This is a genomic window from Paraburkholderia sp. SECH2 (genome assembly GCF_030464795.1).
Taxonomy (GTDB): Bacteria; Pseudomonadota; Gammaproteobacteria; order Burkholderiales; family Burkholderiaceae; genus Paraburkholderia; species Paraburkholderia aspalathi.
This window is the reverse complement of record NZ_JALPRH010000013.1, coordinates 57,672-115,342: the sequence shown is the minus strand read 5'-3', so window position 1 is coordinate 115,342 and position 57,671 is coordinate 57,672. Positions and strand designations below refer to the sequence as shown.

The 57,671-nt window shown below is 60.2% G+C and carries 51 protein-coding genes and 1 pseudogene (2 of these 52 cut by a window edge); 18 read left to right on the top strand and 34 right to left on the bottom strand.

The features are described from left to right. The 4 genes in view from M0D66_RS21645 to purU are tightly spaced (at most 20 nt apart) and all read right to left on the bottom strand, a layout consistent with a single transcriptional unit that may run on beyond the window. On the bottom strand, nt 1-168 hold the start of the coding sequence (locus M0D66_RS21645; protein ID WP_266211542.1) for a sarcosine oxidase subunit alpha family protein. Its footprint begins 2,832 nt before the window's first position; the window shows 168 of its 3,000 coding nt (coding positions 1-168); it begins with the start codon at nt 166-168; its stop codon lies beyond the left edge, outside the window. Further along, nucleotides 155-475 carry a sarcosine oxidase subunit delta gene (locus M0D66_RS21640; RefSeq protein WP_266211541.1) on the bottom strand — a complete coding sequence of 107 codons (321 nt, stop codon included), beginning with the start codon at nt 473-475 and terminating at the stop codon, nt 155-157. The genes M0D66_RS21645 and M0D66_RS21640 overlap by 14 nt, the downstream gene beginning before the upstream one ends. 12 nt (nt 476-487) lie before the next feature. Next, nucleotides 488-1,738: a sarcosine oxidase subunit beta family protein gene (locus M0D66_RS21635; protein WP_266211540.1), complete on the bottom strand. Its 1,251-nt coding sequence runs from the start codon at nt 1,736-1,738 to the stop codon at nt 488-490. 20 nt (nt 1,739-1,758) lie between these two features. Beyond that, nucleotides 1,759-2,634: a formyltetrahydrofolate deformylase gene (gene purU / locus M0D66_RS21630; RefSeq protein WP_266211539.1), complete on the bottom strand. Its 876-nt coding sequence runs from the start codon at nt 2,632-2,634 to the stop codon at nt 1,759-1,761. A gap of 436 nt (nt 2,635-3,070) precedes the next feature. On the opposite strand from purU, the gene M0D66_RS21625 reads away from it, so the two are divergent. Further along, on the top strand, nt 3,071-3,715 hold the full coding sequence (locus M0D66_RS21625; protein ID WP_266211538.1) for a TetR/AcrR family transcriptional regulator: 645 nt from the start codon (nt 3,071-3,073) through the stop codon (nt 3,713-3,715). 275 nt (nt 3,716-3,990) lie between these two features. Here the strand turns inward: M0D66_RS21625 and M0D66_RS21620 are convergent, their stop codons facing one another. Beyond that, the gene (locus tag M0D66_RS21620; protein WP_200620735.1) at nt 3,991-4,920 is read right to left on the bottom strand and encodes a LysR substrate-binding domain-containing protein; all 930 of its coding nucleotides are present in this window, start codon (nt 4,918-4,920) and stop codon (nt 3,991-3,993) included. A gap of 190 nt (nt 4,921-5,110) precedes the next feature. Here M0D66_RS21620 and M0D66_RS21615 point away from each other — a divergent pair, with 190 nt between their 5' ends. The 5 genes from M0D66_RS21615 (at nt 5,111) to M0D66_RS21595 (ending at nt 9,766) form a co-directional block, all read left to right on the top strand. Next, nucleotides 5,111-6,049 carry an amino acid ABC transporter permease gene (locus tag M0D66_RS21615; protein WP_200620737.1) on the top strand — a complete coding sequence of 313 codons (939 nt, stop codon included), beginning with the start codon at nt 5,111-5,113 and terminating at the stop codon, nt 6,047-6,049. Continuing rightward, nucleotides 6,046-6,849 carry an amino acid ABC transporter ATP-binding protein gene (locus M0D66_RS21610; RefSeq protein WP_266211537.1) on the top strand — a complete coding sequence of 268 codons (804 nt, stop codon included), beginning with the start codon at nt 6,046-6,048 and terminating at the stop codon, nt 6,847-6,849. The genes M0D66_RS21615 and M0D66_RS21610 overlap by 4 nt, the downstream gene beginning before the upstream one ends. Before the next feature lie 48 nt (nt 6,850-6,897). After that, entirely contained in the window at nt 6,898-8,220 is a 1,323-nt protein-coding gene (locus M0D66_RS21605) for an LLM class flavin-dependent oxidoreductase (RefSeq protein WP_266211536.1), read from the top strand. A 71-nt stretch (nt 8,221-8,291) separates the two neighbouring features. Further along, entirely contained in the window at nt 8,292-8,792 is a 501-nt protein-coding gene (locus tag M0D66_RS21600; protein WP_266211535.1) for a flavin reductase family protein, read from the top strand. A 59-nt stretch (nt 8,793-8,851) separates the two neighbouring features. Further along, on the top strand, nt 8,852-9,766 hold the full coding sequence (locus tag M0D66_RS21595; RefSeq protein WP_266211534.1) for an ABC transporter substrate-binding protein: 915 nt from the start codon (nt 8,852-8,854) through the stop codon (nt 9,764-9,766). A gap of 364 nt (nt 9,767-10,130) precedes the next feature. Here the strand turns inward: M0D66_RS21595 and M0D66_RS21590 are convergent, their stop codons facing one another. Beyond that, the gene (locus M0D66_RS21590; RefSeq protein ID WP_266211533.1) at nt 10,131-11,429 is read right to left on the bottom strand and encodes a site-specific integrase; all 1,299 of its coding nucleotides are present in this window, start codon (nt 11,427-11,429) and stop codon (nt 10,131-10,133) included. A gap of 16 nt (nt 11,430-11,445) precedes the next feature. On the opposite strand from M0D66_RS21590, the gene M0D66_RS21585 reads away from it, so the two are divergent. From M0D66_RS21585 to M0D66_RS21560, 6 genes and pseudogenes are all read left to right on the top strand, one after another. Further along, nucleotides 11,446-12,045, top strand: a complete 600-nt coding sequence (locus tag M0D66_RS21585) for a M48 family metallopeptidase (RefSeq protein WP_266211532.1) — start codon at nt 11,446-11,448, stop codon at nt 12,043-12,045. 24 nt (nt 12,046-12,069) lie between these two features. Further along, nucleotides 12,070-12,498, top strand: coding sequence for a DUF3293 domain-containing protein (locus M0D66_RS21580; RefSeq protein ID WP_266211531.1), 429 nt, complete (start codon nt 12,070-12,072; stop codon nt 12,496-12,498). A 288-nt stretch (nt 12,499-12,786) separates the two neighbouring features. After that, on the top strand, nt 12,787-12,972 hold the full coding sequence (locus M0D66_RS21575) for a hypothetical protein (RefSeq protein ID WP_266211530.1): 186 nt from the start codon (nt 12,787-12,789) through the stop codon (nt 12,970-12,972). A gap of 153 nt (nt 12,973-13,125) precedes the next feature. Then, nucleotides 13,126-15,114 carry a nuclease-related domain-containing DEAD/DEAH box helicase gene (locus M0D66_RS21570; RefSeq protein ID WP_266211529.1) on the top strand — a complete coding sequence of 663 codons (1,989 nt, stop codon included), beginning with the start codon at nt 13,126-13,128 and terminating at the stop codon, nt 15,112-15,114. Nucleotides 15,115-15,255: 141 nt separating this feature from the next. Continuing rightward, nucleotides 15,256-15,684 carry a hypothetical protein gene (locus M0D66_RS21565; protein WP_266211528.1) on the top strand — a complete coding sequence of 143 codons (429 nt, stop codon included), beginning with the start codon at nt 15,256-15,258 and terminating at the stop codon, nt 15,682-15,684. Between the two features lie 17 nt (nt 15,685-15,701). Further along, a pseudogene (locus M0D66_RS21560) lies at nt 15,702-15,941 on the top strand (PolC-type DNA polymerase III); the annotation flags it as partial. Nucleotides 15,942-16,347: 406 nt separating this feature from the next. Here the strand turns inward: M0D66_RS21560 and M0D66_RS21555 are convergent. From M0D66_RS21555 to guaB, 5 genes are all read right to left on the bottom strand, one after another. Next, the gene (locus M0D66_RS21555; protein WP_266211527.1) at nt 16,348-19,260 is read right to left on the bottom strand and encodes a DUF927 domain-containing protein; all 2,913 of its coding nucleotides are present in this window, start codon (nt 19,258-19,260) and stop codon (nt 16,348-16,350) included. A 246-nt stretch (nt 19,261-19,506) separates the two neighbouring features. Then, nucleotides 19,507-20,286 (bottom strand): DUF6387 family protein, encoded by a 780-nt coding sequence (locus M0D66_RS21550; RefSeq protein ID WP_266211526.1) that lies wholly within the window; start codon nt 20,284-20,286, stop codon nt 19,507-19,509. 356 nt (nt 20,287-20,642) lie between these two features. After that, nucleotides 20,643-22,226 carry a glutamine-hydrolyzing GMP synthase gene (gene guaA / locus M0D66_RS21545; protein ID WP_093633319.1) on the bottom strand — a complete coding sequence of 528 codons (1,584 nt, stop codon included), beginning with the start codon at nt 22,224-22,226 and terminating at the stop codon, nt 20,643-20,645. Between the two features lie 203 nt (nt 22,227-22,429). Next, entirely contained in the window at nt 22,430-23,155 is a 726-nt protein-coding gene (locus tag M0D66_RS21540; RefSeq protein ID WP_266211525.1) for a hypothetical protein, read from the bottom strand. 6 nt (nt 23,156-23,161) lie between these two features. Continuing rightward, nucleotides 23,162-24,622 carry an IMP dehydrogenase gene (gene guaB / locus M0D66_RS21535; RefSeq protein ID WP_054035195.1) on the bottom strand — a complete coding sequence of 487 codons (1,461 nt, stop codon included), beginning with the start codon at nt 24,620-24,622 and terminating at the stop codon, nt 23,162-23,164. 357 nt (nt 24,623-24,979) lie between these two features. Between guaB and M0D66_RS21530 the strand changes: the two genes are divergently transcribed. Beyond that, complete coding sequence (locus tag M0D66_RS21530) at nt 24,980-25,957, top strand: DMT family transporter (RefSeq protein WP_266211524.1); 978 nt, start codon at nt 24,980-24,982, stop codon at nt 25,955-25,957. 46 nt (nt 25,958-26,003) lie between these two features. Here the strand turns inward: M0D66_RS21530 and M0D66_RS21525 are convergent, their stop codons facing one another. Both M0D66_RS21525 and M0D66_RS21520 read right to left on the bottom strand, forming a co-directional pair. After that, complete coding sequence (locus M0D66_RS21525) at nt 26,004-26,336, bottom strand: RnfH family protein (RefSeq protein WP_175053161.1); 333 nt, start codon at nt 26,334-26,336, stop codon at nt 26,004-26,006. Further along, nucleotides 26,333-26,770: a type II toxin-antitoxin system RatA family toxin gene (locus M0D66_RS21520; RefSeq protein ID WP_028199353.1), complete on the bottom strand. Its 438-nt coding sequence runs from the start codon at nt 26,768-26,770 to the stop codon at nt 26,333-26,335. The genes M0D66_RS21525 and M0D66_RS21520 overlap by 4 nt, the downstream gene beginning before the upstream one ends. A 100-nt stretch (nt 26,771-26,870) precedes the next feature. On the opposite strand from M0D66_RS21520, the gene smpB reads away from it, so the two are divergent. Continuing rightward, the gene (gene smpB / locus M0D66_RS21515; protein WP_054035193.1) at nt 26,871-27,317 is read left to right on the top strand and encodes an SsrA-binding protein SmpB; all 447 of its coding nucleotides are present in this window, start codon (nt 26,871-26,873) and stop codon (nt 27,315-27,317) included. A gap of 69 nt (nt 27,318-27,386) precedes the next feature. Here smpB and M0D66_RS21510 read toward each other — a convergent pair whose 3' ends face one another. From M0D66_RS21510 to ppsA, 3 genes are all read right to left on the bottom strand, one after another. Then, nucleotides 27,387-28,319 (bottom strand): SPFH domain-containing protein, encoded by a 933-nt coding sequence (locus M0D66_RS21510; RefSeq protein ID WP_200654265.1) that lies wholly within the window; start codon nt 28,317-28,319, stop codon nt 27,387-27,389. Nucleotides 28,320-28,382: 63 nt separating this feature from the next. After that, a complete protein-coding gene (locus tag M0D66_RS21505; RefSeq protein ID WP_266211523.1) occupies nt 28,383-28,838 on the bottom strand; it encodes an NfeD family protein in 456 nt (151 codons plus the stop codon). Nucleotides 28,839-28,983: 145 nt separating this feature from the next. Beyond that, on the bottom strand, nt 28,984-31,389 hold the full coding sequence (gene ppsA, locus M0D66_RS21500) for a phosphoenolpyruvate synthase (RefSeq protein ID WP_266211522.1): 2,406 nt from the start codon (nt 31,387-31,389) through the stop codon (nt 28,984-28,986). Nucleotides 31,390-31,939: 550 nt separating this feature from the next. On the opposite strand from ppsA, the gene M0D66_RS21495 reads away from it, so the two are divergent. Further along, the gene (locus M0D66_RS21495; protein ID WP_054035190.1) at nt 31,940-32,755 is read left to right on the top strand and encodes a pyruvate, water dikinase regulatory protein; all 816 of its coding nucleotides are present in this window, start codon (nt 31,940-31,942) and stop codon (nt 32,753-32,755) included. Nucleotides 32,756-32,836: 81 nt separating this feature from the next. Here the strand turns inward: M0D66_RS21495 and M0D66_RS21490 are convergent, their stop codons facing one another. The 16 genes from M0D66_RS21490 to rpsB form a co-directional block, all read right to left on the bottom strand. Then, nucleotides 32,837-33,619 carry an RNA methyltransferase gene (locus tag M0D66_RS21490; protein WP_093633325.1) on the bottom strand — a complete coding sequence of 261 codons (783 nt, stop codon included), beginning with the start codon at nt 33,617-33,619 and terminating at the stop codon, nt 32,837-32,839. Between the two features lie 61 nt (nt 33,620-33,680). Then, a complete protein-coding gene (rnhB, locus tag M0D66_RS21485; RefSeq protein WP_093633326.1) occupies nt 33,681-34,445 on the bottom strand; it encodes a ribonuclease HII in 765 nt (254 codons plus the stop codon). Further along, nucleotides 34,442-35,611: a lipid-A-disaccharide synthase gene (gene lpxB / locus M0D66_RS21480; protein WP_266211521.1), complete on the bottom strand. Its 1,170-nt coding sequence runs from the start codon at nt 35,609-35,611 to the stop codon at nt 34,442-34,444. Before lpxB ends, rnhB begins: the two co-directional genes overlap by 4 nt. A 3-nt stretch (nt 35,612-35,614) precedes the next feature. After that, a complete protein-coding gene (gene lpxA, locus M0D66_RS21475; RefSeq protein ID WP_093633328.1) occupies nt 35,615-36,403 on the bottom strand; it encodes an acyl-ACP--UDP-N-acetylglucosamine O-acyltransferase in 789 nt (262 codons plus the stop codon). Between the two features lie 94 nt (nt 36,404-36,497). Next, nucleotides 36,498-36,962, bottom strand: coding sequence for a 3-hydroxyacyl-ACP dehydratase FabZ (gene fabZ / locus M0D66_RS21470; protein ID WP_020065638.1), 465 nt, complete (start codon nt 36,960-36,962; stop codon nt 36,498-36,500). A gap of 244 nt (nt 36,963-37,206) precedes the next feature. Beyond that, nucleotides 37,207-38,310, bottom strand: a complete 1,104-nt coding sequence (lpxD, locus tag M0D66_RS21465) for a UDP-3-O-(3-hydroxymyristoyl)glucosamine N-acyltransferase (RefSeq protein ID WP_266211520.1) — start codon at nt 38,308-38,310, stop codon at nt 37,207-37,209. Between the two features lie 108 nt (nt 38,311-38,418). Next, complete coding sequence (locus M0D66_RS21460; RefSeq protein WP_171925998.1) at nt 38,419-38,955, bottom strand: OmpH family outer membrane protein; 537 nt, start codon at nt 38,953-38,955, stop codon at nt 38,419-38,421. Between the two features lie 74 nt (nt 38,956-39,029). Continuing rightward, the gene (gene bamA, locus M0D66_RS21455; RefSeq protein ID WP_093633331.1) at nt 39,030-41,342 is read right to left on the bottom strand and encodes an outer membrane protein assembly factor BamA; all 2,313 of its coding nucleotides are present in this window, start codon (nt 41,340-41,342) and stop codon (nt 39,030-39,032) included. Between the two features lie 67 nt (nt 41,343-41,409). Further along, entirely contained in the window at nt 41,410-42,795 is a 1,386-nt protein-coding gene (rseP, locus tag M0D66_RS21450) for an RIP metalloprotease RseP (protein ID WP_200617960.1), read from the bottom strand. 7 nt (nt 42,796-42,802) lie between these two features. Next, complete coding sequence (locus M0D66_RS21445) at nt 42,803-44,008, bottom strand: 1-deoxy-D-xylulose-5-phosphate reductoisomerase (RefSeq protein WP_266211519.1); 1,206 nt, start codon at nt 44,006-44,008, stop codon at nt 42,803-42,805. A 10-nt stretch (nt 44,009-44,018) separates the two neighbouring features. Continuing rightward, on the bottom strand, nt 44,019-44,840 hold the full coding sequence (locus M0D66_RS21440; RefSeq protein ID WP_211701184.1) for a CDP-archaeol synthase: 822 nt from the start codon (nt 44,838-44,840) through the stop codon (nt 44,019-44,021). Further along, nucleotides 44,834-45,616, bottom strand: coding sequence for a polyprenyl diphosphate synthase (gene uppS / locus M0D66_RS21435; RefSeq protein WP_028199369.1), 783 nt, complete (start codon nt 45,614-45,616; stop codon nt 44,834-44,836). The genes M0D66_RS21440 and uppS overlap by 7 nt, the downstream gene beginning before the upstream one ends. A 64-nt stretch (nt 45,617-45,680) precedes the next feature. After that, nucleotides 45,681-46,241, bottom strand: a complete 561-nt coding sequence (frr, locus tag M0D66_RS21430; protein ID WP_054035184.1) for a ribosome recycling factor — start codon at nt 46,239-46,241, stop codon at nt 45,681-45,683. Between the two features lie 100 nt (nt 46,242-46,341). Next, nucleotides 46,342-47,055, bottom strand: a complete 714-nt coding sequence (gene pyrH / locus M0D66_RS21425) for a UMP kinase (RefSeq protein ID WP_011488865.1) — start codon at nt 47,053-47,055, stop codon at nt 46,342-46,344. A 217-nt stretch (nt 47,056-47,272) separates the two neighbouring features. Then, entirely contained in the window at nt 47,273-48,154 is an 882-nt protein-coding gene (gene tsf, locus M0D66_RS21420; RefSeq protein ID WP_028199372.1) for a translation elongation factor Ts, read from the bottom strand. 190 nt (nt 48,155-48,344) lie between these two features. Next, nucleotides 48,345-49,097, bottom strand: a complete 753-nt coding sequence (gene rpsB, locus M0D66_RS21415; RefSeq protein ID WP_054035183.1) for a 30S ribosomal protein S2 — start codon at nt 49,095-49,097, stop codon at nt 48,345-48,347. A gap of 400 nt (nt 49,098-49,497) precedes the next feature. Between rpsB and map the strand changes: the two genes are divergently transcribed. Genes map through M0D66_RS21400 form a run of 3 tightly spaced genes read left to right on the top strand, consistent with a single transcriptional unit; the run spans nt 49,498 to nt 55,183 of the window. Continuing rightward, nucleotides 49,498-50,307 (top strand): type I methionyl aminopeptidase, encoded by an 810-nt coding sequence (gene map, locus M0D66_RS21410; protein ID WP_200617953.1) that lies wholly within the window; start codon nt 49,498-49,500, stop codon nt 50,305-50,307. 31 nt (nt 50,308-50,338) lie between these two features. Continuing rightward, nucleotides 50,339-52,918, top strand: a complete 2,580-nt coding sequence (locus tag M0D66_RS21405; RefSeq protein WP_093633336.1) for a [protein-PII] uridylyltransferase — start codon at nt 50,339-50,341, stop codon at nt 52,916-52,918. A gap of 6 nt (nt 52,919-52,924) precedes the next feature. Then, entirely contained in the window at nt 52,925-55,183 is a 2,259-nt protein-coding gene (locus M0D66_RS21400) for a pseudouridine synthase (RefSeq protein WP_266211518.1), read from the top strand. Between the two features lie 102 nt (nt 55,184-55,285). On the opposite strand, the gene def is transcribed toward M0D66_RS21400, so the two are convergent. After that, the gene (def, locus tag M0D66_RS21395; RefSeq protein WP_093633338.1) at nt 55,286-55,819 is read right to left on the bottom strand and encodes a peptide deformylase; all 534 of its coding nucleotides are present in this window, start codon (nt 55,817-55,819) and stop codon (nt 55,286-55,288) included. After that, on the bottom strand, nt 55,816-57,671 hold the 3' portion of the coding sequence (ligA, locus tag M0D66_RS21390; RefSeq protein ID WP_093633339.1) for an NAD-dependent DNA ligase LigA. It continues 211 nt past the right edge of the window; the window shows 1,856 of its 2,067 coding nt (coding positions 212-2,067); its start codon lies off the right edge, out of view; it ends in the stop codon at nt 55,816-55,818. The genes def and ligA overlap by 4 nt, the downstream gene beginning before the upstream one ends.

The window sequence follows — 57,671 nt, the reverse complement described above, 5'->3', positions numbered from 1 at the left end:
CAGCTTGAAACTTCGGCCGACAATGTCGACGCCATTGGCGAGGAGAGCCGCCGCGAGCGTGTCTCCCTGAAGCGCCATGTATCGCTTTCCATCGAAGGAGAACTCGACCTCCCGGCGATGCGAACCAGACGTTTCGGCGAATACCGGCACGCGCTTATACCGTTTCATGGACGCCTCCTTCCAGGCTCAGCGCGTACGGGCCACTGCGAGGAACCTCTTCAAACGTGAAAATCTTCAGCAGCGCATGTGTCACGGTATCCCGCTCGATACCGAACCATTGCCTGCATCCGAAAGTGTGGCGCCAACGTTCAAGGCTAGCGCCACGAGCGTTCTCGCGGCTGAAGAGGTAGTCGCTCCATTCCTCGTCGCTCAACTTCGCCGGTGTGGCGGGCCGGACCCGCTGATAAGGGCCGCCGAAAGTAAACTCGTCTTCATCCCGCAAGCTTCCGCAATAGGGGCAAGGAATCCGTAACATGGGTCTTTCCGTTTAATGTTCGACGCCGGCAGCCGCCGCTTCATTCACGAAGCGGCCCATGGAAAACCGGTCAAGAGCAAAGGGTTCGATAAGAGGATGCGGACGGTCGTTGGCGACGGTGTAGGCCATCGTTTCTCCCCCTACTGGTATCGCCTTAAAACCCCCGGTGCCCCAGCCTGTGCTGATGAACAGTGACTTGACTGGTGTCTTTCCGAGAATCGGGCTCGAGTCAGGCGAGATATCAACGATGCCTGCCCACTGACGCATGAGCTTGAGGCGACTGAACGCCGGAAACATATTGAGGGTCGCGCTCAGCGTGTCTTCGAGGGCCGGCAGCGTACCCCGCTGGCCATACGAAGGGTACGCATCGGTCCGGCCACCAATGAGGATTTCGCCTCGGTCTGACTGGCTTACATAGGCATGCACAGCAGGCGAATTCACGACGCCATCCAGAATGGGCTTAACGGGTTCGCTCACCATCGCTTGCAACGGCATCGACACAATCGGTAATTTGATACCTGCCATTCGTGCAACTACGGACGAGTTTCCGGCAACGGTGATGATGACTTTGTCTGCGGCGACGAATCCCTTTGCCGTCTGCACACCCTGGATACGATTTCCGGAAATGCTTAAGCCGGTGACTTCGCAGTTCTGGATGATGTCTACGCCCATCGCATCAGCGCCACGCGCGTATCCCCAGGCTACAGCGTCGTGGCGCGCAACGCCTCCACGCCGCTGAATAAACCCGCCCATGACAGGGAAACGTGCCTCCTTGCTCACGTCCAGAAGCGGGAGGTACTCGTGAATCTGTTCAACGCTGAGCATCTCGGCGTCGATTCCTTGCAACTGGATCGAGTTCGACCAGCGGTTTAGACCATCAAGCTGATGTGGTGTATGCGCCAGCGTGAGGACGCCGCGCTGACTAAACATCACGTTGTAATTGAACTCTTTGCTCAGCCCCTCGTAGAGTTGCAAAGAGCGTTCAAAAAATCGCGTGCTTTCTGGGTAAAAGTAGTTGGAGCGAATAGCCGTTGTGTTACGGCCAGTATTGCCACCGCCCAACCAACCCTTCTCTATGACAGCGACGTTGGTGATGCCGTGATTCTTCGCCAGATAGTAGGCGGTCGACAGCCCCTGGCCGCCACCGCCGATGATGACCACGTCATAGCGACGCTTGGGCTCGCTCGTGCGCCACGCCGGGGTCCATCGCCGATGACCGCTCAACGCGTGTTTTGCGAGAGACCAGAAAGAGTAGTGTTCCAAGCGAACCTCTGCGACAGGAGTTACAGAATGACCGTTCGATGGCCATTAAGGAAAATTCGACCGTCGCTGAAGAGGCGTACGGCGTTTGCGAGCGCGACTGCCTCGGTGTCCTGTCCCACGAGAACCATGTCGTCCGCGGTGTACGCGTGGTCAATAGGCTTGACCTCTTGCGCGATGATGGGACCTTCATCGAGGTCGCTCGTCACAAAGTGAGCGGTTGCACCAATCACCTTGACGCCGCGCTCGTGCGCCTGATGGTAAGGACGAGCGCCCTTGAAGCCTGGCAGGAAGGAATGGTGGATGTTGATGGCCTTCCCTTCGAGCCGCCGGCTCATTTCGTCGGACAGAATCTGCATATAGCGCGCGAGGACGAGGAGTTCGGCTCCCGTCGTCGCGAACAGGTCGAGTATCTGCGCTTCCTGCTGAGGCTTTGTTTCCCGCGTAATCGGGTAATGATGAAACGGGATGCCGTACCATTCCACTAGACTCCGACAGTCGTTATGGTTCGAGACGACACCGACGATGTCGATTGCCAAAGCACCAGCGCGCCACTTGGTAAGCAGTAGGTTCAGGCAATGGTCATATTTCGAAACTGCAATCAACACTTTCGGACGGTATGCCGCCGGACGAATTGCAAACCGCATGTCCAGTTCGTTTGCCAGCGATGAAAGCTTCTGGTTGAGTTCGTCAATGCCGCCGTTAAGTACGTGGTCGTCGAATACCATGCGCGCAAAGAAATGCTTAGTCTGCGGGTCACCGTAGTGGAACGACTCCGTGACGTACGCACCCTGCTGGAAAAGCAGATTCGACACCTTGGCGAGAATGCCGAGACGGTCGGGGCATTGGAAAGTGAACAGGTAGTTCGTTGCTTCAGTTGCTTGCGTCGTTGCGGTCATGATGGCCTACGGAAACAAAGGTTGACGGTCCTGCATCTGGGCTGCCGGCAGGCACTGAAGCCCCCGCCAGTCCATCACTTGAATTCACACGCAACTCGCTCGACCGCGAGACGCGCAGCATTACAGTCAGCTCCGACTACCAGTGATCAGGCCGCCGGCAGACCCACTCAGTCGGCGACGACGGCAAAGAAACAATAATTTTTTAATGTTTCCATCCGTAAGCGTGACCGGTTCCTCCCGACGCGCCAGCCGCCTCTGCCTGCGATACGTGAACTTTCCTGCTTGCTTGGAAGCGAGTATAAGTATCGACACAGAGAAGAACAATAAAAATTTATTGTTACTTGTTTATCGTTAACCCGTAACACCTTAGGGAAGGAAGTGCGAACTCTGCCCTCCTGTAATAGACTCTGCACGCACGCCAACTAACGCCCGACCGATGAGCACTGCCCCGAAACAAGAAAAGCCGCAACGCGCACCCGCTCGCCGAACCCAGGAAGAGCGCAGCGATGCAACACGTCGCCGCATTGTGCAATCTGCCATGCGCCTCCTCCACAAGAAGGGCTTCCGGGCCACGAACCTCCAGGACATCGCACGAGGTGCCCGGGTAACGCTCGGCGCTTTGCAACATCACTTCGCAAATCGGCAAGTGCTGATGGAGCGTCTCATTGACGAAGTGATGGCGCCGCTGTCCGACGACGGCGTTGTCTGGCCGCCGGCGACACTGCCCCTGGACGAGCGGGCGAAGGAGTTTGTCCGGCTCGCATGGCAAACGATTTATGGCGTGCCGAGCTACGTGGCTGCCTGGAGCTTGTTTTTTGGGTGCAAGGCCTCGCCAGAACTATTCGAGCGGATAGACGCGACTCGGGCTCGGTCGGATCCCGTTTTCTTTTCACGATTCATCACCTGCTTTCCGGAAATCGAAAAGAATCACCCTGCGCCTGAGCAATTTGCCGGCTTCGTGTTTGCCACGTTACGCGGCATGGGTTTGTTCGGACTGTTTGACGTCGCGCAAGCGGAAACTGACGGTCAGTTGGGGGTGCTTGTACAGGTCATCGTCCAAGCCGGCCAAAGACACCCATAAAACCGAGGGGGCGCCTGCTATTCCTCAAATATAGGGGCCGGTGACCTGCCTTCATCGAACAGTACGATATCGGACCAATGCGAGCCAATCGAAGGTCTTAATCTAGGCCATTGAAAGCAGGATTCCAGTCAGAGACTTCGAAATCGGCAGCCTGAGCTTCAGCAATCCGGCGCTGGGCGACTAATCAGCTTCGCCTATTCGCGTTCGCGCATTTGCGTTTCTGCGCAGCATCTGTGAGCCCACCGTCCTGTTGACGCGGGGCCATGGCTTTTTTGTCAGGTCGGCCAATGCTTCGACGCCCGCGGTGCCTTCTTTGCCTGGTCGAATTCGAGCAGCAGCATGTCGCGAAACCCCTTTGCCGCCGTAGACAACGGACGAGCGGTCGACGTAATCAGATACGCGCGATAGTCGATGCGCGGCTTGAACGCGGCGATGTGATAGCCCAGATGCGCGAACTCGAGCGCCGACTCGCGGATCACGAGCCCGACGCCCAGACCATGCGCCACCATATGGCAGACCGTCGATGCCCACGGGGTCTCCGCGCGAATGCGTCGCTCGACGCCGCTCGAATCGAACACCGCATCGATCGACGTGCGCGCCTTCACCTTAGCCGCCATCGAAATGAAGTCTTCCCCGGACAGATCGGACGGCTGCAACACAGGTCGTCCAGTCAGCCGGTGCCCTTTGGGCAGAATGCAGACGATCTCCGAACTGGTGATTTCCTCGCTGCGCAAACCCTCGCGATCCGATGCGCGCAGCGCGATACCGAGATCGATGGTCTGCCGCGACACGGCTTCAATCACGCTATCGGTCGACATCGGCTCCAGCGACGTCAGCAGTTCCTCACGCCCCGCGACATAGCGTGTGATTCGCTCGGTGATCCAGCCCTCGGCGAATGCGGGAAATACGCCGACGCGCAAATAGCCGCGCCGCGTGGTCCCGATTTCTCTCGCCACCTCGTTCAGATAATCGAGCCCGCGATATACCTGCGAGACTTCGGCGAAGAAAATTTCCGCTTCCGGCGTGGGCACCAGCTTGCCTCGGCGCCGCTCGAAAGCGACGAAACCGGCCTCCTGCTCGAACCGCTCGATCATCCGGCTCACGGCCGGCTGCGATACGTTCAGGCGCTGCCCTGCGGCGGTGATAGAGCCATGCGTCATCACCGCGACGAACACTTCCATCTGCTTGGCATTGAGCCTGGCCACGAGCGTGTCCCTCCGATTATTGCTGCAATGCGGCAGCGTTGAAAGCCCACCGTGCAGCGATCTTAGGGCATTACATAGAATAGGATCAAACGAACAAAATTGTAGTGGATGTAATAGTTTTGCCTGCCTATAGTCGCTCCATCGACACATTTCGCACCTTTCGAAACGACTGCTTCACGAGGACAGGCCAGTGGACATTGAAGCTCGAAAAGACATGCAGGACCCGGCATCGTTTTTCACAAAGACGCCGCTCGCCCACCGGAATAATGGCGGAGCGTACAAGCCCGGTGCGCAGCAGCCTGCGGGCTTGCGCATTCAAGCGCGTCCGAAGAAATCCGACTGGTTCTGGTACGCCATGCTGCTCGTCGTCGTCGTACTGTTCGTCGAACTGGTCGTCGACAACCCGCGCTGGCAATGGGACATTGTCGCCCATTACCTGTTCAACAAGCGCGTGATGGAGGGATTAGGGAATACGCTGATCCTGACCGTGCTATCGAGCGCGCTGGGTCTGTGTTTCGGGGTCGTGATCGCTGCCTGCCGGATGGCGGACAATGCAGTGCTGCGCGCCGCCGGCTACGTGTACATCTGGATCATCCGCGCGACGCCGCCGCTTGCAATGCTGCTGTTCCTGTTCTTTCTGTCGGCGCTGATCCCGCGGCTCTATCTGCCGCTGCCGTTACTTCACGCGAATCTGTTCGACATCGACACCAACCACATCATCTCGCGCTTCAGCACGGCCGTGATCGGACTCGCGATGTACCTCGGCGGCTATAGCGCGGAAATCTTTCGCGGCGGCGTCTCAGCCGTCGATCGCGGACAGCGCGAAGCCTGCAAGGCGATCGGCATGAGCGATTTCCGCATGATGTGGCATGTGGTCATGCCGCAAGCAGTGCGCATCATCATTCCACCGCTCGCCAACGAACTGATCACGATGTTCAAGAACACGTCGCTCGTCACGGTGATCGGTTACGTCGAACTCCTGACGACCGTGCAGCTGATCTACGCGACCAACTTCGAAACGATTCCGCTGCTGACCGTCGCCTGTATCTGGTATCTGGCGCTGACGAGCCTCGCAATGGCGGCGCAGAGTCTGCTTGAACGTCACTTCAGGAAGGGAGTACGGACGTGAACTCGATCCACAACGACACATCGGCGATGAACGACACGACACACTTTCTCGACATGCGCGCCGTCACGAAGCAGTTCGGCGACTTCACCGCGCTGGATGCTGTGGACTTCTCATTGTCCAAAGGCGAAGTCGTCGCGATGATCGGGCCGTCCGGTTCGGGCAAGAGCACACTGCTTCGCTGCATCAATATGCTCGAATTGATCGACGCCGGCAGCATCACCTTCAAGGGCGAAGTACTCGGCACGGAAATGCGCGGTACGCGCTGCGTGCGCCTGCCGAAGAAAACGCTCGACCAGCAACGCCGTTACTTCGGCATGGTCTTTCAGGGCTTCCATCTGTTCCCGCACTATTCAGCGCTCGACAACGTGTTGGCCGGCCCCAGCATAGTCGGGGGCAAGCGCAAGCGCGACGTGATGGAGCGCGGCAAGTATCTGCTGACGCGCGTTGGACTCGCCGACCGAATGCACCACTACCCGGCCGAACTGTCCGGCGGACAGAAGCAGCGCGTCGCGATTGCACGTGCGCTCGCAATGGAACCAGAAGTGATGCTGTTCGACGAGCCGACCAGTGCGCTCGATCCGGAACTCGTCAACGAAGTGCTCAACGTAATCAAGGAGCTGGCGCTCGCGGGCACCACGATGGTCGTTGTCACGCACGAGATGGAATTTGCGCGCAAGGTGGCAAGCCGCGTGGTGTTGATGGACGCCGGCCGCATCGTCGATGAGGGAACACCGACCTACATCTTCGACGGCGGTGGAACCGAACGCTGCAAACGTTTCCTTTCGAGCCTGCGCACCTAGTGCATGAGGCTAATCGGTTACCTGGAAACTTCGATCGGGATTGAAAAAATGACTGCTACAGACGGAAAGATCAGAATTGGCCTGTCAATGCGCTATCTGGGTTATCACATGGCCGCATGGCGGCATCCGGATGTGCCCGCGGCAGGCGCTATCGATTTCAATTATTTTCTTCGTACTGCAAAGAAAGCCGAAGAGGCAAAGCTCGACATGATTTTCTTTGCTGACGGAATCGGCGTCCGCGCAAACGACACACCTAAAGGATCGCTCGCCCGCGACGCAAAGAATGCCGAACTCGAACCGCTGACCTTGCTGGCGGCGATCGGTGCGTGCACCTCGCACATCGGCCTCGTCGCAACGGCTTCGACGACGTACAACGAGCCTTTCCATATCGCACGCAAGTATGCGTCGATCGACCATATCAGCGGCGGTCGCGCGGGCTGGAACGTCGTCACGTCGTGGTCGCAGCAGGAAGCGTGGAATTTCAGCCGCGACGAGCATCTCGGCTATGAAGAGCGTTACGAGCGCGCGGACGAATTCGTCGAAGTGGTCAGGAAGCTGTGGGACAGCTGGGAAGACGACGCGTTTATCCGTGATAAGGCGAGCGGTGTCTTCTATGACGAGGCGAAGCTGCACGTGCCGAATCACAAGGGCAAGCACTTCAAGGTGCGCGGCCCGCTGAACTCCGCGCGCACGCCGCAAGGCCGGCCGATCATCGTGCAAGCCGGTGCCGCCGAAGCGGGGCGCCAGCTTGCCGCACGCTATGCAGATGTCGTCTATAGCAATGCGAGCAGCATGGAAGGCGCCAAGGCTTACTACGACGATCTCAAAGGCCGCCTTGTGAAATACGGCCGCACGCCGGATCAACTTTTGATCATGCCCGGCGTCACCCTGTATGTCGGCAAGACGCGCGGCGAAGCGCAGGACAAATTCGATCAGTTGCAAAACCTGATCGATCCGCTTAGCGGACTGGCCATTCTGTACGGCGTGCTCGGCGATCTCTCCGAATACGAACTCGATGGCCCGGTGCCCGATGTCGGCAATCAGCGTGTGCGCAGTATCGCCGAGAATCTGCTCGCGCTGGCGCACAGGGAAAACCTGACGATCCGCCAGATGTACAAGCGCGTGGCTTCGGGCAACAACTGGCAGATCATCGGCACTGCGGAAGACATCGTCGACGAAATGGAAAAGTGGTTCCGGGCCGGCGCCGCGGATGGCTTCAATATTTGCCCAGCGACGTTGCCACAAGGTGTCGACGATCTGACGCAATACATCCTTCCCGAGTTGCGCAAGCGTGGACTGTTCCGCACCGAGTACGAGGCGGGCACGCTGAGGGGCAATCTCGGACTGCAGCCCCTGCACTTCGGCGACTAAATTTCGTCGACTAAAAAGCATCATGCGCCGCTTGCCAACGAGCGGCGCCTTTCCGACACGAGGCGTTTCACATGAGCACCGACACGACCGATGAACTTTTCCGCAATGCGATGGCGCGCTTCACCAACGGCGTCACGGTCATCACGACCGCTATAGGCGGCACGCCGTTCGGCCTGATCGCGACATCGGTGTGCAGCCTGTCAGCCGATCCACCGACGGTGCTCGTCTGCGTAAACCGAAGCGCGAGCGCACACGACGTGATCCTGCGCGCGAAGGTGTTTGCCGTCAATCTGCTATCCGCCGATCAGAAGAACGTCGCACAACGCTTTGCCACCGAGAAGGGGCGGTCCCGTTTCGATCCGGCGCAATGGAGAGCTGGCAAGAGTGGCGCGCCGTTGCTGACCGGCAGTGTCGTCTCTCTCGATTGCAAAGTCATCGCGACGCACAACGGATATTCGCATACGATCTTTATTGGCGAGATCACGGATTCATCGACGCACGAGGATCCGTCCGCGCACTGTCTGTTGTGGCATCAGCGGCATTTCGCGGCCGCGGCGATGGAAGCGCGATGAGCGTCACAGCAGAACTTACGCTTTAGTCCGCTCAACCCCATTCGAATCGTCCCCACATCATGACCAAGCCCATCCGTTTCACCCGGATCGTTGCGCGACTCACCGTCGCCGCCGTGCTCTGTCTGAGCGTTGCACCGTACGTCGTGTCACCGGCTTTCGCCGAAGACGCGGCGAATCTAGACACGATCGCCGCCAACCCTGCGCTCTCCGCGCTCGTGCCGGAGTTCTATCGTCAGAAGCAACCGATCACGGTTGCGGTCAATCCGGAGATCGCGCCCGTCAAGTTCATCGACGAAGACGGCGAGGTGGCGGGTTTCGCGCCCGATCTGATCTCTGCCGCGGCTAAAGTGCTAGGGCTGAAAATCAGGTTCGCGCAGGCTTCGTTCGATTCGTTGATTCCGGGCCTCGCAGCGGACCGCTTCGATGTGCTGCTGTCGCTTGGCGATTTTCCCTCGCGCCATAGCAAAGTGACGTTCATCGACTACTTAAACGTCGGCCAGACGATCGTCGCCTCGTCGAAGCGGCAATTGACGCTCAAGTCGCTCGACGATCTATGTGGGATGCAGATCGCGCTGCCGCGCGGCACAGCGCCGCTGCAACGGGCGAATGAAGTGAGCAACAAATGCGTGGCGGACGGTAAGAAAGCTATCTCGATCGCCACCTATCCGGACACCAACATGACACTGATGTCACTGACCAACGAAGCAAGCCAGGCCGTATGGATCGACTCGCCCGCTGCGAATTACAACATCAAGAAGTTTCCGGACAAATATCAGGCGGTGTTCTACTACAACCTCTCGTCATACGGAATCGGCTTTGGCGTCGACGACAACGGCAAGCGGCTCGCTCATGCGTTCCAGCAAGCCCTGATCAAGTTGCAGAAGCAAGGGTTTTATCAAAGTGTGATGCAGAAGTGGGGTCTGCCCGCGAAGGACGGACGCCCCACCTTCCCCGTCAACGATCCGCAGATGTGAAGCCTCTGGCTGGCAGCGAGACCACCTGCACCCCGTGAAAGGAACAAATCCCCTTAACCTTACAAGCCTGCCGTGGTGTCACGGCGGTCGAAACTGTCCGTCACGGGACAGCGTCCGGTGGGATCCAATAATTTTGCGTATATGCAACGAAAAGAAACAAAATTTTTTGATTTTAAATCAAATACTTAATCATCATATTCGAGTTCTCTCCTGGCACCAAGCAATGTTTGACCTAATAAATAGGAGTCCGACTCATCAAGAAAAATTTTCGACCTACTACCAAATTCTGTTTCTTGCCATCCAGCGTCAAACATGGCGATTCAAGTGCAAACGGGTACATTTTTGAGCACACGGAAGTTCGAGCTCAAGCGATGTACTCACGAGTCTTGGCCGGCTGTGCCAGCGCTAGGACGCTCGCCTTTGGATTCGTAGCAATCCAGCCGTCCAGCATATCTGCCCACGCCTGGAGCATCACCCTCCTCTGCTCTGCATACTCCGCCTTGTTGTAGACCGCGCGCACGCCACGCTGTTCGTGAGCGAGGCATTTCTCGATCCAGTCGGTGTTGAACCCTGCTTCGTGCAAGAGCGTGCTGGCCGTCCGACGCAGATCGTGTACCGTGAAAGGATCAAAATCTGTCCCGTCGTCGCGTATCAGCTTGACCGTGCTGTCAATGACGCGGTTCCGAGTCGCCATACTTATTGGGGAGGCCGTCTCATAGCGGCCGGGATGCACGTACGAACTCGCTCCGAAGCACGTCTTGAATGCGACCAGGATGTCCAGAGCCTGTTGGCTCAGATAGACAATGTGGGGGCGACCGGCCTTCATCCGTTCCTTCGGAATTGTCCAGACTGCGGCGTCGAAATCTATCTCACCCCACATCGCCAGAATGAACTCGGACTTGCGCACCAGCGTGAGCAGCATGAATCTGATAGCAAGGCGCAGCGTAGGCATCGTCGGCGTCTGTTCCAATGCACTGAAAAACACATGGATTTCGGCAGGCGACAGTGTCCGATCGCGCGGCTTGAAGCTCGCGATCGCGGACGGGCGGATGGCCTCCGCAGGATTGTCCACCTTTAGTCCCCGCGCCTGCACGAAACGGTAAACCTGAAGAACGATGTCGCGCGCCTGCACGGCAGGGGCAGCAGCGCCCCTCTCCTTGATCTTCTCGCAGCGCGCCATCAGTCGTGCGGGCGTGATCTCTTCCAACTTCAGCCGGCCAAATTCCGACGCGAGATTCCGCTCGTATACCGATTTGCGCATCGCTCGTGTGGAGTCGGCAAGAGCAGTCTCCACAAAGTATTTCTCCGCCCACTTACCAAACGTCAGGGCCTCGGTCGCCTCGACCCGTTTCTCGACTTTCGCCCGTGACGGGCTTTCGCCGCGTTGGATTGCTCCGTACGCATGGTCGCGTAGAAGGCGGGCTTCCGGGAGGCTAATAGCCATTCCGAATCCGAGTTCGTCTGGCCTGCGTGGCTTCCGTGCGGGAAGTGATGGATCGTAGCGGCCTATAACCAGGGTTTCCCGGCGACCGTTCACCCGGTAGTCGTACCGGAAGCTCACCGCGCCTGAAGGCGTCACTGCCGCATATAGCCCGCGCTGATCGGCAACCTTATAGATCTTCTGAGCCGGCTTCAGCGCTCGCAACTGCATGTCTGTGAGCATAGCGGCTCCGCTTTCGGTGAGCGACGATGCCATTCGCTTGGCGGTAATCGGAAAGCTTGGATGGATCCGACGGCAGCAACAGAAATTCGAGGCTCAGCCCCGGCAGTCGAAGCGGGAAATGGTCAGCGGTGAAAGCCATTACTATCAGGGGCGTCGGTACCGCATCCGCGTGGTTTATCATGAGGGTCCAGCAACGGTCGTGTTGCGCAACAAGACCACGATGGTGATTACAGTTCGCCCAGAAACGAGCGCAGAACAGCGTCTCAGAATCGTCGAGCGTTGGTACCGAGACCAGTTAAAGGCGGAAATTCCTGCTCTGCTCGAAAAATGGCAACCGCTGCTGGGTGTCAAGGTTGCTGCGTGGGGCATCAAAAAAATGAAGACCAAGTGGGGCAGTTGTAGCATCAATGCTGGCCGTATTTGGGTGAATCTCGAACTAGCGAAAAAGCTGCCCCAATGTCTTGAGTACATTCTCGTGCACGAGATGGTTCACCTGATGGAGCGCCACCACAATGATCGCTTCACGGCACTGATGGATCGTCATTTGCCGCATTGGCGGAGTTATCGGGAGGAGTTGAATCGTGCTCCGCTAGGGCACGAAGACTGGTCGCACTGAGCAGATACAAAACTAAGAGACACGATGACCAACCCATCATCAAACATCGACCCGGCCACGATCCAAGCCTATCGTGAAACGCACTTCTGCGTCGAGAACGACCCACCAATTACCTTGCAGGTCGGCCAGAAGAATGATGCCCTCGCTGCCCTACACAGAGACGAGGGCGTCGAATCAAGCGCCTTCATTACCGCATGGAATCCGTACAGCAAACGGTGCAGCAATGAGGACAATGACAAGCGGCAAGACGTCCTTTCGCATGAGTTGCGTCAGCTCGGTTTGAAATATGTTGATGGTCTCGGACAACATCCTACGGACCAGTGGGGTGAGCCGAGTTTTCTCGTGTTAGGGATTTCACTTGAGGCTGCGATGGCGCTTGGCGAACGGTACGAGCAGAATGCAATCGTGTGGTGCGGCGTTGAAGCGGTACCGGAGTTGGTGTTGCTGCGTTGAGCAGGAAGGCAGTAGAGCCCTGTTCGATCGTTGGCAGATCTGAGACTCGGCAGCTAGTTATCGACACCTGATCTAAAAGAAGAAGCGACAGTAGCCCATTTGCCAGACTTGTCCTCAACGGCCCCCTAAAGTCGGTAGGCGGTCTGCCGTTAGTACGTACTGGACGCGTGCTCCGACCCATGCTTGCGATGGCGCATCATCCCATTCAGTGCCTAGCGATCCACAGCGCGTTTGGCAACGGCATACGAACATTGGAAAATAAGACTAACCCAAACACAGGAGGCAGTAATGGCAAATGAAGAGATTGAAAGCACGCTGCGAGAACTCATGGCGAACATGTCTGCGGAAGAAAAAGCAGAGTTCGTAAAGAAGCTTTATGCGACGGGTTTTCAGAAAATCGCTGCCGGCGAGGAAGTGACACAAAAGAATATAAGGATCTTGAACAGCCTTCGCAATGAGGTCAAGAGGCTGTAAGCCCGTTAGCCACGTAATGGTTTGGAAACGCCCCGCCGAGGCGCGGATGTTTTGTACCCTTTCAACAGACGTCTGCTTGCGGCGGGTTTGTGGTGCCCCTACCCTCTAAGCAAGACGGAAGGGTGATGCAGCGTCGAAAAAATTTTTTGACTTATGGCAATCCTCTTTCCAAGCTTGGAAAAAGCTAAGGCATCTAAGCAGAAACCAACGGAAGGTGAAGTATTTCTTCTGGAGTTTTTGGCCGCCAATTTTGACGATCAAGTTGAAGTCTATTTTCAGCCATGCTTCAATGGTGACCGTCCAGACATTGTATTGATGTCTCGGAAGGAAGGGGTCGTTATCATCGAGGTGAAGGACTGGAATCTTGACCTCTACAGCATTGACGAAAACAATAAGTGGTCCGTCAATGCCGGCTCACGGTCGCAAACTATAAGATCCCCTTTTCAGCAAGTGTTCGTATATAAGAAGAATTTTTTCGACATTCACGTCAATGGCCTCCTCGAAAAGAGTCTAAAAAATAAAAGCTTCTTTGGTGTTATTAAAACCTACGTGTACTTTCATCACGGAAGCAAGGAGGCGATACAGCGCCTCTATCAGCCACGCCTTGATCGAATTCGTAAAGAGTCGCGGGATAATGAAGAGAACTATAAGTCCGAGCGGCTAGATTTCGACGCCTATGAAAAAAAGCGTATATGGCTTGAAAGGGGCCGGCATCGATTTGAACGAGACATGGCCCTTGCTCTACATAGAGACCGGCTTCACAAGATCGATTTCGCCAGCGCGGGCAACAAAACCCTCTTTGATGAATCCGTTTACAATGAATTCAAGCGGTTACTCAATCCCCCTTACCATTACGCGTGGGAAGGCAGGCCCCCAAATTACTCTGATAAGCAACGCAGACTGATCCAAAGTGAGGGGAAGGCTCGCTCAAAGATATGTGGACTCGCAGGCTCGGGGAAGACGGTCGTTCTAGCTGGCAGAGCCGTCAATGCTCACAAGCGCCACGGCGGAAGAATTTTGGTATTGACCTTCAATATCACGCTGCGTAGCTACATTCACGACAAGATCAGTGCCGTTAGAGAAGATTTCGCCTGGTCTTTCTTTGACATTAGCAACTACCATCGATTCATAACCAGTTCTCTCAACAATTCTGGAATTGAAATCGAGATACCCAAAGGTTTGCAATACGAAGGCAGAGATCCTGCTGTTGCTCGGCGAATTGCTATAGAGCGAGATCGGCACTTTGAAGAAGAGTACTATAGCAATCTGAGGGTTTTTGAAGGTGCGGACATCAAGTTCAAATACGACACAATCTTGATCGATGAAATCCAGGATTACAAGCCAGAGTGGATCAAAATAATTCGCTCGTACTTTCTTGCGGAAGACGGTGAGATGATTCTTTTTGGCGACGAGAAGCAGAACATCTATAAGCGTGCTCTGGACGAAGAGCGGCGTTCGAAGGTCGTTGAAGGTTTTGGTAAATGGGTGAAGCTGACAAAAAGCTTCCGCTATGCGGTGGAATCTCCCATTATCCGCTTGGTGGAATCGTTTCAGAAGAAATTTCTTCTTCAGAATTACGAAATAGACCCTGATGAATCTTTCCAATTGAGCCTCACAAATGTGGGCGTTCAAGCCTATGGGACCTTTGACAGGATAAAAGTAGATCAACTTGCCGGAACAATCATAAATATAGCCAAGGCCAACAAGGCGCACCCGAACGATATCTCTATCATTTCCTCCCAAGAAGGCATCCTCCGAAGACTGGACCACATGCTACGAACTTCAGAAACACACAAAGAACGGACTTTATGTTCCTTTCCCTCGCATGAAGTGACCGAGCACCCTAAATACTCCCGAAACTACGACAAGATCAGTGCAGCGAAGAAGACGGGGTTCAATCTGAATAGTGGCGTAATGAAGCTAAGTTCCACCCATAGCTTCAAGGGTTTCGAGTCACCGCTCGTTTTCTTGCTAATCAATAACAGCGATAGTCCTGAAATGGTTTTCACGGGACTTACCCGCGCGAAAGAGAACCTGATGGTATTCTTGGAAGGCGATAGCCCATATTTGGAATTCTTCGGCACGCACCTCAGCAAGCTGACGGATTTCCATGACGATGCGACTGAACCGAGTACGCACTAAGCAATTGGGCATGCATTCGTGCCGTGTATGCGAGGTTCACATCGTATATAACACGACGTCTAGGCGAGTGACCTAGACGCCGATAAGGTCTGCACTTCGGCGCAGGTCAATGAACGCTTTCACTGATTTCACGGGGAATATATGGGGATTTTGAATATTTTTGGAAAGAAGAAACCGAAAACCGCATGGGACGAACTCAACCAAAATCCCATATTTCGACAGCAGAAAGAGCTGTTTGAGTTGATGAGCCGTATGTGCGAGGATGGCGTCGACGCGGACGAGCTTCCGAACGCTAGCGGAGAGTTTGGCATGTCCGCTGGCAATCCAATCCCTTGCCATACGACTTTTGGAAGCACCGCGTACCTTGGTCGTCTACGTACATTGGATGGAGTGAAGGTCGACTATAAACGTATTGGCTCCATGTCTTCGGATGCGAGCGCTCATCCAGTCGATGCGTATGAAATCTCTCATCCCAATGGCGAAAAGTTAGCGACGATATTTATATCACCCTATCAGAAGCGGATTTCGAATAGGGCCCCCAAAGGCTTTAAGCTTGACGTGCATCCGTGAAGTAAAAGGATTTGTGCATGCAAACGGTCGCCGTAATGGACCTAGAAACTACCGGGCTTTCACCCACTCAGTGCGACCGAGCTACCGAAATTGCTGTCGTTCTCTTGCGTGACGGGCAAATCGTCGACCGCTACCAGAGTTTGATGAAAGCCGGCAGGCGGATAGCATCCGATGTCGTCGCCCTCACCGGGATCACGAATGACATGATCGCATCGACTCCTCCAATTTCGAAAGTCATGAAAGAGGCCGCAGCGTTCCCACGTCGATGGGTCGCCGCACAGGATGCCACCTAAATGTTCGATTATTTCAGGATTCCATGGCTAACTTAAATTAGGCAAACTTAAATTAGCTGCTTTTTTTATGCTCAAACGCTCAGCCATCACCTGATCAGCGACATCTCCATGAGTGACAGACGTGACGACAGCGTGACAATTCCGTAAACTCAAAAGCCTTTGCCAGATAAGCGATATGACAATGTGACAATGTGACGTAAGAAACAATATGACCTTAAAGCGCTTCCGGACGATTGGATGGCCGCCTGACTTGGCATGGACTTTCTGAACGTCACATCCGCCACAACGTCACAGCCTTGATTTACAAGGGTTTCGCTCGAAGATGAGGCGTAACAGCCTTGTCACGGCCGTCACAGCTCCCTCGCTTCGATCACTCCAGCGGAATCTCTACTGCCTCAGCGGGTTGATGCGGATCATACCCAACAATCCGGCTGCTGATCGCCCAGACGCGTTTGGCCCCCTCCCGCCCGACGCGGGTGGTCTTGCTGGCGTCATGAAGCAGTAGTCCATGCTTACGTAAAACCCTTGCGACCAATTGGGGATCCAGGTCCCTGCATATTTGCTGCTTGAACGGCCCCGGCAACACGTAGAAGACCCCTTTCGCCGTGTCAACGTACCCTGCTCGATTGTGAACGACCTGTTCATCATCAATTTCGTCCCTCAACAACCTGATCCGCTGAAATGCAGACTGACCATGCTGCTCGAAGAATCCTTGCACTTGCCTCAACGCCTGAAATTCCTCCGCCGCCTCTGTCCCCCCTCGCTGCAGAATCCAGGCATCGAAACAACGCTTCAGCATGGCCGTCGACGTACCGGCGGACCAACAAACGATTCCAGCCTCTACCGCCAATTCGCCTGCCAAGGCAAGCACAGCAAACCGCCGAGCCGCACGCAACACCTGACCATCACCGTCCGCGCCAAACATATCTTCGACATTCCGAAGCCGCTGCTTCAAGATATCGCAGACATCGTGAGCATCCAGTCCAGTCAGGTACTCCAGCCAGGCATCGCCCACGGCACCGAACACCTCGTCTGCGGCGTCGTTAAGGTGGTTCGCCAAAGCCCGGCTGGTATCCACGCCACCCAATGACTCGAAAAGCCCGAAACCGCAGCCAGCATCCGCCGGAATATTCAGTAACCGCACGTCCATACCTGCGCGCACAGTTCTGCCCGCCGACTCGACGTGCTGTTGCAACGGGACTTCCCCCGTGGACATGAACAAAATTCGCCACGTATAGGGCTTCCTGCTTGTCGCAGCTCGGCTCATACGTGTCTTTCCCTGCCCATTTCCGAGCATATATATAGTCTCGCCCGCTTCGTGGGGAGATGCCTGTCCCATCTCGTCCAGCAACAACACGGAGTCATTCAAGGACGCCGCAATCGCTTCAAGTCCATTCGACGTCGAGCGCCACGAGCGGATGAAGCCCGTAGATTTGCCCCAGATCGAAGCCGCAACCTTCATTGCTGTCGTCTTACCGACACTACTTTGCCCAACCAAATGAACACCACCGGACTCCATTCCGAGCAGGTGCAGAAGCGGAGCAGCGAGTGCCACACACGCCGCAAGCATCAATCGAGAATTGGTCGCACAATACTTTCCGATCCGCTCGTTCCACGATTCAAGCGTACCCGCCTGGCTAAACGCCACACTTGCCGGAGCCTCCGGATCAAGTGCAACTGCTTCCGCCCGCTTCCCGAACACTCTGTCAGCACGTACGTAGTTCTTGCCGTTCCAGCCCACGTTCCGAACGAGGTCATGTGTTTCACGAGTCTGCGCATGTGCCAAGTAGTCGTTAAATTCGGCCCAGTTGTAGACGATCACGCCGAGGTCGCTAAAGGTCTCCCGAAAAGCGACGAAATTAGTCAGCGTCGCACGCCGGACGACGATCTTTTGCGTCTCACCATCAGGTTTATGCAAGCGAAGTTCGAGGCTCCACCCGCTGCTCTCCTGATCACGAAGCTGCCGAAGAATCTCGACACAGGAAGACACCTTGACGGGCATCAACTCGTCCTTCTGCATTTTCCATGCAGTTACGCCTTCATCGCTGACGGTATAGCTCTTGCCCGATGCCCACGTCACCGAGTCGCCGCTCTCAACTGTTACGAGCCGCCGCATCTTGCAGTCGTTCCCCAGCGGGACAGGCACGTCGATCAGCGAGTTTTTCACCCAATCTGCAACGACATCCCCAGCAAAGCCAAGCTGTGCAATGTCGGCAACGTCCCACCCTTTTAGCTCGTCGGCCTTCTCGTCATACGCCCACCCCCGAGCCTCGCAAACGTTGCGCAGCACTCTTTCGGCAGCAACCACCTTGATCGGGGTCGACGAGCCAGACCCACGAATCAGTTCGATCACCTGGTCCTGATATTTCAGACCAGCCTCGTCGTTGTCAGGCCAGATCACAACCGGACGCCCCGCCAGCGGGGACCAATCGGTCTTGGCCGCAGCCTTCGCACCGCCCGCAGACGTCACAACCACCATCGGCCCCAGCCCCCGCAAAGCGAGAGCCGCCTTTTCGCCTTCGACGACGAACACTGGCATGACCTGATCATCCTCGACCAAATCTCTCAAGCCGAAGAGCGGGCGCAGGCCGTGCGGCATACCACCAGTCCAGTGCAGCGAGCCATCCCCCCGCCGCTTGACCTGCAACGTGCAGAAGGATTTCTTTCCGTTGGCCTGACGCAAGCGGAACTGCGCAAAGCACAGGCGGCCCTTCGCATCGACGTAGTCGTATCGATCCTCGAGGATCGAACCACGAGGCACGAACTGGCGAGCATCAAGCTCCGGGCTCCCTTCCGGAATCGGGGACATGAGCTCGTTGTCGGCAGACTGATTAACTACCGACGCACTAAGCACCGGAACGTTAGCCGCATTCGACGGCATCTCGATCTGCCGCTTCCCGAGTTCATCCAGCAAACGCTTGGCGGCTGCCTTCATGCCGCAACCCCAAACGTAGGCAGCCAGGGCGATCAGATCACCGCCTTTGCATTCGTCGTCGCAGGCGAAATCAGCGAAGGCGCCCGTCGCCGTGTTGATCGAGAACGATCCAAGCTCATGGTCATCACGACGCGGATTGTAGGCCACGAACTCCCTGCCTCGGCCCTCGCCCTCGAGGCCAAGGATATCGATAACCTCGTGGAAGTGCTCAAGCGCAACGGCGGCGATTTGCTTGAAGGGCACCGACGGGATGGCAGCGGTGAGGTCCTGAATGTCCTTCAGGGTGACGACCTCGATCTGTTGCTCGCCAGAAGGCGTATCGACCCGTGAAATGGCGATGTCGCTCATTGTGCTTGTCCTGCCAAAACGCGCGGCATGTCGCCGATGCTCGACGCCTGGAGAAGGTGATTCTGCAACTGCGGAACGGCAGCGGAAGCTCTGCGAGCGGTACTAATGTTCATCATTGTCTATTTCCTTGTTAAGAGTTCACAGCGACGTGCTGCGAACTGAGAACTTTAGGGACTCGACGAGATGAATTCGACAGGGAGAACGCCTATCCGATTTTTCCGGTCATTTTGGTGCCTAGCACGAAGCTCAGCCCCTTACTGATAGCGCATTGAGGAAGGTGTGCACGGTGGCGCTGTTGAAAATCCGAGGCAGGTCCCCGCGTAATTCGTCGAGTGCGCTCCTAGACGGTGCTTCCCGCTGTTCCCCTCGGGATGTCTGAACACGACGGGTCAGCCTCGCAGTCACCACCGGTCGGGGGATTTGTTTGTCCCTCAGGCGGGCGAGCATCTGCATGTCAAAGTACGGCACGACGCCGCGAGCTCCCCAAGACGCAGCCTTTTGCTGCAGCAAATTTTTTAACGGCTTCTGGATCGGGACCTGTGCTTTCCACGCCTTGAGCCAACGCCCGAAGTCCTCCTCCAGAACTTTGTCCGTCGCATGGAGATCGATCTGGAGGTGGGCATAGCGACACCACGCGTGATCGTGCTGCTGCACGGCTTCGTCAACGCTTGATGAGTAATCAATGACGCTCTTGTTTTCCGTTCGGTCTCGCAAAGCGCCAGCCGTGCCATCGCACGTAAGCGATAGTGAATCGGTTAGGGCGAAGTGATTGCCAGCTGTGAGCACCTTGACGCTGCCCTGACTGGCGGGGTGTGTGTTTCGAGCTGAGATGCCAAAACCCAACGGCTTGAGTGGCGCGGCCTTTAGTTTTTCGAATTGCTCAACAACGAATTGTTGTTCTCCCGCGTTCAGGAACCTGTTGAGTTCAACCCTATCAAGTATCACGGTCGACCAAAGATGCAAATCGCCGGTCTCAAGCGGCATGTAGTTACGACGGTCGAGCCAGCTGAAATCGCCGGCGCTCATCAAGCGGTTCTTTGTTGTACGACCCATGGGAGTAAGCGGCTGTTTGAGGTCAGTACTGCGGTGTCATGATTGATGCTTCCGGTGGGCGCGTCTAGATCCAGCCGAGTTGTGGCTATGACGTCATGACCAGGGCAGGAGCGATTCTGGCCCGCTGCCGCGACACCTGCCCTTCCGGATCGCCCATGCCTATAATGCGAAACGGCCTGGCACCGCCAAGCCGTTTCTTGTCCAAATCCTGTCCAAATTTTAGCCTGGACGGCGGACGAACTGAACCGGGAACCTAGCTACGGACTATCGCAACATCAACAAACGTGCATCAGCGGGAGCAATTTAAGGCCCTGATTTATCAGGGTAATTTACTCCCACTCGATCGTCGCCGGCGGCTTGCCCGAGATGTCATACACCACCCGGTTGATCCCGCGCACTTCATTGATGATGCGGTTCGACACATGCCCCAGCAACTCGTGCGGCAGATGCGCCCAATGCGCGGTCATGAAGTCCAGCGTCTGCACAGCACGCAGCGCAACCACATATTCGTAGGTGCGGCCATCGCCCATCACGCCGACGCTCTTCACCGGCAGGAACACCGCAAAAGCCTGGCTCGTCAGGTCGTACCATGACTTGCCGGTTTCCTTGTCGATAAAGGTACGCAGCGTCTCGATGAAAATCGCGTCCGCGCGACGCAGCAGATCGGCGAAATCGCGGCGCACTTCGCCGAGAATCCGCACGCCCAGACCCGGGCCCGGGAACGGGTGGCGATACACCATTGCCGGCGGCAAGCCGAGCTTCACGCCGAGTTCGCGCACTTCGTCCTTGAACAGTTCACGCAGCGGCTCGAGCAGCTTCAGATTCAGCGTCTCCGGCAGGCCGCCCACATTGTGGTGGCTCTTGATGGTCTGCGTCGCCTTCTTGCCCTTGCCGGCCGATTCGATCACGTCCGGATAGATCGTGCCTTGCGCGAGCCACTTCGCGTCGGTCAGCTTGTTGGCTTCGGTCTGGAACACTTCGACGAACTCCGCGCCGATGATCTTGCGCTTCGCTTCCGGATCGGTGACGCCGGCCAGCTTCGACAGGAACACTTCGCTCGCGTCGACGTGGATCACCTTGACGCCGAGGTTCTCAGCGAACGTTGCCATCACCTGCTCGGCTTCGTTCAAACGCAGGAGACCGTGATCGACGAACACGCAGGTCAGCTGATCGCCGATCGCGCGATGCAACAGCGCCGCAGCCACCGACGAATCCACGCCACCCGACAAGCCCAGAATCACGTGCTCATTACCGACCTGCTCGCGAATCTTCGCGACGGCTTCGTCGATGTAATGGCCCATTTCCCAATCGGGATTCGCGCCGCAAATCTGCAGCACGAAACGTTCGAGCATCGCGCGGCCTTGCACGGTGTGCGTCACTTCCGGGTGCCATTGCAGGCCGTAGAAATGGCGCGCTTCGTCGGCCATTGCCGCGATCGGGCACGAGTCCGTCGAGGCCATCAGCTGGAAGCCCGGCGGCATCTCGAGAACCTTGTCGCCGTGGCTCATCCACACCTTCAGCATGCCGTGACCTTCCGGCGTGGTGAAGTCGCTGATGCCTTCGAGCAGGCTCGTATGGTTGCGCGCGCGCACTTCCGCGTAGCCGAACTCACGCAGGTGGCCGATATCGACCTTGCCGCCGAGCTGCTCGGCCATCGCCTGCATGCCGTAGCAGATGCCCAGCACGGGCACGCCGAGTTCGAACACCGCTTGCGGCACGCGCGGCGTATCCGTTTCGGTGACCGAGCTCGGGCCGCCGGAGAGGATCACGCCCTTCGGCGCGAAATCGCGAATGAACGACGCATCGACGTCGTACGGATGAATTTCCGAATACACGTTGGCTTCGCGAACGCGACGTGCAATCAGTTGGGTGACTTGCGAACCGAAGTCGAGGATCAGGATCTTGTCATGCATGGCAGCGGACGGAGTCAAAAGTGAACGGATACGGGATACCGCGCAAGAAGCGCGGCGTTGAATTCAAAGCTGTCCACGTGGGGACGATCGAGCATGAAGCGTGACGGTGAAGCGCGCTGGAGCATTCAGCACCGCAGGCACTTGCCTGCGGCGCGCGCGAACGGAATCCGGTTGCTTCGGCAGGCGTTCTGGCGCTTGGCGCGTCAGCCATGAAACGGCGGCCGGGGCGCACCAGGTGCGTCGGCAGCGGCGTTACGGGCATCGTCGCGCGCGGCTGCAGCATCGGCGCGTGCGGCGCGTTCAGAGGCCGTCAGACCCGGTTCGTCGACCGCCGGGTAGACCGGCGCAGCCGAAACTGGACTGACGGGCCGTGTGACCGGCACAACGGGCTCGACGACCGGCTCCGCGCGATAGACCGGCTCCGCCGTTACGCGACCGGCGTCGCGCCTGTTGGCCGCGTCTTTGGCGGCATCTTTCGCGGCCTGCTTTTCGGCGCGCTCAGCAGCAGCGGCTTCAACCAGCCGCCCCCTCTCACGCCGCCGCACCGCGCCGGACAGGCGCACACCACCGAGGCCAACCACCAGCAGCACCACACCGGTCAGCACCGCGATGATCTGCCCGAAGCCGGTCAGCGCCGGCGTATGCAGCCCGAGCAGCCAGACCAGCATCAGCACGCCGGTCAGCCAGTTCACATGGCCGACGACCTTGGCGACCGTCGACGTGAGCGAACCGTCGATAGACGCGTGCAAAGCAAGCCACGCGAGCCCGATCAGCGCCACGCCAAACCCCTGGCCGACCAGAGCCGGCTGGGTTTGCACCAGAAGCAGCGCGTTGTACAACGAAGTCCAGGGCGTCAGCAGAAACAGCAGGCCGAACGCAAGCAGCAACAGTGCATCGAGGATGAGTACAGCGCGCAGCAATGGCTTCATTGGCGTTTAGTCCACGTGGTAGTTGGGCGCTTCCTTGGTGATCTGCACGTCATGCACGTGCGATTCGCGCAAGCCCGCGCCCGTGATCTGCACGAACTCGGCCTTGTCGTTCATCTCCGCGATCGTGCGGCAACCGCAGTACCCCATGCTGGCGCGCACGCCGCCGATCAGCTGGAACAGGATCGCGTTAACCGAGCCCTTGTAGGCGACGCGGCCTTCGATACCTTCCGGCACCAGCTTGTCGATGTTCGCGGAGTTGTCCTGGAAGTAGCGGTCTGCCGCGCCGTCTTTCATCGCGCCGACCGAACCCATGCCACGGTACGACTTGTACTGACGGCCCTGGAACAGGAACACGTCGCCCGGCGCTTCTTCGGTGCCTGCGAACATGCTGCCCATCATCACGGAATTCGCACCGGCGGCCAGCGCCTTGCTGACGTCGCCCGAGAAACGCACGCCGCCGTCGGCGATGACCGGCACGCCCGTGCCCTTCAGCGCTTCCGACACGTTCGAGATCGCGGTGACCTGCGGCACGCCCACGCCGGCAACGATACGCGTCGTGCAGATCGAGCCCGGGCCGATACCGACCTTCACGCCGTCTGCGCCGTACTCGACAAGCGCCTTGGCTGCCGCAGCGGTAGCGATGTTGCCGCCGATCACTTCGACATGCGGGAATTTCTGCTTGACCCACTTGACGCGCTCGAGCACGCCCTTGCTGTGGCCGTGCGCCGTGTCGACGACGATCACGTCCACGCCGGCCTGCACCAGCAGTTCGACACGCTCTTCGTTGTCTTCGCCCACACCGACCGCCGCGCCTGCGCGCAGCTTGCCGTGTTCGTCTTTACACGCGTCCGGGTGTTCGGTTTGCTTGGTGATGTCTTTTACCGTCATCAGGCCGCGCAGTTCGAATGCGTCGTTGATGACCAGCACGCGCTCGAGGCGGTGGCTATGCATCAGCGCCTTGGCTTCGGCGAGCGGCGTGCCTTCCTTGACGGTGACGAGGCGCTCACGCGGCGTCATGATGTTGCGCACCGGCTCATCCAGACGCTCTTCGAAGCGCAAGTCACGGTTCGTGACGATACCGATCAGTTGCGAGCCTTCGACGACCGGGAAACCCGAAATGCCATGCTGGCGGGACAGCGCAATGACGTCGCGCACCTTCATTTGCGGCGGCACGGTGATCGGATCGCGCACGACGCCCGATTCGAAGCGCTTGACCTTGGCAACTTCACGCGCCTGTTCGGCCGGCGTGAGATTCTTGTGGATGATGCCCACGCCACCCATTTGCGCCATCGCGATTGCGAGACGAGCTTCGGTGACAGTGTCCATAGCGGCGGACACGAGCGGCATATTCAGGGAGATGTTGCGGGTCAGCCGGGTCTTGAGGCTGGTGTCGCGCGGCAGAACATCGGAGAAAGCCGGGACGAGGAGCACGTCATCGAACGTGAGTGCTGTTTGGATCAGACGCATGGCAAATCCTATAGGCGCAAAAGCGAATTATACGCGATACCTCCCTGGTTTTCACTGCACTAACAGCAGCTTAGCGAATTTCAGGGGATTTTTTTCGTGACTTTGTACCCTTCGATTTCGCTTCTGCGTTCGCCTCGAGTTCGATCCGGTTTCGTTTGCGCGTTCGGGCGCATGGACGCCCCACCCGGTTCGGGAATGGGTATTTCGGGGGCTTGAGCGGCGCCGGGCCATCGCGTGGAAGTTAAAAAGCGCCTGAACACGCCGGATAAAACCGCCGAAATGCAGAATCAAACAAGACGCCCTGCCCGTCGAACGGCTATTCTGCCGACCATTCCAGTTTTCTTGCAGGGGCAGTCGATGCAGCGCGGTGTGGCATATGGAGTAATGGCCGGGGCCTTATGGGGCATGGTGTTTCTGGTGCCGCGCGTGCTGCCCGATTTCTCGCCGCTGCTGTTGAGCGCCGGCCGTTACACGATGTACGGCATCGTCTCGCTGGCCGCCGCGCTGCCGATGGGGCGCTCGCTCGTCAAACGACTGACCCGTGAGGATCTCGGCGCACTGGTCAAACTGGCGCTGGCCGGCAACCTGCTCTATTACCTGCTGCTAACCGCCGCGGTCCATATGACCGGCATCGCGCCGGCTTCGCTGATCGTCGGCGTGCTGCCGGTCACGGTGACGCTGCTCGGTCGGCGCGATCACGGTGCCGTGCCGCTCGCCCGCCTCGCATGGCCGCTTGCGCTGGTGGTGGCCGGCATCGCCTGCATCAATATCGACGTCTTCACGGTAGCGGACAGCACGCCCGTCACTATCGCGACCAAGCTCCTTGGCCTCGCCTGCGCAGTCGGCGCGCTTGCCTGCTGGACCTGGTTCGCGGTCGAAAACGCCCGGTATCTGCAGCGTCAGAAGCATTTCAGCGGCAACGAGTGGTCGGTGCTGTGGGGTGTGGTCACCGGCGCGCTCGGCGCGGGATTGTGGCTGGTGGTCGCCGTCATGCCGTCCGAGAACCTGCAAGGACCGGTCGGCGACGAGCGCTGGCACACCTTCTGGATGCTGAATCTGGGCCTCGCCGTCGGCGCGTCGTGGCTCGGCAATGGGCTGTGGAATGCCGCGTCGAAACGGCTGCCGCTCACGCTGTCCGGCCAGATGATCGTGTTCGAGACGCTTTTCGCGCTGCTCTACGCGTTTATCTACGACCAGCGCCTGCCGCGCCCGCTGGAGACGGCGGCGATCCTGCTGCTGGTGGCAGGGGTGTGCTGGTCGGTGCGCCAGCATGCGGACGACGATACGTCCGGGGTGGCGTCGCTTGAGGAGAAGGCGCAGCCTTCGGTGCATTGAGACGATTGAGAACGAGGCGCCGCCTCGCCGCAGCCACGGGACGGGCCTAGCGCGAATCCTTGTTCAGCCAACGACGCCCTTCAATCGAGCCCGCCTTGCGGGTCTTCTCGACGCGCCGTTGACGCGACAGCTTCGGATCCACCAGCAGCGGCCGATAAATCTCAACACGATCATGGTCGGCAAGCACCGTATCCAATGGCTTGAGCTTGCCGAACACGCCGACCTTCTGCATGCCCAGATCGATCTGCGGATAACGCTGCAAGATACCGCTCGCGTCTATCGCCTGCTGCAGCGTGGCGCCTTCCGGCAAGTCCACGGCAATCAGCGCCTGCTCATTGGCAAGCGCGTAGCAGACTTCAATCGACAAGCGCGCGCTCATGCCTTACCGTAGCGCTGATCGGCGCGCTTCACGAACGATTCGACGAAGGTGTTGGCAATGTGGCTGAACACCGGCCCGATGATCTTCTCGAGGATGATATTGGTGAATTCGTAGTGCAACGCGAATTCGATCTTGCAGGCGTCGGCCCGCAGCGGCGTGAAACGCCAGAAGCCGGTGAATTTGCGAAACGGGCCGTCCGCGAACTCCATATCGATGCGCGTGGGCCGCTCCATGCTGTTGCGCGTGGCGAAATGCTGCTTGATGCCCTTGAAGTTGATATCGATCTTCGCCTCCATGCCGGTTTCGTCCTGGCGGCGGATTTCGACTCCCCCGCACCAAGGCAGGAAGTTGGGGTAATCGGCGACGTCGGTGACGAGGTCGAACATCTGTTCCGCCGAATGGCGGATCAACACGGTTTTCTGGACATCTGCCATAAATTGAACAACGCGTGGCAAGGGTGGACAAGCGCTGCGGGCTTTCCTTGCCCCGCTTTGCTAAAATCGTGATTTTAAACGAGTTGGGCACTTTCCATTCATGAGCATCATTGACAACAGAAAAGCCTTCTACGACTACTCGGTCGAAGAACGCTACGAAGCGGGGCTCGTGCTCGAAGGATGGGAGGTCAAAGCCTTGCGCGCCGGCCGTGGCCAGATCAAGGAAGGCTACGTGGTCATCAAGAATAACGAACTGTTCCTGATCGGCACGCACATCAGCCCGCTGCCCGAAGCCTCGACGCACATCAATCCGGACCCGGTGCGCACGCGCAAGCTGCTGCTGCACGCCGAAGAAATCAGCAAACTGATCGGCAAGGTCGAGCAGCGTGGTTATACGCTCGTGCCGTTGAACTTTCATTACAAGGGTGGTCGCGTCAAATGCGAGATCGGCCTCGCCAAGGGTAAGAAGCAGCACGACAAGCGCGAAACCGAGAAGAAGCGCGATTGGGAACGCGAGAAGGCGCGCCTGATGCGCTCGCCGTCGTAAAACGGCGATTCAACGAGAAATGGCCCGCAAATTTGCGGGCCATTTTCATTCGGCAAGGAAGAACGTCAATCAGCGCGCGTCGACCGTGCCCTTCCCCTTATTCACGATGGTCAACGCCGACGCGATCATCGAACTCATATCCGCCAGGTTGCCCGGCACGATCAAGGTGGTGCCCTGCTTTGCCAGGTTACCGAATGCATTCACATACTGCTCGGCCACCTTCAGATTCACCGCTTCCATCCCGCCGTTCGATTGAATGGCCGCAGCGATCTTCTGAATCGCCTGTGAGTTAGCCTCAGCCACCGCCAGAATCGCCGCAGCCTGACCTTGCGCCTGATTGATCGCCGCCTGCCGCTCGCCTTCGGACTTCTGGATCGACGCCTCGCGCCCGCCCGAGGCAATATTGATCTGTTCCTGCTTACGCCCTTCGGATGCCGCGATCAGCGCGCGCTTCTCGCGCTCGGCGGTGATCTGCGCCTGCATGGCGTGAAGAATTTCCTTGGGCGGCGTCAGGTCCTTGATCTCGTAGCGCAGCACCTTGACACCCCAGTTCGACGCCGCTTCATCGAGCGACGACACGATGCTGTGGTTGATGAAGTCGCGCTCTTCAAACGTCTTGTCGAGTTCGAGTTTGCCGATCACGGAGCGCAGCGTGGTCTGCGACAACTGTGTAATCGCGAACACGAAGTTGCTCGAACCGTACGACGCCTTCATCGGATCGGTGACCTGGAAATACAGCACGCCATCCACCTGCAATTGCGTGTTGTCGCGCGTAATGCACACCTGGCTCGGCACTTCGAGCGGGATTTCCTTGAGGATGTGCTTGTACGCAATCCGGTCGACAAACGGAAACGCGAAGCTCAGGCCCGGCGTCAGCGTGCGGTGATAGCGGCCGAGCCGCTCCAGCACCCACGCATGCTGCTGCGGCACGATCTTGAGCGTCTGCGCCGCCAGCACGATCACGATAAGCAGAAGCACCGCCCCGACAATGGTTGAATCCATGACTGACCTCCGGTCCGTAGTTCGAATAGTTATGCATGGCGCTGTGCGCGCATTGGCGCGCGCTCAGGCCGCGGTTGCTCTTGCTTTCGCCGACCGGCTGGCCACGACGACAAGGCAACTGCCGCGCATCTCGGCGATTTCATAGAGCTGAGCATCTTCGGGCTCGCCCGCGGCCAGTTCGACGTCCCATGCAGCCCCGCGGTAGTTGACACGCGCCCGGCGCTCGTGCCACGCCGGCACGTTCAACGTCTGGCCGATGTCCAGATTGACGTCAGGGTTCTTCGACGCCTCTTTACGCGTCCTGCGGCCAAAGCGCGAACGCCGCAGCACCAGGACCGCCGCCAGCGCCACCACAGCCGCAACCGCGAACTGCACATCGGCAGCGGCGCCCGCCATATGCGCAATGGCGGCCGCGACACAACCCAACGCGATCATCAGCAAATAGAAAGTGCCGCTGATCAATTCCAGCACGATCAGCACACCTGCCCCGATCCACCAGAACAATCCACCTGGCGCCATGTTGATCTCCACAAAGCAAAACACCCCGGATCTACCGGGGTGTTTATAGCACGAAGCAGGTGCATATTACCGGGCGGTGCAGCACGCTTTTACGTGCTTTTGACATACCGCACCACCCTTTATGCACACTGCTTATTGGGCTCGATTACTTCACCAGCGATTTCGCCAGTTGCTGCCACGTCTCGACGATCGAGTCCGGGTTCAGCGAGATCGACTTGATGCCTTCGTCGGTCAGCCATTGCGCAAAGTCCGGATGATCCGAAGGACCCTGGCCGCAGATGCCGACGTACTTGTTCAGTCGCAGGCACGTATCGATCGCGCGCTTCAACAGGAACTTGACGGCCGGATCGCGTTCGTCGAAATCGACTGCCAGCAGTTCCATGCCGGAGTCGCGGTCGAGGCCGAGCGTGAGCTGCGTCAGGTCGTTCGAACCGATCGAGAAGCCGTCGAAGAATTGCAGGAATTCTTCGGCGAGAATCGCGTTCGACGGCACTTCGCACATCATGATCAGGCGCAAGCCCTTTTCACCGCGCTTCAGGCCGAACTTCTCCAGCAGCCCGACCACGCGTTCCGCCTGCTTCAGCGTACGCACGAACGGCACCATGATCTCGACGTTGTCGAGGCCCATCTCTTCACGCACCTTCTTCAGCGCGATGCATTCCATCTGGAACGCTTCGGCGAAGTCGTCAGCGATGTAGCGCGACGCGCCACGGAAGCCCAGCATCGGGTTTTCTTCGTCCGGCTCGTAACGCGAACCGCCGATCAGCTTCTTGTACTCGTTCGACTTGAAGTCCGACAGACGCACGATCACGGGCTTCGGATAGAACGCCGCTGCGATCGTTGCGATGCCTTCGGTCAGCTTGTCGACGTAGAACGCGCGCGGCGATGCATGGCCACGTGCCACACTTTCCACGGCCTTCTTCAGGTCCTGATCGATGTTCGGGTACTCGAGAATCGCCTTCGGGTGAACGCCGATGTTGTTGTTGATGATGAACTCGAGCCGCGCGAGACCCACGCCTGCGTTCGGCAGTTGCGAGAAGTCGAAAGCCAGTTGCGGGTTGCCGACGTTCATCATGATCTTCACCGGAATCGACGGCAATTCGCCGCGCTGCACTTCGGTGATTTCGGTTTCGAGCAGACCGTCGTAGATCTTGCCTTCGTCGCCTTCCGCGCAGGACACGGTCACCAGCGCGCCGTCCTTCAGCACGTCGGTCGCGTCGCCGCAGCCGACCACCGCGGGCACGCCCAGTTCACGCGCGATAATTGCCGCGTGGCAGGTACGGCCGCCACGGTTCGTGACGATTGCGGAGGCGCGCTTCATCACCGGTTCCCAGTTGGGGTCGGTCATGTCGGCCACCAGCACGTCGCCCGGCTGCACACGGTCCATTTCCGACGGATCGTGAATCACACGCACCGGACCCGCACCGATCTTCTGGCCGATTGCGCGGCCGGTAGTCAGCACGTTCGATTGGCCCTTCAGCTTGAAGCGTTGCTCGGCCTTGCCCGCTGCCTGGCTCTTCACCGTTTCCGGGCGCGCCTGCAGGATGAAGATCTTGCCGTCGCGGCCGTCCTTGCCCCACTCGATGTCCATCGGACGCTCGTAGTGCTTTTCAATGATGACGGCGTATTTCGCGAGCTCGATCACGTCTTCGTCGGTGATCGAGAAACGGTTGCGCTGCTCGTGCGCGACGTCGACGGTCTTCACGCGGCCTTCTTCGCCCGCCTTGGTGAATTCCATCTTGATCAGCTTCGAGCCGATCGAGCGGCGGATGATCGGGTACTTGCCTTGTGCGAGCGTGGTCTTGAAGACGTAGAACTCGTCCGGATTCACGGCGCCCTGCACGACCGTTTCACCCAGGCCGTAGCTCGACGTGATGAAGACTGCGTCCTTGAAGCCCGATTCCGTGTCCAGCGTGAACATCACGCCCGCCGCGCCGACGTCCGAACGCACCATGCGCTGCACACCAGCCGACAACGCGACTTCAGCGTGGGCGAAGCCCTTGTGGACGCGATAGGAGATGGCACGGTCGTTGTACAGCGACGCGAACACGTGCTTCATGCGATCGAGCACCTCGTCGATGCCGACCACGTTGAGATAGCTTTCCTGTTGACCCGCGAACGATGCGTCCGGCAAGTCTTCTGCCGTTGCCGACGAACGCACGGCAAACGACAACTCTTCAGGCGAGCTGTTTTGCAGGGTGTCGAAGCCTGCGCGGATATCCGCTTCGAGACGCGGCTGCATCGGGGCGTCGACGATCCATTGACGGATCTCCTTGCCCGCTTCGGCGAGCGCTTTCACGTCGTCGACGTCGAGCGTTTCGAGACGTTTGGCGATGCGTTCGGTCAGATTGTTGTGATGCAGGAAGTCACGGAAAGCCAGCGCCGTAGTGGCGAAGCCAGTCGGCACGCGCACGCCTGCTTCGGCGAGCTGACTGATCATCTCGCCAAGCGACGCATTCTTGCCGCCGACAATCTCCACATCGGTCATCCGCAACTGCTCGAACGGAACTACATACGCCTCTTCCTTTGCGACGGTAACTGCGTTAGTCATACAAGCCCCTAAGTGTGAAAGAAATTCACGGCTGTGCAAGTGGGCTTGAACGCGAGACGCCCATTGGAAGCGTGACCTCGCGTCTTGCACAACCTGTTGGAGAAACAATCGCTGCAAATGGCCGCGCGGGCCAAAAAGCGCCGGATGCACGACGTAGAAAGCGGTTGGACGAAATTACCGATCGATCCACCCTGATCTCTCAATTTGCCGCAAGTTACCGGCGCAAAGCGTGGCGTTGACCGACCGTTCGCAGTAAGTTAGACGCCAATCGCCTGCAATTGCTTATCCAACAGGTTGCCGCTATTCTACCGTGCCGACTCTCAAAATGTGACAGTCGGACGAGAATTGCGCCTCGAATCGCGCCCCGGACCGGCTGACGGGCTCCTGCGAGGCTCTCGCGAGGACCCACTACCTTCCGGACGCAATTGCGGTGCCCACGGCGCGCTGACATGACGCCGCTGCAATCTCCGGTTAGCCACCGTGCAGCGACATCCATGCAGCGATGTTTCATTCGAGCGCTTTTTTCCGCTCACGTTCCCCAGCCCCACTGATGCCGCCCACCGTATTCATCGTCTCCGACGGTACCGGGATCACTGCCGAAACCTTCGCGCATTCGATCCTCTCCCAGTTCGACCAGAAATTCCGCCTGGTTCGCGTGCCCTTCGTCGACTCGACGGAAAAAGCCTACGCCACGCTAGAAAAGATCAACGAAGCGATCCAGCAGGACGGCCGCCGTCCGATCGTCTTCACGACGCTGGTGGACAGCGCGTCGAATCAGATCGTCAAAGGTTCGAATGCGCTCGTGCTGGATATGTTTCAGACCTTCGTCGAGCCGCTCGAGCAGGAGCTGGAGCTCAAGTCGAGCCACGCGATGGGCCGCGGCCACCAGAACGCCGATACCGAGGAATACAAGAACCGGATCGAGGCGATCAACTTCTCGCTCGCCCACGACGACGGTCAATCGAACCGCAATCTGGCCGATGCCGACGTGATTCTGGTGGGCGTGTCGCGCAGCGGCAAGACGCCGACGAGCCTGTATCTGGCCATGCAGTACGGCGTGAAAGCGGCCAACTATCCGCTGATTCCGGAAGACTTCGAGCGCGGCAAGCTGCCTACGCCGCTATTGGCGCATCGGCAGAAGATGTTTGGTTTGTCGATCGATCCGCAGCGGCTGTCGGAGATCCGTAACGAGCGCCGTCCGGGCAGCAAGTACGCCGCGCCGGAAAATTGCCGTTACGAGATCAACGAGGCGGAAGCGATGATGCGGCGCGAAGGCGTCAAGTGGTTGTCGTCGACGCATAAGTCGATCGAGGAGATCGCGACGACGATCCTGCAGGAGATCAAGCTGGATCGGCCGGCTTATTGAGCAGTGGCCTGTTTTACCGGCGTGCGAGCAGGATGCTGAGGTGACCGCGAAGATCGCCTCAGCCCTGAAGTCAGTGCACTGTCACGCGCGGCGCTGCTGGCGGCACTGTTCGAACACGCAGACAGCCGCGGCGGCCGCCACATTCAGCGATTCCATGCCGCCCGGCTGAGGAATCGTCACCCGCAACGAAACCGCATCGCGCCAGGTCTGCGAGACGCCCGCCCCTTCGTTGCCGAACACCCACGCGAGCGGCCCGCTCAGGTCGCAATCGTAGATCGCCTCGGCACCGTGCGAATCCGTAATGACGATGGGCACCGCGAGGCGCTCGATCAATGCCTGCGCCTCGACATCCTCATGGATTTGCAACAGGAAATGCGCACCCATGCCTGAGCGCAACACCTTCGACGACCACGCGTACGCGGTGCCCGGCGCGCAAAATACCTGCTGAATACCGGCGGCCGCCGCGCTGCGCAGAATCGAACCGACGTTACCGGCGTCCTGCACGCCATCGAGCACGAGGCAGGTTTCTCCGACCTTCTCCGGCAACGGTGTATCGAGCTTTTCGACCAGCAGCAGAATCCCGACACCGTGCACGACGTTCGACACCTGGCCGAACAATGCATCGGGCAGCGTAACGATACGGTGCTCGTCGATGCGCGACACGATGGCTTGCGCTTCGTCGTGGCGCAACGCGCCCTCGGTGACAATGCACATTTCCGGCTGCCCGGCGACGTCGAGATATGCGCTCGCGAGATGGAACCCTTCGAGCAACGCGTGACCGCTGCGACGCTGCTGATGCGTCGAGCCGGCCAGTGCCTTGAGGCGCTTGTAGAGCGGATTGTCCCGCGAGGTGATGGCTTTCACAGGCAGCGCAGACAGTGAGAATGAGGAAAGAGTGGGCGACGCGCCGGACAACGCGCAGCGCTTACGCGCCGCTGCGTTCGCCGAAGGCGTCGTCGTCGAGCATGGCGTCGGTGAGCGTTCCGGACACGACGATCATGTCGCCCGCCGGCAGTGGTTTCAACGCCGTGCCGAAACGCTGATGCGCTTCGCGCACCGGTGCGAACGAGCGCCGATGATGCTCGCAGGGCCCATGTTCACGCAGCGCCGCGAGATGCTGCGGCGTGCCGTAACCGGCATGCGCGTTAAAACCGTAGACCGGATAGGTTTGATGCAATTCGAGCAGCATCCGGTCACGCGTGACCTTGGCGAGAATCGACGCCGCCGAAATGCTTTTGATCAGTGCGTCGCCGCCGATCACCGCCTCGCTGCGAACGCTCAGCGTCGGGCAGCGATTGCCGTCGATTTTCACGAGCGTCGGCACGACCGAGAGGCCTTCGACCGCCCGCTTCATCGCCAGCATGGTGGCGTGCAGGATGTTCAGCGTATCGATTTCTTCGACGCTGGCGGACGCGATGCAGTAGGCGAGCGCCCGGTCGACGATCTTGTCGTACAGTTCGTCGCGTTTTTTGGCGGTGAGCGCTTTCGAATCGTCGAGGCCGCGGATCATCGGTTTCGACGGGTCGAATATCACCGCCGCAGCGACCACCGGGCCGGCCAGCGGCCCGCGCCCTGCTTCGTCGACGCCGCAGACGATGTCGTCCGGCGTCTCGAAGTCAAGACCGACCTGCCGCGCCGCCGCGCCAGCAACGGTCGCAGCCTTGCGGCGTGGCGCGCGCGCGGTAGTCACGGCCGCGCCTTCCGCTTTTCGACGATGCTCGCCACGACTTCCGCTGCACGTTGCGCGGTGTTCTGCTTCAGCACGTGATGCATCTCCGTGAAGATTTCCGTCAGCGTGCGCCGGTTGGCCTCGTCGCGCAACTGTTTCAGCGTCGCTTCGGCGAGCACCTGAGGCGTCGCGAAGTGCTGCAGAATTTCCGGCACGACGAAGCGCCCCGCCAGAATGTTCGGCAAGCCGACATACGGCAGATAGCCTTGGCGGCGCATGATCTGGCCGGTCAGCCAGGGCACCTTATACGAGATCACCATCGGCTTTTTCAGCAGCGCGGCTTCCAGCGTCACCGTGCCGCTCTTGACGAGGATCGCATCGGCCGCCGTCATGGCGATTTGCGCCTGGCCGTCGGTAATGGTCAGCGCGAGACCGGGATGCGCATCGACCAGCGGCCGTAGCATTTCGCGCAGTGCGGGCGTGGCCGCCGGCATCACGAAACGCAAACTGGGCTCCTGGTGCTGCATCATTTCCATCGCGGCAAAGAACGTCGGACCGATCAGATCGATCTCCGAGCGCCGGCTGCCGGGCAGCACCGCGATGATCGGGCCGCTTTCGGCAAGACCGAGCGTACGGCGCGCGCCAAGCGTATCGGGTACCAGAGGAATTTCGTCGGCAAGCGGATGACCCACGTACGAGGCCGCGATGCCGGCCTTTTCCAGCAACGCCGTTTCGAACGGAAACACGCACAGCATGTGGTCGACCGCCTTGGCGATCTTCTTGATGCGCCCACCTCGCCACGCCCAGATCGACGGGCAAACGAAGTGAACCGTCGGAATACCGGCGTCGCGCAACGGATGCTCGAGTCCGAAGTTGAAATCGGGCGCGTCCACGCCGACGAACACCGACGGCGGTTCCGCCAGCAACTGGCGCTTCAGTTCCTTGCGGATGCCGAGGATCTCTGGAATATGCCGCAGTGCTTCGACATAGCCGCGCACCGTCAGCTTCTCCATCGGCCAGTGGGCGTCGAACCCCGTGGCGATCATGCGCGGGCCGCCGACCCCATAATACTGGGTGCCGGCGGGCAAACGGCTCGCGAGGCCGTCGAGCAGCGACGCCGCCAGCAGGTCGCCGGACGGCTCGCCTGCCACCATCGCGACGCGCAGGGGACTCGGGTTCAAAGCCATCGGTTAGCGGATGATGCCGCGTTGCGACGCTTCGACAAACGCGAGCAGCGTTTGTACCGGCGCATCGCCATCGCCACCCGCGGTTGCGAGTTCGCGCAACTGCACCTTCGCTTCTTCAAGCGACAGGCCGTTCTTGTACAGCAGGCGGTAGGCCGAGCGCAGCGCCGAGATCGCGTCCGCGGAGAAACCGCGGCGGCGCAGACCTTCGACGTTGATGCCGTGCGGCTCGGCCTTGTTGCCGGCTGCGATCACGAACGGCGGAATGTCCTGCACCAGCGCCGACGCGCCGCCCAGCATCGAATGCGCACCAATGCGCACGAACTGATGCACGCCCGACATGCCGCCGATAATCGCATGGTCACCAATCGTCACGTGGCCGGCCATCTGCGCATTGCTCGACAGAATCACGTTGTTGCCGACGTGGCAGTCGTGGCCGATGTGCACGTAGGCCATGATCCAGTTGTCGTCGCCAAGCGTGGTGACGCCCGAGTCCTGCACCGTGCCGGTGTGGATCGTGGTGAATTCACGGATCGTGTTGCGATTGCCGATCACGAGCCGGGTCGGCTCGTCCCTGTACTTCATGTCCTGCGGACGGCCGCCGACCGATGCATAGTGGCCGATGCGGTTGTCTTCGCCGAGCGTCGTGTGACCTTCGATCACGCTGTGCGAACCGACCGTGGTCCGTGCACCGATCGTCACATGTGCGCCGACGACGGCATACGGTCCGATTTCGACGGATTCGTCGAGTTGTGCGCCCGGTTCGACGATCGCAGTGGGATGAATCCTGCTCATGCGTCCTCGCTTCTGATTCTGTTGCGTTGTCTGGATGGGCGTAGCCGGAGTGCGCAGCGCCTGGGATAAGCGACTGACCGTCCGGACACCGGCTTCAAGCGTCTTTGTCCGTGTGCCGCACCGCGCACATCAGATCGGCTTCCGCCGCCACGGCTCCATCCACTTCGGCGCGCGCCTTGAACTTCCAGATGCCGCGCATATGACGCTCGAACGTGCAGTTCAGGATCAGCTGATCGCCCGGTTCCACAACTCGCTTGAAACGCGCGTTGTCGATGCCCACGAACAGATACAGCGTGTTCGACGGATCACTCGGCTCTTCCGAAAACGTCAGCAGCGCTGCCGTTTGCGCGAGCGCTTCGAGGATCAGCACGCCGGGCATCACCGGACGGGTCGGAAAGTGACCCTGGAAATACGGCTCATTGATCGACACGTTCTTCAACGCTTTGATGCTCTTATGCGGCTCGAGTTCGAGCACCCGGTCGACCAGCAGGATCGGGTAACGATGGGGCAGCAGCGTGAGAATCTTATGAATGTCGAGATTGATTTTTTCGGTGCTCATGGTGTTTCTACTCACGCATTGACTGCGCGATGATGACTACGGATGCTGGTGCAGGTGGGTTGGTAACGCGTGCTGCCGGCGCTCGCCGAAACCCGGCGGCCATGCCACCCGGTCACGGCAACCGACTTTGCTTCCTGATGCTTGCCCGCTATTTTACGCGGTACCGGCCGGTTGGCCCGCGGATTGTTGTGCGGGTTGACCCGCGGGTCGGCGTGCGGGTCTGCCTGCGGGTCGGCCTTATGTCTCAGGCTTCGTCGCCTGCGGAATTGCTTGCCGCGCTGGCCGGCTGGCCTGCCGAAGCGGCATTTTCGAGCGCCTTGATACGATCGCGAAGTTTGTCGATGTTACGCAGCAAAGCAGCGCTCTTGTTCCAGTCGGCATGGTTCACCGCCGGGAATGCGCTGGTGTACATGCCAGGCTTCAGCAAGGACTTCGAGACGCCCGACTTCGCCGTGACGATCACATAGTCAGCCAGCGTAACGTGCCCCGCGATCCCGACCGCGCCGCCGATCATGCAATGACGGCCGATCGTGGTGCTGCCCGCAATGCCCGCACAGCCGGCGATCACGGTGTAAGCGCCGACCTTGCAGTTGTGGCCGATCTGCACGAGGTTGTCGATTTTCACGCACTCTTCGATGATCGTGTCGGCCATGGCGCCGCGGTCGATGGTGGTGTTCGCACCGATTTCGACGTCCGCCGCGATCGACACGCCGCCGACCTGCGGAATTTTTACCCAGCTGCCGGTGCGCGCGTCACCTTCTCCGACGAAATCCGGCGCGAAGCCAAAACCGTCAGAGCCGATCACCGCGCCGGCGTGCACAATCACGCGCTCACCGATTTTGCAGCCGTAGTACACCGCGACGTTCGGATACAGATGCGAGCCCGCGCCGATACGCGTGCCGCGGCCGATCACCACGTTAGCGTCCAGACGCACGTTTTCGCCGATCACCGCGCCCGCTTCCACCGTGACGTGCGGACCGATCACCGCGCTTGCGGCAATCTGGGCCGACGGGTCGATCGTCGCGCTAGGATGCACACCGGGCGCCGCCTTGGGCGCCGCCATGTCGATGAAGGTCTGCGCGACGCGCGCGAAGTAAGCGTACGGATTCGGCGTGACGATGAAGTTACGGCCAGTAAGGGAGCTGAGCTTCGAGAGGTCGTCGGCGTTGATCAACACCGCGCCTGCACGGGTCGTCTCGACCTGCGACAGGTACTTCGGATTGGCGAGGAACGCCAGCTGGTCCGGGCCTGCCTGGTCGAGCGGCGCCAGACTGCCGACGCGCTGCGAACCCTCTCCGACTACTTCACCGCCGAACCGCTGGACGATGTCCTCAAGCGTAAATGCCATGCCTATCCTCTGTCTCCGATCCCATGCGAGATGGTTGCTGCACAATCAGTCCAACTTGTCGGTTCTACGGCCTTGCGCTGCACCCCGGCCGGTGCCCGGCGTGTACGCTCAGTTACCCGAGGCCGCCAGCGCCTTGAGCACCTGATCGGTAATGTCGATGCGCGGGCTCACGTACACCGCTTCCTGAACGATCAGGTCGTAGTGCTGCTGCTCGGCGATCTGTTTGATCACCTTGTTGGCCCGGTCGAGCACCGCCGCCAGTTCTTCGTTGCGGCGCTGGTTCAGGTCTTCCCGAAACTCGCGTTGCTTGCGCTGAAAGTCCGTATCCAGCTGCGACAGATCGCGCTGCTTCTGCGCGCGATCGGCAGCCGACATCGACGCACCGTTCTTGTCGAGCGAGTCGGACATCGATTTCAGCTTCTGCGCCATGTCGGCCAGGTCTTTGTCGCGCTTGGCGAACTCCGCCTCGAGCTTGACCTGTGCAGCCTTCGCGGCAGCCGATTCACGCAGGATACGGTCCGAATTCACCGCAGCGATCCTGGCTTCCTGGGCGTGCGCGACCCCTGCTACGCCGACACCCAGCGTCATTGCCAGCGCCAGCGCGCAAGCCACACGTTTCGAAAACATACCGGTTCGCAAAGTCATCCTCTCGATACTGTAGTTTGGCCGGGCCCACCGCCGGAAGCCGCCCGTAAAGGCCCGGGCCGCCCTCCGCCGGATCAGAATGCCGTCCCGATCTGGAACTGGAACTTCTGATACTGGTCGCCCGTGTGCTTCGTGAGCGGGAAGCCCAAGCTGAGCTTGAGCGGGCCGATCGGCGAGATCCACGCAAGACCGACACCGTAGCCGTAACGCAGGCCGTTCGCGCCGTTCGACGTAGCGGCACTGCTTGCGTCCGCCCAGACGTTACCTGCGTCAAGGAACGTAAACACGCGCAGCGTGCGATCATACCCGGTGCCCGGCAACGGGAACGTCAACTCGATGTTACCCACCAGCAGCTTCGAGCCGCCGATCGGATCGTTCGTCGTCGCGTCACGCGGACCCAGCGAGCTAGGCTCATATCCCCGCACCGAACCGATACCACCTGCGTAGTAGTTCTTGAAAATCGGATACGGCTTACCGCCCATGCCCTTACCGTAGCCGCCCTGGAAGTTGAAACCCAGCACAAAGCCACGCGAAAACGAGTAATAGTACTGCGCGTTGATGTCGGCCTTGTAGTACTGCGTGCCACCGATCGGCGTGCCGTACTCGGCGTTCGCCTGCGTAAAGTAGCCGCGGCTCGGCACCAGCGCGCTGTCTCGTGCGTCGCGCGACCAGCCCACCGTAATTGGCACGTTGTTCGAAACGCGTCCGAAATCGGTGACGTACTGCTTATAGGACGCTGGCGTGTTCGCGTCGACGTCCAACTGGTTCTGCTCAAGACCCGCGCCGAAGTACACCGTGTCGACTTCGGAGAACGGAATACCAAACTTCAAGTCACCACCGATCGTGACGATCTTGAAGCTCGAATCCGTCGAGTAGTACAGCGGCTGGTACGTACGGTAGTAAACGTCGGTAATGCGCTTGATGCCGTCGACCGTGAAGTACGGGTCGACCTGCGTAACCGTCAAGGTACGGTACGTCTTGGCGGTATTCACGTTCACCGCGAGACTCGTACCCGAACCGAACACGTTGTCCTGCGATACGCCGGCCGAGAGCACCACCTTGTCGGTCGACGAGAAACCGGCGCCCAGCGTGATCGCGCCGGTCGGCTTTTCGGCCACCTTGACGTCCACATCGACCTGGTCGGGCGTGCCTTCCACGGGCACCGTGGTCACGTCCACATCGGTAAAGTAGCCGAGACGGTTGATCCGGTCTTTCGACAGCGCGAGGCGGTTCGAATCGAACCACGAGCTTTCGAGCTGGCGCATTTCGCGGCGCACCACTTCGTCGCGGGTGCGCGTGTTGCCGACCACGTTGATGCGGCGCACGTAGACACGGCGGCTCGGGTCCACTTGCAGCGTCAGGTCGACCTTATGGTGTTCCTGATCGATCTGCGGCTGCGCGTTGACTGTAGCGAACGCGTAGCCGTATTCGCCGAGCTTGTCGACGATCGACTTGGTGGTGGCTTGCAGCTTTTCGGCCGAGAAGCGGTCGCCCGGTTTGATCTTGATGAGCTTGTTCAACTCCGGCTCGCGGTCGAGCAGGTTACCGGCCAGCTTGATGCTGTTGATCGTGTACGGCTCGCCTTCGTGCAGCGTGACCGTCAGATACATGTCCTTCTTGTCCGGCGTGATCGACACCTGGGTCGACTCGATGTTGAACTCGAGGTAGCCGCGATTCAGGTAATACGAGCGGACGTTTTCGAGGTCGCCGGTGAGCTTGTCTTTCGCGTACAGGTCGTTCTTCGTGTACCACGAGAACCAGTTCGGCGTGGACAGCTGCATTTCGTCGCGCAGCGTACCCGTGCTGAACGCCTTATTGCCGATGAAGTTGATCTGGCGGATCTTCGCGCTCGGACCTTCAGCCACCGAGAACAGCACCGACACGCGATTGCGGTCGATCGGCGTGATCGTGGTGGTGACTTCGGCGGCGTAGTAGCCACGCGTCAGGTACTGGCGCTTCAGTTCCTGCTCGGCCTTGTCGACGAGTGCCTTGTCGTAATAACGGCCTTGCGACAAACCGACCGCGCGCAGCGCCTTGGTCAGGTTTTCCTTGTCGAACTCGTGAATGCCGGCGAAGTCGATCGTGCCGATGGCCGGACGTTCCAGCACCTGCACGATGACGACATTGCCTTCCGTCGCGATCTTGACGTCGTTGAAGAAGCCCGTGGCGTACAGCGCGCGAATGGCTTCGGAAGCCTTGTCGTCGCTAAAGGTGTCGCCTTGCTTGATAGGCAGGTACGCGAACACGGTACCGGGTTCGACGCGTTGCAATCCCTCGATCCGGATGTCTTGCACCACGAAGGGCGTCGTTGCGTGAGCAACCAGCCCATGCGCGGCAAACGCCGCGGCTATAACCGTCTTTGGAACAAAGCGATGAGGTTTAAACAACGTGCTTCCCCAGTGTGTATAGCTGCATCAGGTCGGGCGGTCGCCATCGTGAACGCCGCCAGACACTTTAAAAATGGATTAAACGAGCCAGATCGTTGAACAGCGCAATCGCCGACAACGCGACGATGCAGGCGAGACCCGCCCTCTGAAAAACGAGTTGCCAGCGATCGGAGACAACTTTGCCGGTTACAGCTTCAACCAAATAATATAACAGATGACCCCCGTCCAATACCGGAATTGGTAACAGGTTCAGTACGCCGAGGCTAATACTGACAAGGGCCAGGAACGACAGGAATGCAGATGGACCTAGACGTGCGCTCTTTCCTGCGTAATCGGCGATCGTCACGGGGCCAGAAAGATTTTTCAGCGAAGCCTCGCCGACGATCATCCGTCCGAACATCCGCACCGAATAAACAGCCAGATCCCACGTACGGCGCGCGCCCAGTTGCAAGCTTTCGACCGGCCCGTAACGCACGTCGATCGACGGCACCTGGGTAGCGAGTTCCGCGCCGATACGGCCGATCTGCTGCCCGGTCGCGTCATCGCGCTGCGACTGCGGGACGATGCGAACGTCTTCCAGCTTGCCCGCGGCTTGCCCGCCACGCTCTACCTGCAGCGTTACGGGCGTGCCGGCGTGCGATTTTACATAAGCGATGAAGGCTGTGGCATTGTCGGTCGGGATACCGTTGATCGCGCGCAGACGGTCGCCCACCGCAAGGCCTGCCTTTTGCGCCGCGCTACCCGGCTGCACCCCGGCGACCGTCAGCTTGCCGCCACCCGGCTCGAAACCAAGACGCGACATGAAGTCGTCGTCGACGTCTTTCTCGGTGACGCCACGCAGATCCAGCTGGAAATCCGAGGTGCCGTGTGCATCTTTTGCGCTCAGCACGACGCGCTTGTGATCGAATGCCGCGCCCAGCAGTTTCCAGCGCAGGTCGGACCACGACCGCACTCGCTCGGATTCGCCGGCGTTTTCCGCACGCACGGCAACAATCGTTTCGCCACCGTCGAAACCGGCCAGCGCGGCCGGCGTATTCGGCGTAGGCGCTGCCACCACAGCCGCCGGCTCCGTCACGCCCGTGGCGAACACGAGGGCGAACAGCACGATGGCAAGCAGGAAATTCGCGACCGGCCCGGCCGCGACAATCGCGAAACGGCGCCACACCGACTGCCGGTTAAACGCATGCGGCAAGGCTTCAGTGGGAATCGGCGCCCCGCCGGTCTCGCGCTCGTCGAGCATTTTCACGTAGCCGCCCAGCGGCAGCGCGGCAATCGTCCATTCGGTGCCCGTCTTCGGGCTCACCCACTGGAACAGCGGCTTGCCGAAGCCGATCGAAAAACGCAGCACCTTGACGCCGCACAAACGCGCGACACTGTAGTGCCCGTACTCGTGGACAACCACGAGTACGCCAATCGCCACCGCGAAGGCAAGCAGTTCGATCAGCAGGTTCATAGGCGCCTCACTGGACGGCGCGTTCCGTGCGACGGGCGCCGTCAGGCAGGCGCGCGATGAAATCGGCAGCGGCGCGGCGCGCGGCCGCATCCGCTTCGATCACGTCTTCGAGCGCGTGCGCGCTGCGGTTCGGCAACGCATTGAGTACGGCGTCGACGACCTGAGCGATCGCCATGAAACCGATCTGGTGCGACAGGAACGCTTCCACCGCGACTTCGTTCGCGGCGTTGAGCGCCGCGCTCGCGAGGCCTCCCTCGGCCAGCGCCTTCACGGCGAGCGCGAGACACGGGAAGCGCGTGTAATCCGGTTTTTCGAACGACAGCGATGCGACCTGCAGCAGATCCAGTTGGGCCACGCCCGAATCGACGCGGTCCGGAAATGCCAGCGCATGCGCGATCGGCGTGCGCATGTCGGGGTTGCCTAGTTGCGCGAGCACCGAGCCATCGGCGTACGACACCATCGAATGGATCACGCTTTGCGGGTGAATCAGCACCTCGATGCGCTCGCCCGGCAGATCGAAGAGCCAGTGCGCCTCGATCACTTCGAGGCCTTTGTTCATCATCGTGGCCGAGTCGACCGAAATCTTACGGCCCATGACCCAGTTCGGATGCTTGCAGGCTTCGTCCGGGGTAACGTCGACCAGCGTGGCCGGTTCGCGCGTGCGGAACGGACCGCCCGAGGCGGTCAGGATGATCTTCGAGACACCGCCATGCTGTGCGGCTTCGCGCGGCAAGCATTGGAAAATGGCATTGTGTTCGCTGTCGACCGGCAGCAGCACGGCGCCGTTGTCACGCACCGCGTCCATGAAGATCGCGCCGGACATCACCAGCGCTTCCTTGTTGGCGAGCAGAATGCGCTTGCCGGCGCGCGCGGCAGCGAGACTCGGCGCGAGGCCTGCAGCGCCGACGATCGCCGCTACGACCGTATCGCAGCTTTCACTCTTCGACACGTCAACGAGCGCTTGCGGGCCGTAAGTGACTTCCGTCTTGCAGCCGGCTTCACGCAACTTCGCCGCGACCTGCGCGGCGGTATCAGCATCGCCGACTACCGCGACTTCAGGCTGAAAGCGCAGGCATTGCTCGACGAGCTTGTCGCCATTGCGATGCGCCGTAAGCGCGTAAACCGAAAAGCGTTCGGGATGACGCGCGACGACGTCGAGCGTGCTGTCTCCAATCGAGCCCGTGGAACCGAGCAATGTCAGACGTTTTTGCATATCTCTTTCTCTAGCCGAGCAGCAGCATGGCAAGCGGCAGCACCGGCAACAATGCGTCGATGCGGTCGAGTACGCCACCGTGCCCAGGCAACAGGCCGCTTGAATCTTTCACTCCGGCCTGGCGTTTCATCATGGATTCGAACAGGTCGCCCACCACGCTGAACGCCACCAGCAGGGTCAGTGCGAGCAACGTACGTACGGCGCCCCATTGCGCCAGCAGCGCAGAATACAGGGTCGGCTCGAACGCGTGCAAAAAGACCGCCGCCGCCGCGACGATCATCACCACCAGCCAGCCGCCGATCGCGCCCTCCCAAGTCTTACCCGGGCTGATGGCAGGCGCCAGCTTGTGTTTTCCGAAAGCTTTTCCGGAGAAGTATGCGCCGATATCGGCCAGCCATACCAATAGGAGCAGCGACAGCACAAAGGCCACGCCCTGCATGCGTGCGGCGACGAGAGCATGCCAGCACGCGACGAATACCACAATGCCGGCAAGAAAGAGAAACGCTCGCCAGGCGCCTTGCGCAAGGGTCGGCTTGCGCAGGAGCACGTACGGCCCCGCGATCACCCAGAAAATAGCGGCCGCCTGAAAGAGCGGCCGGGGTTCCTCGACGCCGGTGCCGAGGCGCGTGCTCGCGACCAGCGCCACCGCAGCGACCAGCGCGTAAATGACCGGGCCCGCGCCGCCGAGCTTCAGCAGACGCGCCCACTCCCACGCGGCGAACACCACGACGAAGGCGATCAGCGCGCCAAACGCGCCCACCGGCGCGAACAGCGTGACCGGCAGGAAGATCGCCAGCAGGATGATCGCCGTGATGACACGGGTTTTTAGCATGGAAGCGAATCGACGTTCTGCGATTGCGGCTCGAGTTGAGCACTGGTGCGGCCGAAGCGGCGCTCACGCTCCGCGTAGGATGCGATGGCGTGGCCGAGCGCGTCGGCGTCGAAATCCGGCCAGAACGTGTCGGTGAAGTAGAACTCGGTGTAGGCGAGTTGCCACAGCAGGAAGTTGCTGACGCGGCGCTCGCCGCCGGTGCGGATAAAGAGGTCCGGCTCCGGCGCATAGGCCATCGACAGATGTTCGGCGAACGAGTCCTCGTTCACCTCGACCGCCTTGCCCGCCAGCGCCGATTGTTCGGCGAGCTTACGGGTGGCCTGCATGATGTCCCAGCGGCCGCCGTAGTTGGCGGCAATGGTGAGCGTGAGGCGGGTATTGCGCGCGGTTTTGGTTTCCGCGCGCTTGATCAGGTCGCGAATGCGCGTATCGAATCGGGACAGATCGCCGACCACGCGCAGACGGATGCCGTTCGCGTGCAGCTTGCCGATCTCGCGCTCCAGCGCGGTGACGAACAGGCGCATCAGGAACGACACTTCGTCGTTCGGGCGGCGCCAGTTTTCCGAGCTGAAGGCAAACAGCGTCAGGTATTCGACGCCCTGCCGGGCGCAGGCCTCGACGGCCGCACGCACTGCGTCGACGCCGCGCGTATGGCCGGCCACGCGCGGCAGACGGCGCTGGGTCGCCCAACGGCCGTTGCCGTCCATGATGATCGCGATATGTCGCGGCACCGCGGCGACATCAGGCACGCGCACGGTTGAGCTGGTATAGGTCATGGCCGTCGGGACAGTGACTGCAAAAAAAGAAGTGGAGATCTTAAAGGTGCTGAGCCAACCGGCCTCAGACCGTCATGATCTCGGCTTCTTTGGTCACTACAAGCTTGTCGATTTCCGTGACGAACTTGTCCGTCAGTTTCTGAACGTCGTCACCTGCACGGCGCTCGTCGTCTTCAGAAATTTCTTTGTCTTTCACGAGCTTCTTCAGTTGCTCGTTTGCATCACGGCGCAGGTTACGAACAGCGACCTTGGCCGTTTCTGCCTCGCTCTTGACCACTTTGGTCAGTTCGCGACGACGTTCTTCGGTCAGCGCGGGCATCGGCACGCGAATCACATCGCCTTGCGTAGCCGGGTTCAGACCGAGGTCCGATTCGCGGATCGCCTTTTCGACGACCTGGACCATCTTCTTTTCCCACGGCTGCACGCCGATCGTGCGTGCGTCGATCAGCGTCAGATTCGCGACCTGCGAAATCGGCACCGGCGAACCGTAGTAATCGCACTGGATGTGATCGAGCAGGCCCGTGTGTGCACGGCCCGTGCGGATCTTCGACAGGTCGTTCTTGAACGCGTCGATGGAACGCTGCATCTTTTGTTCAGCGCCCTTCCTGATATCAGCCACAGACATTTTTAAACCTCCGAACCTTCAAAACGGTGCGAGCCGGCCAGCGCGCGCACTATGCGGCGGCCTGGGCTCGCGTTAAAGCCCACGTTATGTGAACGAGAGTTTACACGTGGACGAGGGTGCCCTCGTCCTCGCCTTGTACGATGCGCTTGAGCGCACCCGGCTTGACGATCGAAAACACCCGGATCGGCAGCTTCTGATCACGGCACAGCGCGAACGCCGTGGCGTCCATCACCTGCAGATTGCGGCCGATGGCTTCGTCGAAGCTGATCGTGGTGTAACGGGTCGCGCTCGGGTCTTTCTTGGGATCGGCCGAATAAACGCCATCCACCTTGGTGGCTTTCAGCACGACCTCCGCGCCGATTTCCGAACCGCGCAGCGCGGCGGCCGTATCGGTCGTGAAGAACGGGTTGCCGGTACCGGCCGCGAAAATCACGACTTTGCCTTCTTCGAGCTGGCGAATCGCACGCGGGCGGATGTAAGGCTCGACCACCTGGTCCATACGCAGCGCGGATTGCACGCGCGCTTCGATGCCGGCGTGGCGCATTGCGTCCTGCAGCGCCAGCGCGTTCATCATGGTGGCCAGCATGCCCATGTAGTCAGCCGTGGCGCGATCCATACCGGCCGCGCCGCCCGCGACGCCGCGGAAAATATTACCGCCGCCGATCACCACGGCCAGCTGCGTTCCGAGACGGACCACTTCGGCCACGTCCGCTACCATTCGTTCGATGGTCGCGCGATTGATGCCGAAGGCATCGTCGCCCATCAGAGCTTCACCGGAGAGTTTGAGCAGGACGCGTTTATAGGCAGTGGGCATAGAGGTATCCAGATCGCGCAGAACAGGGCAACAACAAGGGACTAATGTAGGGGTGAAATGCTGATTCGGGCAAGCGTCGCCAAATTGACGAACCCTGGGGTCCGCCAGCGGCGTGCGCCGCGAGGGTCACCCGCGTGCAGCCTTGCGGCGCTGCCGACCGCGGCAAAGTCTTGCTCCGCCGCGGGTCCAACAGTACGAACTGAAGCTTAAGCGATACTTATTGTTGCTTTGCAGCAGCGACTTGAGCGGCCACTTCAGCTGCGAAGTCGTCCTGCTTCTTCTCGATGCCTTCGCCGACCACGAACAGCGCGAACTTCTGCACGCTCGCATTGCCAGCCTTCAGCATCTGTTCGATCGTCTGCTTGTCGTTCTTAACGAACGTCTGGTTCAGCAGCGACACTTCCTTCAGGTACTTCTGCACGCTGCCGTCGACCATCTTGGCGACGATTTCAGCCGGCTTGCCCGATTCAGCAGCCTTCTGCTCAGCAATGCTGCGCTCCTTGGCGATCAGATCCGCCGGGACGTCATCCGACGACAGCGAGACCGGCTTCATGGCGGCGATGTGCATTGCCACGTCCTTGCCGACCTGCTCGTCCGCGCCGGTGTACTCGACCAGCACACCGATACGCGTGCCGTGCAGGTACGCTGCCAGCTTGTTCGAGGTTTCGAAACGCACGAAACGGCGGATCGACAGGTTTTCACCGATCTTGCCGACCAGCGCCAGACGCACTGCGTCGACCGTCGAGCCGTCCAGCGGCAGTGCCGACAGGGCAGCGACGTCAGCCGGGTTTTGCGTGGCGACCAGTTCAGCGATCGTCTTCGAGAATGCCAGGAAGTCGTCGTTCTTCGAAACGAAGTCGGTTTCGCAGTTCAGTTCGACGAGCGAACCAGCGTTGCCGCCGATGAACGATGCAACCACGCCTTCAGCCGTCACGCGCGATGCTGCCTTGCTGGCCTTGTTGCCCAGCTTCACGCGCAGCAGCTCTTCAGCGCGCGCCATGTCGCCTTCAGCTTCCGTCAGCGCCTTCTTGCATTCCATCATCGGCGCGTCGGTCTTTGCGCGCAGTTCTGCAACCATGCTTGCGGTAATTGCCGCCATCATTTGCTCCTTGAGTTCCGTCTTGTCACACGCCGCCCGGACTTCGATACCGGCGGCAAGAATTCGTTTCAACGTCGCACGTATTTTTTACGGACTACGTTTCAGCACTACTCACAGCACACCACTTTGTCGCGGCTTAAAAAAAGGGGGCCTGTAGAAAGCCCCCTTTTTTGCCGGACACGGGGCAGCTTTACGCTTCCGAGTTGACCTCGACGAACTCGTCGCCGTCACCACCGCGAGCAGCTTGCACCACTTCGTTGACCGCGTTAGCACGGCCTTCGACGATTGCGTCAGCCACGCCAGCCGTGTACAGAGCGACAGCCTTCGAAGCGTCGTCGTTACCCGGGATCACGTAGTCGATGCCTTCCGGCGAGTGGTTCGTGTCGACCACGGCGATGACCGGAATACCGAGCTTGTTCGCTTCGGTAACGGCAATCTTGTGGTAGCCGACGTCGACCACGAAGATCGCGTCCGGAATACCGCCCATGTCTTTCACGCCGCCGATCGACTTTTGCAGCTTGGCCATTTCGCGTTCGAACAGGAGCGCTTCTTTCTTGCTCATGCGTTCGGTTTCGCCAGCTTCCAGCGATGCTTCCATGTCCTTCAGGCGCTTGATCGAAACCTTCAGCGTCTTGAAGTTGGTCAGCATGCCGCCGAGCCAGCGTGCGTTGACGTAAGGCATGCCAGCGCGTTGTGCTTCTTCAGCGATCGTGTCGCGCGATTGACGCTTCGTGCCGACGAACAGGATCGTGCCGCGATTCGCTGCCAGTTGACGCGCGTACTTCAGCGCGTCGTTGTACATCGGCAGCGTCTTTTCGAGGTTGATGATGTGAATCTTGTTGCGATGGCCGAAAATGAAGGGGGCCATCTTCGGGTTCCAGAAGCGCGTTTGGTGACCGAAGTGGACACCGGCTTCCAGCATTTGACGCATGGTAACTGCCATGAAAATCTCCGCGAGGGTTGGGTCTTAAGCCGGCTGCCGTATCCGCCGCGCTGCCGTTCTGGCTGAACGCGACGGACACCCTGGGTGCGCCGGCTTGCGAGTCTGCTGCCTTCGTACCGCCTTACCCGTAGCGCAGGCAACTATCGCTACGAGGCGCCTTTCCTGCCAGTTTGCGCTCATCAGAGTGACCAATAGAGCAACAAAATAAGACAGAGATCGACTTAGCCAAAGATTATAGCACGTGACTATCGGCCGACTCAACCTGCGCGGTAGCTCCCGTTTGCCGCAGGCGGGTTGCACCTATACGCCCACCACCATATTGCAAAACCGTGGCAAAACCCTGCGGCAGCGGGAATATGGTGCGATAATCTTGCAATAAATCGCATTTCAGGCCCGACTCATGGCTATTACGCTCAAAAACGAACACGATATCGCGCAGATGCGCGTCGCCTGCAAGCTCGCTAGCGAAGTGCTCGACTACATCACGCCGTTCGTCACGGCCGGCATCACGACCGGCGAACTCGACCGGCTATGTCACGAATACATGCTCCAGGTGCAAGGCACGGTTCCGGCGCCGCTGAATTATCAGCCGCCCGGCTACCCGCCTTACCCGAAAGCCACCTGCATTTCGGTCAACGACGTGATCTGCCACGGTATTCCGGGCGACAAGACGGTGAAGAACGGCGACGCCCTGAATATCGACGTCACGGTGATCAAGGAAGGCTATTTCGGCGACACCAGCCGGATGTTCATCGTCGGCGAAGGCTCGATCATGGCCAGGCGCCTCGTGCAAACCACCTTCGAATGCATGTGGCTCGGCATCGATCAGGTTCGCCCGGGCGCCCATCTCGGCGACATCGGCTACGCCATCCAGAAGCATGCTGAAGCGCAAGGCTACAGCGTGGTGCGCGAATATTGCGGCCATGGCATCGGCACGGTGTTTCACGAAGACCCGCAGATTCTGCACTACGGCCGTCCCGGCACCGGGCTCGAGCTGCAAACCGGCATGATCTTTACGATCGAACCGATGATCAACGCCGGTCGGCGCGACATCCGCACCATGCCGGATCAGTGGACCGTCAAAACCAAGGACCGCAGCCTGTCGGCACAGTGGGAACACACCGTGCTCGTCACCGAAACCGGTTACGACGTGCTGACTGTCTCGGCTGGCACGCCCGCGCGTCCGCCGGTTGTCGCAGCCACGGCCTGAACGACTTCCGCCCCCACCCGCCCGCCTGCCAATGAGTAGTGTTCCAGCCGTCGCCCAATCCCATGCCACGTCGCTCAAGGCGGACTACAAAGTGGCCAAAGCCCAGTTGCTGGAACGCTTCAAGACAGCCTCCAACGTCGACTCGCTGATGGCCGCCCTGGCTCGCGCCACGGACGAGTCGCTGCGCGCCGCCTGGAATACCTGCGAGTTGCCGCCCGAGTTGGCCCTGCTCGCGGTCGGCGGCTATGGGCGGGGCGAACTCGCGCCGCATTCTGACATCGACATTCTCGTCTTGCTGCCCGACGCGCCGATCGCGCATCTGGAAGCACGCATCGAGCGTTTTATCAGCCTCGCGTGGGATTTGGGACTCGAACTCGGCAGCAGTGTGCGCAGCGTGGTGCAGTGTGTCGAAGAAGCCGCGAACGACGTCACCGTGCGCACCTCGCTGCTCGAAGCTCGGCGCATTACAGGCAGCACCCTGCTCTTCGACGACTTTGCGAAGCGCTACCGCGAAACGCTCGACCCGCGCGCGTTCTTCCAGGCCAAAGTGCTGGAAATGCGTCAGCGGCACGCCAAATTTCAGGACACGCCGTATGCGCTCGAGCCGAACATCAAGGAAAGCCCGGGCGGCCTGCGCGATCTGCAGCTGATTCTGTGGATTACCCAGGCAGCTGGCTTCGGCAGCAGCTGGCGCGAGCTCGAAGCACGCGGCCTGATCACCGAGCGAGAAGCGCGCGAACTGCGCCGCAACGAAGGCTTCCTGAAAACGCTGCGCGCCCGCTTGCATGTGATCGCCGGCCGTCGTCAGGACATTCTGGTGTTCGACCTGCAAACGCCGGTGGCCGAAAGCTTCGGCTATAAGCCAACGGCGACGAAGCGCGCCAGCGAACAGTTGATGCGCCGCTATTACTGGTCCGCCAAAGCCGTTACGCAGCTGGCCACGATCCTGATCCAGAACATCGAAGCGCAGCTCTTCCCGAACACGAGCGGCATCACGCGCGTGCTCTCGGACCGTTTCGTCGAGAAGCAGGGCATGCTGGAAATCGCCAGCGACGACGTCTTCCAGCGCGAGCCGAACGCGATCCTCGAAGCTTTTCTGCTCTACGAACAGACGCCGGGCGTGAAGGGTTTGTCGGCGCGCACGCTGCGCGCGATCTACAACGCTCGCGACGTGATGGACCAGCATTGGCGGCGCGATCCGGAAAACGGTCGCCTGTTCATGGACATCCTGAAGCAGCCCGCCGGCATCACGCACGCGCTGCGACTGATGAACCAGACCAGCGTGCTCGGGCGCTATCTGCTGAACTTCCGGCGCATCGTCGGGCAGATGCAGCACGATCTGTATCACGTCTATACGGTCGATCAGCACATCCTCATGGTGCTGCGTAATCTGCGCCGCTTCGCGGTCGCCGAGCACGCGCACGAATATCCGTTCTGCAGTCAGTTGATCGCCAATTTCGACCGGCCGTGGGTGCTGTACGTGGCGGCGCTGTTTCACGACATCGCCAAGGGCCGCGGCGGCGACCATTCCACGCTCGGCATGGCCGATGCGCGGCGCTTCTGCCGCAACCATGGCATCGAGGGCGAGGACGGCGAACTGGTCGTCTGGCTGGTGCAGCAGCATCTGACCATGAGCCAGGTCGCGCAGAAGCAGGATACGAGCGACCCCGAAGTCATCAAGCGCTTTGCCGAACTGGTCGGCAACGAGCGCTGGCTCACCGCGCTTTACCTGCTGACCGTGGCCGACATTCGCGGCACCAGCCCGAAAGTCTGGAACACGTGGAAAGGCAAGCTGCTCGAGGACCTCTACCGCGCAACCCTGGCGGTGCTTGGCGGCGCCCGGCCAGACGCGCATTCGGAACTGAAATCGCGCCAGGAAGAAGCGCTTGCCCTGCTGCGCCTCGAAACCGTGCCGGAAGGCGCGCAAAAGGCGCTGTGGGACAAGCTGGATATCGGCTACTTCCTGCGCCACGACGCCGCGGATATCGCGTGGCAGACCCGTGTGCTGTACCGGCACGTCGAAACCGCGACGCCGATCGTACGGGCGCGTCCTTCGCCGATCGGCGAAGCGCTTCAGGTGCTGGTGTATGTGAAAGACCAGCCCGATCTGTTCGCCGGCATTTGTGCGTATTTCGACCGCAATGGCTTGTCGGTGCTCGATGCGCGGGTCAGCACGACCCGCCACGGGTACGCGCTCGATAATTTCCTCGTCGCGCACACCGAAGAAGACGTGCATTATCGCGATATTGCCAATCTGGTCGAACAGGAACTGACCGCACGCCTCGCCGGTGACGGCACCCTGCTTCCGGGACCGTCGAAAGGCCGGTTGTCACGGCTGTCGCGGACCTTCCCTGTGACGCCGCGCGTCGATCTTCGGGCCGACGAGCGCGGCCAATATTACATCCTGTCCGTGTCTGCGAACGACCGGCCAGGCCTTCTTTATTCAATCGCGCGCGTGCTGGCCGAGCACCGGGTCGGCGTTGCGTCGGCGCGGATCAATACGCTCGGCGAACGTGTCGAAGACGTGTTCCTGCTGGATGGACACGGTCTGTCGGACAACCGCCTGCAAATTCAGGTCGAGACCGAACTGCTGCGCGCGATTGCAGTGTGAGATTTCATGCGAGTCAAATTAACAGCCAAGCACCCGCGGCCGGCTTCGTCCGAACGCGCCCCTGTCCGTACCGGAAGCAACTCGGCGCGTAAGCCGACGCGTCCGACCGGGCCACGGCCGTCTACGCCGACGGCAGGGTTCAACGGGGCACGGGGCGAAGGCGCTGGCGCAGCGGGTGGCGGCAAGCGGCCGGCAGGTGCAGGCAAGCCGGCAGGCGCCGGGGCGCGTGCGCCACGGGCTGAAGGATCGTTTTCCCGTGAGCGGGATGCTGGCGCTGCGCGCCGGGCGCCGTCGGATCGTCCGCCGCGGCGCGAAGGGGACGGCGGTGCGCCGCGCCGGTTTGAGGGCAGTGGCGATCGTGCTCCGCGTCGGGACGATGGTGAGCGTGCGCCGCGCCGGTTTGAAGGTGGTGGCGATCGTAGCGAACGTGCGCCGCGCCGTGCTGACAGTGAACGTAGCCAGGGCGCTCCGCGTCGATTTGAAGGTAGCGGCGATCGTGCACCGCGTCGGGATGAGGGCGCTCGTGCGCCCCGTAAGTTTGAAGGTGGCGGTGATCGTAGCGAACGCGCTCCGCGCCGTGCTGACGGTGAACGCCCTCAAGGTGCTCCGCGCCGGTTTGAGGGCAACGACCGTGCGCCGCGTCGAGACGATGGCGAGCGTGCGCCCCGTAAGTTTGAAGGTGGCGGCGATCGTAGCGAACGCGCTCCGCGCCGCGCTGACGGTGAACGCAGCCAAGGTGCTCCGCGTCGGTTTGAGGGCAGCAGCGACCGTGCTCCGCGTCGTGACCTTGGTGAACGTGCACCTCGCAGGTTTGAAGGTGGTGGTGATCGCACTGAACGCGCCCCGCGTCGCGCTGACGGTGAACGCAGCCAAGGCGCTCCGCGCCGGTTCGAAGGTGCCGGCGATCGCAGCGAACGCGCACCGCGCAGTTTCGAAGGCAACCGTGCCCCGCGCCGCGACGAAGGCGAACGCCGCTCGTTCAGCGGTCCGCGCCCGGGTGCAGGCCGTCCGTCGGAAGGTGGCCCGCGTGGCGAGCGTCCGGCGCGTGACGCCTCGGATCGGCCCCGCTTTGGCGGCGACCGTGGCGCCCCGCAGGGGCGCGGCAGCGGCGAGCGCGGTCCGCGCAGCGACAGCGCAGCACCGCGCCGTTTTGAAGGCGAGCGTGGCGAGCGCACTTTCGCGAAGCCCGTCAAAAGCGGCTACGGTGACCGCACGGACCGTCCGGCTCGCGCACCGCGTGACGACCGTGGCGAACGCGCCCCAGCCAAACGTGAATTCGGCGATCGTCCGCCGCGTGCCGGCGAACGTAACGAACGTAGCGAGCGGGGCGAGCGCCCTGCTCGCAGCTTCGACAAGGCGCTGCCGGCTGCCGGCCGCCGCTTCGACGACGACAACCGCCCCGCCCGTGCCGACAAGCCGCGTGGCCCAGCGCCCGCAGCCAGAGCCGAACGCGACGATGACACCGATGCCGCTCCGCGCACGCCGCGCCGCGACTACGAAGACGCACCGGGAACGCTGCGCCTGTCCAAGCTGATGTCGGAACTCGGCCTGTGCTCGCGCCGTGAAGCCGACGAGTGGATCGAAAAAGGCTGGGTGCTGGTCGACGGCGAGCGGATCGACACGCTCGGCACCAAGGTTCGCCCGGATCAACGCATCGAGATCGACCCCGCCGCCGAAGCCGCGCAAGCGAGCCAGGTGACGGTCTTGATCCACAAGCCCGTGGGCCTCGTATCGGGCCAGGCGGAAGACGGCTATCAACCGGCGATCACGCTGGTCACGCCGGAAAATCGCTGGGATGGCGACACTTCCGACATCCGCTTCTCGGTCTCGCATCTGCGCCAACTCGCGCCGGCAGGCCGCCTCGACATCGATTCGACGGGCTTACTGGTGTTGACTCAGGACGGCCGCATTGCCAAGCAGCTGATTGGCGGCCATTCGGAGATCGACAAGGAGTATCTGGTGCGCGTGTCGTTCGGCGAGCACACCACCGACGTCGAAAGCCACTTCCCGCCGGAAAGCCTCGCGCTCCTGTGCCACGGCCTCTCGCTCGACGACGTGCCGCTGAAACCCGCCCAGGTCAATTGGCAAAACGGCGAGCAACTGCGCTTCGTGCTGCGCGAAGGCAAGAAACGCCAGATCCGCCGGATGTGCGAGCTGGTCGGCCTCGAAGTAATCGGCCTGAAGCGCGTGCGGATGGGTCAGGTCATGCTGGGCGCACTGCCGCCGGGTCAATGGCGCTATCTGTCGGCGGACGAGTCGTTCTGATGCGGGGAGCTTGACGCTCAGATACGTTCGCCCAACAAAAAACCCACGTGAAAACGTGGGTTTTTTTATGCCTGCAACGCACGCGCGCAGAACACCGCAGCCTCAGTCGTCGCTATTCGGATCCATATCCGGAAACAGAACTTCCGTGAAACCGAACTTCGCGAAATCGTTGATCCGCATGGGGTATAGCTTGCCGATCAGGTGATCGCACTCATGCTGCACGACACGCGCGTGAAAGCCCTCGGCGACGCGGTCGATCGGCTTGCCGTATTGATCGAAGCCGTGATACTTGATCATCGAAAACCGGCTCACGGCGCCGCGCAGGCCCGGCACGGACAGGCAACCTTCCCAGCCCTCTTCCATATCCTGCGACACCGGCGTGATGGTCGGGTTGATCAGCACCGTCTCCGGCACCGGCGGCGCATCCGGATAGCGTTCGTTGTGCCCAAAACCAAAGATCACCACCTGCAGATTGACGCCGATCTGCGGCGCGGCGAGCCCCGCGCCGTTCGCGTCGTGCATGGTCTCGAACATGTCTTTGATGAGTTCATGCAACTCGGGGGTGTCGAAGTGGTCGACCGGGTCGGCAATTTGCAAAAGGCGCGGATCGCCCATCTTGAGAATTTCGCGGATCATAACTGCCCCTCCAGGAGCTTACGCATACCATCTTCGTCGAGTACGGGAACGCCGAGTTCCTCGGCTTTCGCCAACTTGCTGCCCGCTTCGGCCCCCGCCACCACGTAGTCCGTTTTCTTCGACACCGAACCGGCCACTTTCGCACCGGCCGCTTCGAGCATTTCTTTCGCCTCTTCACGGGCGAGCGTCGGCAAGGTGCCGGTCAGGACGACCGTCTTGCCGGCCAGCACGCCTTGCGGCGCCTTTGGTGCGGGCGGTCCTTCCGGCCAGGTGACCTTGCCCGGTGCGCGGAGTTGCTCGATCACCGTGCGGTTGTGTTCTTCGGCAAAAAACTGATGAAGCGACTCGGCCACCACAGGGCCCACGTCGTTCACCTCCAGCAATTCTTCGACCGAGGCGTCCATGATCGGATTCAGCGAGCCGAAATGCTTGGCGAGATCTTTCGCTGTCGATTCACCCACATGCCGGATACCGAGCGCGTAAATAAAGCGCGCCAGCGTGGTGTGCTTGGCCTTTTCCAGCGAGTCGAGCAGATTCTGCGCGGACTTTTCAGCGAAGCGATCGAGTTCAGCGAGTGTCGCAAAGCCGACGTTGAACAGATCGGCCGGCGTGCGCACCAGATTCTGCTCGACGAGCTGATCGATGATCTTTTCGCCGAGCCCGTCGATATCCAGCGCTCGCCGCTGCGCGAAGTGCCACAGCGCCTGCTTGCGCTGCGCCGGGCAGAACAGGCCACCCGTGCAGCGCGCAATCGCCTCGTCCGGCAGGCGTTCGATGCTCGAGCCGCACACCGGGCACTGCGTGGGCATGACAAACTCGCGGGCGTCGTCCGGACGGCGGTCGAGCAACGCGCTCACCACTTCGGGAATCACGTCGCCCGCGCGCCGCACGATCACCGTGTCGCCGATGCGAATATCCTTGCGACGCACTTCGTCTTCGTTGTGCAACGTTGCGTTCGTGACCGTGGCGCCGCCGACGAACACCGGCTCCAGCCGCGCAACCGGCGTAATCGCACCGGTGCGGCCCACCTGAACGTCGATGGCCAGGAGTTTGGTCAGCGCTTCCTGCGCCGGGAATTTGTGCGCCAGAGCGAAACGCGGCGCGCGCGAGACAAAGCCGAGCGCGTCCTGCTCATCGCGCCGGTTGACCTTGTAGACGACGCCGTCGATATCGTAAGGCAGCGTATCGCGCTTTTCGCCTACCGCGTGGAAGAACCCCAGCAAGCCTTCAGCGCCCTGCACCACTGCGCGCTCGCCATTCACCGGCAAGCCGAGTTCCTTGTACCAGTCGAGCAGTTCGCTATGCGTGGCCGGCATTTCGATGCCTTCGACCACACCGATTCCATAAGCGAAGAATGACAGCGGCCGTTGCGCAGTAATCTTCGAATCGAGCTGCCGCAAACTGCCCGCCGCAGCGTTACGCGGATTAGCGAACTCCTTCTGCTCAGCAGCCCGCTGGCGCTCGTTCAGCCGCTCAAAATCGCGCTTGAACATGAGCACTTCGCCGCGCACGTCGAGCACCTGCGGCACGCGTTTGCCCTTGAGCTTGAGCGGAATGGAACGGATCGTGCGGACGTTTTCGGTGACGTTCTCGCCCGTGGCGCCGTCGCCGCGCGTGGACGCCTGGACGAAGGTGCCGTCGACGTAACGCAGCGAGATGGCAAGGCCGTCGAACTTCAGTTCAGCGGCGTAATCCACCGGCACCGGCGGTTCGCTCGCGTTCTTGCCGAGCGCGTCGCCAACGCGCTTGTCGAACGCGACGATGTCTTCGTCGGCAAAACCATTGTTCAGCGAGAGCATGGGCTGATCGTGCACGACCGGCTCGAAGCCGCTCGACGCCTCGCCGCCCACGC

Bases quoted from the DNA above. Each gene is read 5' to 3' on its own strand.
- ppsA (WP_266211522.1), bottom strand. From the start codon at position 31,389: ATGACTAACGCAGTTACCGTCGCAAAGGAAGAGGCGTATGTAGTTCCG.
- M0D66_RS21550 (WP_266211526.1), bottom strand. From the start codon at position 20,286: ATGAGCGCCGGCGATTTCAGCTGGCTCGACCGTCGTAACTACATGCCG.
- M0D66_RS21605 (WP_266211536.1), top strand. From the start codon at position 6,898: ATGACTGCTACAGACGGAAAGATCAGAATTGGCCTGTCAATGCGCTAT.
- M0D66_RS21530 (WP_266211524.1), top strand. From the start codon at position 24,980: ATGCAGCGCGGTGTGGCATATGGAGTAATGGCCGGGGCCTTATGGGGC.
- M0D66_RS21460 (WP_171925998.1), bottom strand. From the start codon at position 38,955: ATGACTTTGCGAACCGGTATGTTTTCGAAACGTGTGGCTTGCGCGCTG.
- M0D66_RS21555 (WP_266211527.1), bottom strand. From the start codon at position 19,260: ATGAGCGACATCGCCATTTCACGGGTCGATACGCCTTCTGGCGAGCAA.
- M0D66_RS21575 (WP_266211530.1), top strand. From the start codon at position 12,787: ATGGCAAATGAAGAGATTGAAAGCACGCTGCGAGAACTCATGGCGAAC.
- M0D66_RS21640 (WP_266211541.1), bottom strand. From the start codon at position 475: ATGTTACGGATTCCTTGCCCCTATTGCGGAAGCTTGCGGGATGAAGAC.
- fabZ (WP_020065638.1), bottom strand. From the start codon at position 36,962: ATGAGCACCGAAAAAATCAATCTCGACATTCATAAGATTCTCACGCTG.
- M0D66_RS21440 (WP_211701184.1), bottom strand. From the start codon at position 44,840: ATGCTAAAAACCCGTGTCATCACGGCGATCATCCTGCTGGCGATCTTC.
- guaA (WP_093633319.1), bottom strand. From the start codon at position 22,226: ATGCATGACAAGATCCTGATCCTCGACTTCGGTTCGCAAGTCACCCAA.
- M0D66_RS21400 (WP_266211518.1), top strand. From the start codon at position 52,925: ATGCGAGTCAAATTAACAGCCAAGCACCCGCGGCCGGCTTCGTCCGAA.
- M0D66_RS21590 (WP_266211533.1), bottom strand. From the start codon at position 11,429: ATGCTCACAGACATGCAGTTGCGAGCGCTGAAGCCGGCTCAGAAGATC.
- M0D66_RS21580 (WP_266211531.1), top strand. From the start codon at position 12,070: ATGACCAACCCATCATCAAACATCGACCCGGCCACGATCCAAGCCTAT.
- M0D66_RS21595 (WP_266211534.1), top strand. From the start codon at position 8,852: ATGACCAAGCCCATCCGTTTCACCCGGATCGTTGCGCGACTCACCGTC.
- M0D66_RS21445 (WP_266211519.1), bottom strand. From the start codon at position 44,008: ATGCAAAAACGTCTGACATTGCTCGGTTCCACGGGCTCGATTGGAGAC.
- rseP (WP_200617960.1), bottom strand. From the start codon at position 42,795: ATGAACCTGCTGATCGAACTGCTTGCCTTCGCGGTGGCGATTGGCGTA.
- M0D66_RS21600 (WP_266211535.1), top strand. From the start codon at position 8,292: ATGAGCACCGACACGACCGATGAACTTTTCCGCAATGCGATGGCGCGC.
- uppS (WP_028199369.1), bottom strand. From the start codon at position 45,616: ATGACCTATACCAGCTCAACCGTGCGCGTGCCTGATGTCGCCGCGGTG.
- lpxB (WP_266211521.1), bottom strand. From the start codon at position 35,611: ATGGCTTTGAACCCGAGTCCCCTGCGCGTCGCGATGGTGGCAGGCGAG.
- M0D66_RS21510 (WP_200654265.1), bottom strand. From the start codon at position 28,319: ATGGATTCAACCATTGTCGGGGCGGTGCTTCTGCTTATCGTGATCGTG.
- map (WP_200617953.1), top strand. From the start codon at position 49,498: ATGGCTATTACGCTCAAAAACGAACACGATATCGCGCAGATGCGCGTC.
- M0D66_RS21625 (WP_266211538.1), top strand. From the start codon at position 3,071: ATGAGCACTGCCCCGAAACAAGAAAAGCCGCAACGCGCACCCGCTCGC.
- guaB (WP_054035195.1), bottom strand. From the start codon at position 24,622: ATGCGTCTGATCCAAACAGCACTCACGTTCGATGACGTGCTCCTCGTC.
- frr (WP_054035184.1), bottom strand. From the start codon at position 46,241: ATGTCTGTGGCTGATATCAGGAAGGGCGCTGAACAAAAGATGCAGCGT.
- lpxD (WP_266211520.1), bottom strand. From the start codon at position 38,310: ATGGCATTTACGCTTGAGGACATCGTCCAGCGGTTCGGCGGTGAAGTA.
- purU (WP_266211539.1), bottom strand. From the start codon at position 2,634: ATGACCGCAACGACGCAAGCAACTGAAGCAACGAACTACCTGTTCACT.
- tsf (WP_028199372.1), bottom strand. From the start codon at position 48,154: ATGGCGGCAATTACCGCAAGCATGGTTGCAGAACTGCGCGCAAAGACC.
- M0D66_RS21505 (WP_266211523.1), bottom strand. From the start codon at position 28,838: ATGGCGCCAGGTGGATTGTTCTGGTGGATCGGGGCAGGTGTGCTGATC.
- M0D66_RS21520 (WP_028199353.1), bottom strand. From the start codon at position 26,770: ATGGCAGATGTCCAGAAAACCGTGTTGATCCGCCATTCGGCGGAACAG.
- M0D66_RS21525 (WP_175053161.1), bottom strand. From the start codon at position 26,336: ATGAGCGCGCGCTTGTCGATTGAAGTCTGCTACGCGCTTGCCAATGAG.
- M0D66_RS21405 (WP_093633336.1), top strand. From the start codon at position 50,339: ATGAGTAGTGTTCCAGCCGTCGCCCAATCCCATGCCACGTCGCTCAAG.
- M0D66_RS21570 (WP_266211529.1), top strand. From the start codon at position 13,126: ATGGCAATCCTCTTTCCAAGCTTGGAAAAAGCTAAGGCATCTAAGCAG.
- def (WP_093633338.1), bottom strand. From the start codon at position 55,819: ATGATCCGCGAAATTCTCAAGATGGGCGATCCGCGCCTTTTGCAAATT.
- lpxA (WP_093633328.1), bottom strand. From the start codon at position 36,403: ATGAGCAGGATTCATCCCACTGCGATCGTCGAACCGGGCGCACAACTC.
- pyrH (WP_011488865.1), bottom strand. From the start codon at position 47,055: ATGCCCACTGCCTATAAACGCGTCCTGCTCAAACTCTCCGGTGAAGCT.
- rpsB (WP_054035183.1), bottom strand. From the start codon at position 49,097: ATGGCAGTTACCATGCGTCAAATGCTGGAAGCCGGTGTCCACTTCGGT.
- M0D66_RS21540 (WP_266211525.1), bottom strand. From the start codon at position 23,155: ATGAAGCCATTGCTGCGCGCTGTACTCATCCTCGATGCACTGTTGCTG.
- M0D66_RS21495 (WP_054035190.1), top strand. From the start codon at position 31,940: ATGCCGCCCACCGTATTCATCGTCTCCGACGGTACCGGGATCACTGCC.
- smpB (WP_054035193.1), top strand. From the start codon at position 26,871: ATGAGCATCATTGACAACAGAAAAGCCTTCTACGACTACTCGGTCGAA.
- M0D66_RS21565 (WP_266211528.1), top strand. From the start codon at position 15,256: ATGGGGATTTTGAATATTTTTGGAAAGAAGAAACCGAAAACCGCATGG.